This is a genomic window from Gangjinia marincola (genome assembly GCF_039523415.1).
GTDB lineage: Bacteria > Bacteroidota > Bacteroidia > Flavobacteriales > Flavobacteriaceae > Gangjinia > Gangjinia marincola.
This window is the reverse complement of the sequence record NZ_BAAAFG010000001.1, coordinates 34,777-92,447: the sequence shown is the minus strand read 5'-3', so window position 1 is coordinate 92,447 and position 57,671 is coordinate 34,777. Positions and strand designations below refer to the sequence as shown.

The window sequence follows — 57,671 nt, the reverse complement described above, 5'->3', positions numbered from 1 at the left end:
ATGAATTAGCTAATATGGCTGATCGCAAACTTACTATGGTCGATGGACGTATCGTTTAATATTGAAGATGAGCTGATCAAATTGTATCGTTTTGTCAAACGACCCACCTGGTCTCCAGAACCTTACCAATCCAAACTGCATAAATTATTGGTCTTTAGTTTTTTACTTGTGTTAAGCTTAATTGCAGGATTACTTCTTGGAGCATGCATTCAAGCAATTCAACAGTTCGATTTTTTTGAGCCTACCCAACACGAGATGGAAAAAATGATGTATGAGCATCCTAAGTACTATATTTTTCTACTGGGTGTAGTTGCAGCTCCATTATTGGAAGAATGCATTTTTAGAGGACCTTTACTATATGCGAGTAAGTTTGAGAAGTTATTCCCCTACTTCTTTTATGCCTCTGTTCTTCTATTTGGTTTTGTTCATCTCTCTAATTACCAATTAAATACTTCTGTACTATATTTTGCTCCTATTTTAGTGAGCGCGCAGCTTTTTACGGGAATAACATTTGGCTATATAAGAGTAAAATTTGGATTACTCTATAGTATTGCCCTACATGCTTCCTACAATGGTATTTTGTTTCTTCCCTTCTTATTTTTTGATTTCTCTTGAAAAAAGCCGATTTAAAAAATTTCTTGGATCAAAAGGTAGAACAATACAATCAGTTTAGTTTTATTGCGCATGATCCTATCGCTATTCCCCATCGATTTAGTAAAAAGGAAGATATTGAGATTTCGGCATTTTTAGTAGCGACTATTGCTTGGGGGAATCGTAAAAGCATTCTTACCAATGCCAATAAACTAATGAGTTTGATGGATGATGCTCCACATGATTTTGTCATAAATCATGAAGTCAACGATTTAGAAAAACTAAGCTCCTTTGTTCATCGCACGTTCAATGGAGATGATCTTCTTTATTTTATTTCGGCTTTAAAAAATATCTATCAAAACCATGCAGGCCTGGAAAGCGTTTTTTCATTAAAAAGTACCTCTAAAAGTACGCAAGCAGCAATAACTCATTTTAAAAAGATCTTTTTCGAACTGCCTCACTTACAACGTACCGAAAAACACGTCAGTGATCCCTCAAAGAATTCTGCCGCTAAACGTCTTAATATGTTTTTGAGATGGATGGTACGAAAAGATCAGGGTAGTGTTGATTTTGGACTGTGGGATACTATTGCTACCTCTGCGCTATCTTGCCCATTAGATGTGCACTCTGGTAACGTCGCCCGTAAATTAGGTCTTTTAAAACGTAAACAAAATGACGGGAAAGCACTAACAGAATTAGACAAAACTTTAAGAAAACTGGATCCTCTGGACCCCGTTAAGTACGACTTTGCACTTTTTGGACTGGGTGTTTTTGAACGCTTTTAGATAATATAAGGACGTAAATGAAACAATTGTTAAAATTTATGCCAATTTTATGTACATTTGAATTCACTTAATCTGTTTAAGTGTTTAAACCATGTACTATGCAACTTGCAGCCAGACCACTTAATGAATTTGATCGCTTGCAAGCTGTACGCAGTTATGACATTCTTCATACACCGGCAGAATCAGAGTTTGACGAAATAACACGACTGGCCAAACAAATCACAGGTGTTCCCATTTCATTAATTTCAATTGTAGACGATAGCGAAGTTTGGTTTAAATCAGCAGATGGTATGAATATATGCTCCTCTGATCGATTATTATCTTTTTGTAGTCATACGATTACGCAACCCGACCATCAACTGGTCATAGAAAACACAAAAGAACATCCTCTTTTCTATGATCATCCCTTTGTTAAAGACGCTAAAGAACCCATTATGTTTTACGCAGGGATCTCTTTAATAGACAAAAACAATTTTTCTTTAGGAACACTTTGTGTTATTGATAATGAGCCAAATTCAATTACTCAGGATCAATTGAATGCACTTAAAATTCTCGCAAATCAGGTTACGCGATTAATTGAATATAAAAAAACCAACAATCGCTTTAAAGAAGCTAAACGCAGATTAGAAGAGCAAAATAGTGAACTTAAGAATTTTGCCGGGGTAATTTCTCATGACATGAAAATGCCGTTAGCCAACATGGTTGTGACAACAGATGTATTGCGCAAAAAATATGAAGAAAGTCTAGACGATCAGGGAGTTAGATACCTGGATTACCTCAAACAATCTTCATTTACGCTGAGTAAATACATTACCGATATTTTAGCGCATTATGAGAGTGATAATATAGCAAAAGATAAGTCGCTTATATCGACCTTTCAATTTAACCATTTGCTGGAAAGCTTAACCGATATGTTGAGCATTAAAGATGATTGTAAATTCACCATCCCTGAAGAAGATATTACAATTATCGGGAATCAGGCCGCACTGGAGCAAATACTCTTAAATTTAATTGGCAATAGTTTAAAGTATAACGATAAAGAGCTTATTGAAATCTGCATTGACTGTAATGAAGATCAATATTATTATTATATCTCTATCAAAGACAACGGAATTGGCATACCGGAGGATAAAGTGGATAGCATTTTTGACCTGTTTACCACAGTTGCACACGAGGATCGATCTGGATCCCGTGGTAATGGCATTGGTCTATCTACGGTAAAGCGTCTGGTAGACAACCTCAATGGGAATATTCATGTGGCTTCTAAAGTAGGAGAAGGAACTACATTTAACTTTACCATCAAAAAAGCAGCCGATTCTTAATACCGTTTTTTATCTTTGGCCTGATATAGAAAACGAATGCTGTTTAAACATCCTCACGTACTTTACGCTCTCTTTTTACTCATCATTCCTATCCTTGTTCATCTTTTTCAACTAAGAAGATTTCAAAAAACGGCTTTTTCTAACGTAGAATTCTTAAAACAAGTTTCACAACAAACCAGAAAAAGCGCTCAACTCAAAAAATGGCTTACACTTTTAGCCAGAATAGTGCTTTTTGCAAGTATTATCATCGCATTTGCCCAACCCTACGTGCCGGCAGAAAATATTGCTCTCAAAGAAAAAGAACTTGTTATTTATCTGGATAATTCCTTTAGCATGCAGGCAAAAGGTAAACGTGGTGTATTACTCAATCGCGCAGTACAGGAATTATTAGAACAATTGCCGCAAGAAGAGCGTTTTACGCTATTTACTAATAATTCATCGTATCAAAATACAACCTTAGCATCGATCAAAGAAGAATTAAAGGAATTGTCTTTTTCTGCGGAAACAAATTCACTAAAGGACTATATATATAAAGGTGCCTCATATTTTTCGGAAGATCCTAAGACTAATAAGCAACTTATTCTAATTACCGATGCGCAAGGGAATTTGGACCTACCAGACTGGAATAATGATATTGCAATTTCATTAATCGTCAGTCAGCCGGAAGATTCTCAAAATATAAGTATTGATAGTTTATACTTAACGAATAACTTTCAACAAAACCCAACCCTCAATGTAAATTTATCCAGCAACACCCAGCGTGAAAATACGACAGTGACTTTGTATAATGAGGAACAAATTTTAGCTAAAACAAGTGTTTCATTTGATGAGAGCAGAGAAGCTTCTGCACAATTTACACTCTCCAATCCCATTATCCCAAAAGGACGAGTTGAGATTATTGATAACGGACTTACGTATGACAATTCTTTCTATGTAAGTCTAAATAAACCTGAACTTATTGAGGTAATTGCCCTTTCTGGAACAGACGATGATTTTTTAACACGTTTATATCCTACAACTGAATTTAAGTATCAAAATTTTGAAGAGAAGGACATTGATTTTAGTGCATTAAGTAAAGTGAATACACTAATTATTAACGAATTAAAACAAATCCCTGCGTCGCTTATTCCAATACTTTCAAAACATCTTTCAGATGGAAAGCATTTGATTATTATACCACCTAAATCAAAAGATTTAAGTAGCTATACACGCTTAACAACTCAATTGATTCAGCTTTCATTGGGAGAAAAGATTGTGCAGGAACGTTTGCTCACCACAATTAATTATGATCATCCACTATTTGAAAATGTATTTGATCGTAAGGTGGATAATTTTCAGTATCCAAAAGTACAGGAATACAGCCCGATCCGTTCTACTTCTAGTGCTCTTTTGAGCTTTGAAAACAATGATCCTTTTCTAATAGAAGAAAACGGTGTTTATGTATTTAGCTCCTCTTTAAGTAACGATATCACTAACTTTAAAAACTCTCCGCTAATCGTACCCACCTTTTATAACATTGCACGCCAGAGTGCTAATGTTCCTAAATTATATTACACCGTAAGTGAAGTTGAAGACATTCAAATTAATGCACAGCTAAAGAAAGACCGCGTAGTACAACTAAAAAACGCAAAAGAACAGTTTATACCGCAACAGCAAAACTTAGGAGATAATGTGCTCATCACTACAAATAAACTACCAGAACAAGCCGGTAATTTTGATGTCCTTCAAGACGAAACATCATTAACTACATTAAGTTATAATTATAGTAGGTCAGAGAGCAACCTTAATTATATGGATCTGCAAAGCCTGCCAGACTTTATTTCAGTCAAAGAGAGTGTTACAACCTTTTTTAATGAACGATTAAGTGAAAACACTATTACCGGACTTTACAAATGGTTTCTTATTTTAGCACTAATAGCATTATGTATAGAAATACTACTTCTAAAATTCCTCAAGTAACATGAACATTCTTTTAAAATCTGCCATAATCATAGATCAGAATTCAGAATTTCATGAAAAAAAAGTTGACCTTTTTATTGAAAATGGAATCATTAAAAATATTGAGAAAAATTCTACTAAAAAGGCTGATCAGGTTATTGAACATAAGGATTTATACATATCCCCCGGGTGGTTTGATAGCAGCGTCAACTTTGGTGAACCCGGTTTTGAAGAACGCGAAACTATTGAACATGGCTTAAAGGTTGCTGCTAAAAGCGGGTTTACTGCCGTAGGTGTAAATGCAAATCTAAAACCGGTGACTGATAACAATTCTGCAGTATCCTTCTTATTTCATAAAGCTAAAGACAATTTGGTTGACTTATTCCCGGTAGGCGCATTAACCAATGAAGGAAAAGGTGAAGATCTGGCAGAATTATACGACATGAAAAGTGCAGGTGCGATTTCATTTTATGACAACAAGAAACCCATCTCTAATCCCAACTTGCTTAAAATAGCATTACAGTATACTCAAAATTTTAAAGGTCTGGTGCAGTCTTTTCCTATGGATAATAAGATCGCAGGTAATGCGACTGTAAATGAACATGTAACTAGCACAAACTTAGGATTAAAGGGTATTCCCGCTATGGCCGAAGAGCTTCAGGTTGCCAGAGATTTGCACTTACTTAAGTATACAGATGGCAAATTGCATATACCAACAATCTCTACGGCAGGTTCTGTCGAACTAATAAAAGAAGCTAAGAAAAAAGGGCTTGACGTAACCTGTAGCGTTTCAATTTTCAATCTTTACTTTGACGATTGCGCATTAAACGAATTTGATACGAACTATAAGCTTATGCCCCCGCTTAGAACTAAAGAAGATATAAAATCTTTACGAAAAGCATTGAAAGAGGGTGTTATTGACATGGTCACCAGTGATCATACACCAATTGATATTGAGCATAAAAAAGTAGAATTTGAACACGCTCTTTATGGATCTGTAGGCCTTGAGCACACATTTAAAGCACTTTTATCCATATATTCTGTAGAAGATACCCTGGCTATTTTATCCAGAGGACGATCACGATTTGGCATACATAATTCAATCATCAAAGTAGATCAAACCGCTAATATTACACTGGTCGCTCAAACTGAAGCAACAAAAGTCCAAGTTGACGATATTTTGTCAACCTCAAAAAACTCGGCTTTCATTCATGAAACATTACCCGGTAGAATCATTGGAGTTATGAATAATAATCAACTCATGCTTAACTAGATGGATCAACAAACTGTACAAGAAGGAAAAACCACTGCAGTAATTGCCTATATTTTCTTTATAGGTGGTATCATTGCAGTATTTATGAATATTGATTCAAAGAATAAGTTTGCAGCTTTTCACATACGGCAAGCAGTGGGAATACATCTCACCTATTTCCTGTTCATTTTTATCATCAGCAATCTGGATAGTTGGTTAATTAGCACTTGCTTTATATTAATAATCATGACCTCTTATCTATATGGAATAGTGAACGCGGCTCAAGGAAAAGCCAATCTGTTGCCCGTTGTGGGAACTTATTTTCAGCAATGGTTCAAAACATTTGCACCTTAATGTATGACTACTATTCCACTTTCTTTAAAATATAAACTTAGACCATCTTCGCTATCCTCAAACGCTCCTGTTATCATCATGTTTCATGGATATGGGAGTAATGAAGAAGATTTGTTTTCATTTGCCCCAGAGCTTCCACCGGAGTATTTAATCATTTCTGTAAGAGCACCTTACCCTATGCAACCCTATGGTAATGCATGGTATGCGATACATTGGGATAATGTAGGCGGAAAATTTAGCGATGATGAACAAGCCATTTCCTCCCGAAATAAAATCAGCCAATTTATTGATGAAATAGTAGCGCATTATCCGGTTGACCCGAAGCAGGTTACCCTACTGGGCTTTAGTCAGGGAACCATTTTAAGTTATGCTGTTGCACTTTCATATCCTGAAAAAGTGAGTCGGGTAATTGGCCTAAGTGGATATATCAATGAAGGAATCTTGGCTGAAGGCTATGCGCAAAAATCATTTGATCATCTTACTATTTATACCTCTCACGGTAGCGTAGATCAAGTTATCCCGGTGAGTTGGGCACGAAAAGTCGCTCCGTTTTTAGATCAACTTTCTATCGAACACAAGTATGCCGAATTTCCTGTAGGTCACGGGGTTTCTCCTCAAAATTTTAAAGACCTTAATGAATTTTTAGCCAACACTTAGTATGATCACCATTTACCATAATCCCAGATGCCGCAAATCAAGAGAAGCACTTTCACTATTAGAAGGTGAAGGAAAAATGCCTTTAGTGAGACTTTATCTAAAAGATGAATTAAGCGAACAAGAACTGGTCAATTTATTAAATAGACTTGCCATCAAACCCATTGATATAATAAGAACTACTGAAAAAATCTGGAAAGAGCAATATAAAGGCAAAGACCTTACCGATAAAGAAGTCATTCAGGCTATATTAGACAATCCTATCCTAATGGAACGCCCTATAGTAGAAGCCGGTGAAAAAGCTGTTATCGGCCGTCCACCAGAGCGTGTTCTTTCTATACTGCCATAAGCAATAACAATCCGCCTTAACTTAGCCTTAACTTAGCCCACAGATTAATTGCTCTACTTTCGCTCAAAAGTTATGTTATGCGAAGGATACTCCCCATTTTATTCTTATCTCTATGGATTTTTTGTGTACAGGCGCAGCGTCCTTCTTCCCCATCTACATTTGAAATAACCGGTAAAGTGGTTGACAAATCTTCGGGTATTCCATTAGAATATGCTACGGTAGCGCTTGCTAATATAAAAACGCCAGATCAGTTAGAAGGCGGTATTACAGATGCCAATGGAAATTTCATGGTAGAGGTTCCGCAAGGTGTATATAACATTAGTGTAGAGTATATTTCGTTTGAGACCTTCCGCATAAGCGCAAAAGAAATTGATCAACCTACCGATTTGGGAACAATCAAACTGGGTATTGCTGCAGGCGAACTGGATGAAGTGGTTGTTATTGCCGAAAAGACCACGGTTGATATTAGATTAGATAAAAAGATTTATAATGTAGGGAAAGATCTAACTGTAAGTGGAGGGACAGTAAGTGATGTATTGGATAATGTTCCTTCAGTTTCTGTCGATGTAGAAGGTAATGTGGAACTACGAGGCAATGGAGATGTACGTATTTTAATTAATGGAAAACCTTCTGCTCTTACCGGGTTAAATTCTACTGATGCTCTACGACAACTACCCGCAGAATCTATCGAACGTGTTGAAGTAATTACATCACCGTCTGCTCGCTATGATGCCGAAGGAAGCGGTGGCATCATCAACATCATCCTTAGGAGAAGTAAATTACAAGGGCTTAATGGTTCTATTGCGGTAAATGGAGGCTATCCCTGGCAAGCAGGAATAAACGGCAATCTAAATTACAGGGTTGGCAACGTAAATCTTTTTACTAACTCTGGATATAATTACAGAGAATCTCCTGGTAATTCACTTACTGAGACTAGATTTAATGATGGAAGTTTTCTACGTGAAGACCGTGAATTTGATCGAAGTCGTCAAGGTTATAATTCTAATTTTGGGATAGAATGGTATGTTAATGAGACTGCTTCAATAACACAAACTTTATTCTTACGAGAATCTGATCGGGAAAATGACGGTTCAAATTTGATTACACAGATTGATGAAAATGATGTTGTAAACAATACCTTTAGATTTACTCCAGAACTTGAAGATGACAGAACAATTCAATATACCGCTAATTTTAATAAACAATTTGAAGAGACGGGGCATTCGTTAACGGCAGATTTTCAGTATGAAGAAAGTGAAGAAGTTGAAGCTGCTTTGATTACACAAAATGGTAGTGATGCAGAATTTAACCGAACGACTGAAGATCAACGTAGGATTTTATTACAAACAGATTATGTGCGACCCGTAGGGGAAGATGGTCAATTTGAATTTGGTTATCGGGGAGATTTTAATACGTTGATTAGTGACTATGACGTAGTATTTATTGATCCTACCGAAGAAGAAATTGGTTTTCCTAACCCTAGTAATGTATTGGATTTCACAGAAACAATTAATGCCATTTATAGTCAGTATGGGAATAAATTTGGTAAATTTTCTTTCTTAACCGGTTTAAGATATGAGAATACAAAACAAGTAATTAATCAGTTAGAAACGAATGAACGAAGTATTAATGATTTTGATGGCTTATTTCCTACGTTAAATTTAAATTACGAATTTACTGAAAAACAAAGCGTTCAGTTGGGGTATAATCGAAGACTACGAAGACCAAGATCGTGGTTTTTAAATCCATTCCCATCAAGGTCCAGTGCTACCAATCTCTTTCAGGGAAATCCTGCTTTGCTTCCCTCCTTTTCCAATCAAGTTGACCTGGGCTATCTAAATAGGATGTCAAAAATTACGCTAAATAGCTCAATTTATTTTCAACGCTCCACAGATGTAATTAATTTTATAACAATCCCAACGGGAGAATTTGTTCCTATTGTAGTAGACGACGGTAATCCTAATGCAGAACCTCAATTAGTAGAGGTAGTTCAACGCTCACCTGTAAATCTTGCACGAAATGATCGTTATGGATTTGAGTTTACTGTTACCTATCGTCCCACAAAAAAATGGAATATGAATGGAAATTTTAACCTTTTTAATAATATTACACGAGGTGACTTTAACAATCAAAATTTTGATGCCGAAAATCTAAGTTGGTTTATTCGACTTAATAATAAGTATACCCTGCCGGGTAAGGTTGATTGGCAAACAAGGGTATTTTATCGTGGCCCTACTGAAGATGCACAAAATCGAAATGAAGGGATCTTTACGCTATCGCTTGCATTTAGTAAGGATTTTTTCGACGAGAAAGCTTCTTTGGCATTGAATGTTAGTGATTTGTTCAATAGCAGGATACGTAGAACAGAAACAAATATACCTGGTCGATTACAACGAGAAAGCGAATTTCAATGGAGAGAGCGTAGTGCTAATCTAACATTTACCTATAGATTTAATCAAAAGAAAAAACGAGGTCGATCTGGTGGAGATGATGATGGGGACGACGGAGATTTTGAAGGATAACGAATTCTTTGTAACAAAAAAAGGGAAGCGTTTGCTTCCCTTTTTTTGTTTTATCTCTGAAGCTTAAACAGCCTGTTTCTTTTCTTCACGCTTCTTTTTCCATTCTTTTACATTTTCAATAATCGACCCTGTAAGCCAGTAAGGAATCATAAAGGTTAATAAAAAAATCATTAACCAAAACCCCATGGTTAAAATTCCTAAAAAAGCTAAAAAACCTAAATATTGATCAAATTCGAAATTCATTTCTTTGCGTTTTGAGGTACAAAAGTAAGCTATCACCTACAATCAACCAAAAGTCCACTATAAAAATCCGTAGAAAAGTTCACGGGTTATTAACAGGCTAACGCATCAAAATATGTAAATTTGTTACCTTTAAAACTACGCATATTATGGAGTACCGTATTGAGAAGGATACCATGGGAGAGGTTAAAGTTCCTGCAGATAAATTATGGGGCGCACAAACAGAGCGCTCAAAAAATAACTTTAAGATTGGTGCTGCTGCCTCTATGCCATTAGAGGTGATTTACGGCTTTGCGTATCTTAAAAAAGCTGCAGCTTATACCAATTGTGATTTGGGCGTACTTTCTCCAGAAAAAAGAGATGCAATTGCAAAAGTATGTGATGAAATTTTAAATGGAATACATGATGATCAGTTCCCATTGGTGATTTGGCAGACCGGGTCTGGTACGCAAAGTAACATGAATGTGAATGAGGTCATCGCGAACCGTGCGCATCAATTGGCAGGCAAAACCATAGGTGAAGGCGAAAAAACGCTTCAGCCTAATGATGATGTAAATAAATCTCAGTCGTCTAATGACACCTTCCCTACCGGCATGCATATCGCTGCCTACAAAAAGCTAGTTGAAGTTACGATCCCCGGGGTAGAGCAACTGCGCGACACCCTTCAGCAAAAATCACAGGACTACAAAAATGTAGTCAAGATTGGTCGAACTCATTTTATGGATGCCACTCCCCTCACCCTTGGGCAAGAATTTAGTGGCTATGTAGCTCAATTAAATTATGGACTTAAAGCACTCCAAAATACCCTTCAACATTTAGCAGAGCTTGCCTTAGGAGGAACCGCCGTGGGAACTGGTCTTAATACGCCTGCGGGATACAATGAAAAGGTCGCTGACTACATTTCAGAATTCACCGGATTACCTTTTGTAACAGCCGCTAACAAATTTGAAGCTTTAGCCGCTCACGATGCCATGGTAGAAACCCATGGTGCGCTTAAACAACTAGCAGTTTCGCTGAACAAGATCGGAAACGATATCAGAATGTTAGCATCCGGGCCACGTAGCGGAATTGGTGAAATCATCATCCCCGCAAATGAACCCGGTTCATCCATTATGCCGGGCAAGGTAAATCCTACGCAATGTGAAGCGTTAACCATGGTTTGCGCCCAAGTTATGGGGAATGATGTTGCTGTTACGGTTGGCGGAGCACAAGGACAGTTTGAGCTCAATGTCTTTAAACCAGTTATGATCGCCAACGTTTTACAAAGTGCGCAGTTAATCGGTGATGCTTGTGTATCATTTGAACAAAATTGTGCCGCGGGAATTGAACCTAATCACGAACGCATTCAGGATTTATTGGATAAATCGCTCATGTTGGTTACAGCATTAAATACCAAAATAGGCTATTACAAAGCAGCTGAAATTGCGAACACTGCCCATAAAAATGGTACTACGCTTAAAGAAGAAGCCATTAAACTGGGCTACGTCACCGAAGAAGAATTTAATCAATGGGTTAAGCCCGAAGACATGGTGGGTGAATTAAAGTAATTCAACATCCTACTTATACTTTTAAAAAGGCCCTTCTGGATGCAATATCTGGAAGGGTTATTTTGTTTCATACGTTCAGTATTATTAAAAAATATAAAGAAATTAGTGTTATATTTTCAGAATAATTCTACATTTTGTCTGTATGAAAATGATAAAATCAATTCTCGCTTGTGTTATAGTTTTTTCACTTTGTATTTCTTGTCATTCTCTTAGCTCTTCGGCAAATTTAGGAGAACGTAAAGTATCCAGAAACACCATAGATTCTAATGATAAGCATAGCTATTTATCAATGGAAGAAATTCAAGAAGATCTTCATGTTTTTGATTCTATCTTAAGAACCAAATCTTCATACCAAGGATTAAACGGATATTATTACAGAGAGGATTTAGACCTGTTTTTGAATGAAAATAACGGTAAAAGTATAAGCAAAACTGAATTCGGTATCCTACTATCAAAAATTATTGGAAAAATTGGAGATAGACATGCGTATATAAAAGGATATGATTTACCTGAATCGCTTTACTTTCCAATGTCTTTTGCGCCTTATCAAGAAAAAGTTCTAGTTATAGAACGTGATAATGTGACTAAAAAATACAACTTATGGGATACTAAATTCCCTTACATCTCCAAGATCAATCATATACCCATAGACACCATATTAAGTCAGATTCTTCCTAATGAAGCTCTTGCACCTAAGAAATCCTATCTTCTTAGATCAGTTCGCGATTTAAGGGATATAGAAACAGCCTTCAGATTGATGAATATGGAATTACCTAACCCCTTATCAATAACCTTGAAAAATGATCAGGAAATTGAAAAAGAAGTAAAAGTAACTTTAGTAGAAAGAACCAAAAGAGCAAAAATATGGGATGAACGATATAACAAACCTAATTTCTTTTTTGATAGGGATGATAAAAAAATTAATGATCCCAATGTCATAAAAACCTTTTTTAGGTATGAGAACGATTATGGATACATACAAATCCCATCAATGATTGACAAGCAAGATAGTCCTGTATATTTTGATTTGCTAAATAAGTTTATGACATCCGTTAAAAATAGTCAGTTCTTGATCATTGATGTTAGAGATAATGGAGGTGGAAATCGAGAATTTATTAATGAACTAGCTGGTTATTTTATCCATAAAGATTCAATCCATGTAGTGAATGTAGCTCAACAGCGAAGAATACTCTTACAAAACGACAATTTTAAAGAAAGATTGAATGCTAGGTATCTATATTCAAACAATCAGCTCAATGAACAAGAACAAAGTGCCGTCGCTAAATTTACAAGTTCATTTCAACCTATATACCAAATGAACGACAATAAATATAGTGAGAATCACTATTTTATATTGAATGGTAAAGATCTTTCAAAAGACAAGTATCACTATAATAAACCCGTTTATATTTTAGCAAACGAAAGAACATTTAGTGCGGCTTCGATATTGGTTTCGGTATTCAAAAATCTACCCAATATTACCATTGCCGGGATTACCACAGATGGATCAAGTGGCAATAGTGAACGTTTCAAATTGCCTAATTCTGGTTTGAGGGTGAAAATTAGTACAATGGTTTCTTTTCAAAAGGATGGTAATATATTAGATGGAATGGGAACAAAACCTGACATTATTATAGAAAGAAACTTAGACCAAATTTTCTTTAAGGAGGATCATCAATTAAAAAAACTGATTGAGATAGCTAAGTCAAACTGAAGCTAGTCCCGTTTTCACTTACTCCTTATTTCTTATAGATTTCAATCCCAAAAGAATTATTACGATTCATGCTATTCAGTACTATTCATAAAAATCTATACCCATTGTGCTGCTGAGAGCACTTGTGATAGAAGCCTTGGCGAAGATTGAGTTGAATTATGCAATCATTAAACCATTGTGAAGTTAATAAAGATCCCTGCCTTCGCAGGGATGACAGAAAAGATTCCGAATCAAGTTCGGGATGAGAGATTAATATGATGTGTCTAACTTCCTCTCCCTATTGTCTTCGACGAATGACGGAGGAAAAAGAGAAAGACACAGGACCGAGGTGCTGGCCAAGATTCCTTCATACTACTGTTTCACAGCAATCCTTATTCGGAATTAATGTTCAAAGATGGGCTCCCGCCGCGGACGCTTCTTTCTAAATGCTTATTATACTGTCGTTTTGATAAAACACCTAACACTGAGATGATCGCCAGTGAAATCCCAATAAACTTATAGCTGATAATTTGATCGCCGCTGGCATAACTGTGTAAGCCTGAAAGATAAAAGTTCACTCCAAAATAAGTCATCAAGACCGATCCAAAGGCCAAAATTGCCATCAAGTTAAACAACCATCTGCCTCGTAAACCGGGGATTAAGCGCATGTGCAACACAAAAGCATATACGATAATCGTAATCAGCGCCCAGGTCTCTTTTGGATCCCAGCCCCAGTAACGTCCCCAACTTTCATTGGCCCACTGTCCACCTAAAAAGTTTCCTATGGTCAACATGATTAGTCCTACGGTAATAGCCAGTTCTGTTATGATCGTAATCTCCTTGATGTTAAGATCCATCTTCGCTCTATTTTTCTTAGTCGTAAACATCATCAAAAGAAGAGCTACTACTCCTAAAATCATTCCTAAGGCAAACGGTCCGTAGCTTCCTACAATCACAGAAACATGAATCATTAACCAGTAACTATCCAGTACCGGGACAAGATTAGCAATTTCGGGATCAAGCCAATTCCAGTGAGCGATCATCAAAATCATAGATGACACAAAGGCAGTAGAGGCGATAGTTAATTCACTTTTTCGGCCAAAGGCCAATCCCATCCCCAAGGTTGCCCAGGCAATATATAGCATACTCTCGTATGCGTTACTCCATGGGGCATGTCCGCTGATATACCATCTTGCAATTAAGCCAGCGGTATGCACGATAAATAATACTACTATAAGCCATTTAAAGGCCGAAACAGTATATCGTACCGCCTTATTTTCTTTAAAAATTTTAATGATTACAAATACAAACATGAGCAATCCTGCGATCATTAAGTAACGATATAACTTTCTGAACACATCGTACTTATTGTAGGCAATTTCTGCCTGAATCTTTTGATCGCTAGGCATCACATCTGCCCCGTATTTCTTCTGAAAGCCTTTGATGCTGGTGAGTAAATCTTCGGCTTGAGTGTAGTCCCCGTTAGCCTTTGCGGTTCGTAAGGATGCAAAATACAGCGGAATAATTTGTTTTACATACACCGAATCTACTCCTTCAAATACGTCATTTTCTGCGGTGGCTTGAACCGTGACCCAAGTATTATTATCATCACCGGGAATTGGAAAAAGATTCAATAAATCCCCCCGTAGTGTTCTATTAAGCAAATTCACCTTTTGATCAGTCGCGATAAGATCTTTCTGGATACTGGTTTTTACCTCTGCCCTGTAGGCATTTTCTAAATATGATCCCAACTTATAATTCGCTTCCTGATCAAAGAATTGCACAAAAGATAACAGCTTTTGCTCTTCACGGCTGGTACCGATCATTTTATGAATACTATCGTTCTCGCGCTTTACATAAATCAAGGGTACATTAAACCACAGCGCAGGATTCTCTAGCATAGAAATCAAGACCTGATCATTAGTGAGTCCTTCATACCCCTCTTTATGGCTAATCTTACGCAATAATTCTGACGAATACGTGTTGATAGGCTTCATTCGGCCGCCCTCATCTTGTATGACCAATTCTCCAAACTTGGCTGCATGCTCCGGACTTACGGCAGTAGCTTTGATGATAGAATCAATACGTTGAATTGCTTGTGGAGTAAGCGCTACCGTGGTATGGTTTTCATGTCCTTCACCGGGAGCGTGATTATGTCCCGCATGCGGATCTTGATTTTCTGCCGGCACAAATGCCTCAACGGCATGATTATGTCCGTCATGATCGTTATGATCCTGCGCCTCTTCTTGCGCGAAAGCAGAAAGACATACAAGTGCTAATATTACAGCTAATGATGCCTTTTTCTTCCTGATTTTCTCCAATTGTTTGGCTAAAAAACCAAAACGGGATTCTTTAACGAATATAATTAAGATTAATCCCAAATACAGTAAGAAGTATCCGATGTAAGTGACCCATGTCCCCCACCAGTCGTGGTTTACTGAGAGAATTGTTCCGCCTTCATCAGGGTCAAAACCTGATTGGAAAAATCGATATCCTTTATGATCTAAAACATGATTCATATAAATTTCATAAGGTTCTGAAGTGCCTTCGTCTATCACTTCCACTTTACTTTTAAATGCCGAATAGCTAGGTTGAGGATTAGCTTCGGTCCCGGGATATTTCTCTGCAATAAAATCATTCAGCTGAATGCTAAAGGGTAATTCAATTTCTTTGCTTCCGTAGCGCAGCAAAACGTCTAAGCCGCCTACAGAGACTTTTTTGTGGTCGTTTACTCTTCCTTTTCCGCCAAGCAACTTCACTTGTTTACTTTCGCCGTTAGAGCGCACATTAACCACAATAGCATCTTGTAGATTAGGCGTTTCCTCCTTTGCCGGAATGATATCGTACTTGCCCTTTATCGCGGGATCTGGAAACACAAATTGCATATTCGCCACATTGTAGAGTGAGCGAAGATTTAGCGGACTTAAGCTATCTTTCACTACCTTGCCGCGCGCCTGATCTGCCATGCGCATAAAGTCTCCCTCAAAAGGCGAATCGATGAAATAACCCTCATCATTGATGATAATATTAATGGCTCCTTTAGTGTATTTGTTGTATGCAAAGAGCACGTTGTGAATGCTGGCTACCTCGCCCTCTTCAAGATAGTGATCATGACGATTTCCATCACCGGCTTCTACAATTTTAAGGTAGTTTTTACCTGCTTCATCTTCAACCAGACCTTCTTCTGCCCCGTCGATATATTCTACGATCTCAAATTCTACCGGTTGACCTTTAAAATCTGAACTTAAACTTTCCTGATTACTTGCACCCACAGCCATAAGAATAGGGAAATCTACTGCCCGGCGCAAAGGTTCACCTTCAAATTCACCTTCAATAAACGTACTTAAATAGGTTTGCTCACTAAAGATTACATTAGAGACGTCACCCTCACGAATTGGCATTGCTCCTTCATAGCCGATATAGCGCGTGATAAAAGCGCCAATTAAAATAAGAATAAACGAAAGGTGAAAGACCAGCGTTACTAACTTTTCTTTTCGCAATAGGCGGTATCTAAAGATATTCCCTATAAAATTGATGACAAAAAATACCATGATGGCTTCAAACCACCAGGCATTGTAGATCCAGACTTTTGCCGTAGCAGTACTATATGAATTCTCTACGAATGTCCCAACTGCCATGGCAACTGCAAAGACAATAAAAAGAACTCCCATTAAGCGTGTAGAAAATAAAATTTTAGAAAGAAATTTCTGCATAAGATGACCTCCTTAAAAGCTGTGCAAAGATACGTAACAAAAGACTTTTTAACAGTCGAAAACTATTCCAAAAACATTCTACAGATGTTAATTTTAAATACGTGCTTATTTTGGTATTTTAGCCTCATGATCAATGTTGTTCTTCTTGGCTGCGGAAACGTTGCTTCGCAACTTTACGATGCGTTTTCGGCACCTTCTAATGCTGCGGTTAAGGTGGTGCAGGTGTATGGGCGATCGGCAAAGAAATTGCTCCCGTTTCAACAAAAAACACCGGTCACAACAGACTTACAACAACTAACTGAAGCTGATCTCTATCTCATTGCCGTAAGTGATGAAGCGGTGATTTCGGTTTCTGATCGAATTCCCGGCGAGGGAAAATTAATTGCACACACCAGTGGCACTGTGACCATGCATGCCATGAATAAACTGCATCACAGAGGTGTGTTTTATCCCCTACAAACGTTCACAAAAGGAGTCTCGCTGGATTTTGAAACGATTCCCTTATGTTTAGAAGCTGAAAATGAAGAAAATTATATACTGATGGATAAAATTGCCCAGAGCATCTCATCTCACGTGATACCGCTTAAAGCCGATAAACGAAGGCATTTACACATGGCAGCGGTATTCGCCAATAATTTTACCAATCAACTGTATCGCATGGCGCATGAGATTTGTGAAGAGCATCGCTTAGAGTTTGATTTGCTTAGACCATTAATTCTAGAAACCGCACAAAAAGTACAACGCACTTCTCCATTTGTCGCACAAACGGGTCCTGCAAAACGCGGAGATGTAAAAACCATCGAAAAACATTTAGAACTACTTTCAACCAAAGAACAAAAAGAGATCTATACACTACTCACCCATCGCATTGCAAAAATCTATGGAAAAGAATTATAAGGAATTACTCAATAACATCACCACCTTTGTATTTGATGTGGATGGCGTATTTACCAATAGTACTGTACACGTTACGACCAATGGTGAGTTACTCCGCGCTATGAGCATTAAAGATGGCTATGCGGTAAAAGCTGCTGTTAAAACAGGATATACGATATGCATCATTAGCGGCGGAACAAATGAAGGAGTGCGTGAACGTTTTAGAGGTCTGGGCGTGACAGATATCTATTTAGGAGCGCACCATAAAACAGATCAACTGGAAGAGTTTTTTGATGTGTATAACATCAATCCGCAGCAGGTGTTATACATGGGTGATGATGTGCCAGATATTTATCCCATGCGCATGATAGGTTTACCTGCCTGCCCCCAAGATGCTGTCCCGGAAGTGAAAGCAGTCTCTAAATATATTTCTCATAAAAACGGCGGTGAAGGTTGTGTACGCGATGTGATTGAACAAGTCATGAAAGTACAGGGGAAGTGGATATCCCCCTAGCCCCCAGAGGGGGAATTATTGAAGTCGAAAATGAATCCCGAAGCTTCGGGAGAACTTGAACTTGAAATCCTCCTTCGCTATGCTATTTAGTCGAAAGAGGATTGATAAAATCGAGATGCCTTTAAAACTAATTAGAATTATAAACTACTGAGTTAGTATCTATCATCTAACCCCTAAAAGCGAAGCGATCTACATTCTATAAAACAATAAATCTTGGACTACCTCAACCTCATTCGCTGGCCTAATCTCCTTATCGTAGCCCTCACCTTGCTGGTCATCAAGTATTATTTTTTGATACCCTTTAATGCGGGAATGACGTTAGATGATCTTCATTACGGGGTATTGATCTTTGCAACGCTCTGTATCACGGCTTCCGGGTACGTCATTAATGACCTATACGATATAGGAGCTGATCGAATTAATAAACCTAAACGGGCATTTATCCCGGAGAAAATTTCTGAAAAAACAGCCTTTACCCTATTTATCGTATTCACCAGCGCGAGTTTATTAAGCGGATTTTACCTTGCCAATCATATCAACCAGTCGTCATTTGCAGCTCTGTTCCTAATCGTTTCTGGATTACTGTATGCCTATGCCTCTTACTTGAAAAAAGTATTACTCATCGGAAATATAATCGTGAGTGGTCTGGTAGCTTTGGTATTTTTGCTCCCAGCCATTTTTGATCTGCTTCCTTCGATTACTTCTGCAAACAGAGCAGCGCAAAAGACACTGTTTAATATTCTTACAGATTATGCGGTATTTGCATTTGTGCTTAATCTTATTAGGGAGTTGGTGAAAGATCAGCAAGATATTGATGGGGACCTAAATGATCGTGTAAAAAGCCTACCTATTGTATTAGGGCGTAATCGCACCAACAAAATTATCTTCGCCTTGATTCTTGGCTGTATCGCACTAATCTTTTATTATGTGTACACCTATCTTTTTCAATATGATACAGCTATATTTTATAGCGTGTTACTTTTAATGGGCCCCTTATTATTTTGTGCGATTAAAGTCTTTACAGCAGAGCGTAAACGCCATTATTCGTTGATAAGTCTGCTGTTAAAAATTGTTATGGTTTTCGGAATTTGTTCCTTGGGATTGTATAAATTCCTATTATTGTAACCATGCTCCAAGAACGTTTAAAAAACCACAAAATTATACTTGCATCGGGATCGCCCCGAAGGCAACAATTTCTCAAAGACCTCAAGATCGACTTTGAGGTGCGGCTAAAGGAAATTGATGAGAGCTATCCACCAGACCTAACAGGATCTCATATCCCAGACTATTTAAGCGAATTAAAGGCAGATGCCTATGAACTGGAAGATGATGAAATCTTAATTACAGGAGATACCATCGTTTGGCATGAAGGTAAACCCCTTGAAAAACCAGAATCTGAGCTGCAAGCCTATACCATGATAAAATCCTTGGCCGAGAAGACGCATCAGGTGATTTCATCGCTTTGTGTAAAAACTATCAAAAAAACCATTGTTGTTAATGATTCTGCTTTTGTAAAATTTAGAGCTTTGACAGATGATGAGATCATTCACTATGTAAAACACTATCAACCCATGGATAAAGCAGGAGCGTATGGTATACAGGAATGGATTGGTCTTATTGGAGTAACCGGTATTGAAGGTTCTTTTTTCACCGTTATGGGATTACCTACACATTTGTTGTATAAGGCCCTGTACGATATTACTGAATAACACATACTATGAAAAAAATTGGCTGCGTTTTAATATGTCTATTAGTGGTAAGCTTATGGAGTTGTAAAGAAGAACAAGAAACTGCTTCAGTCAATGCTACAGCGACACCAGAAAATACTAACGAGAATACATCAGCTTCAAATCAAACCTCTTCCAAGCAAAGTCAGGATAAAAAAGCCAAACCTCGTTCACAAGACTTTAAAGACTACTGGTATTCCGGCGAAGCCGAAATTACTTCATATACACTTAAACAATCCCGATACGGCGAAATGCGCGAAGGTGATGCCGTACTCATATTTGTCACCGAAGATTTCCTGCCGCAGGAACAAGTAAAGGCCGATCAAAAAAGCAACGATAACATTCCTGTTTTAAAACTAAACAGCACCAAAAACTTTGTGACTGGAATTTATCCATATTCCATCATGCAAAGTACCTTCTACCCAGTAAGCGATGATCAACACGCATTAAAAGTGACCAGTAGCATTCAAGAATGGTGCGGACAGGTATACGCACAACTCAATAATAAAGACCAATTCAACGTAAAAACACACTCCTATTTTGCCAGTGAGGGAGATCAACAATTACGCTTACCTAAGGCTGCCTTAGAAAACGAACTGTTTGTGCAGATGCGCGTCAATCCGTTTGATATTAAAGTTGGGGATTATCCTATGATTCCGTCATTTGAATACCTACAATTAAAACACAAAGAGTTCAAAGCATACGAAGCACAGGTGAAAATTGAAACGGTATTGGGAACCCGTCTTTTATGTGAGGTGGTCTATCCAGAACTTAAGCGCACGCTTAGAATCATAGCTGAAAAAGACTTTCCTCACAAAATCATCTCGTGGAATGAGACCTACCCTGATGGTGACAAAGAAATGACTACTTCGGCTACCTTAAAAAAACAGCTTAAAACATCTTACTGGTTGCAAAATAGAAATGTACATCGCGTATTAAGGGATAGTTTACAACTATAAATTATGATCGAACTAATACAGGCTTATCAGTCTGAGCTTATCTACACGCTTGTTCTTATCCTTGTACTCCTATTTGTTCGATTTCTTTTTGTTAAGGGAGTACGAAAAGTTACTGTCCTAGAGCGATTTAATGTCGTGCGTAAGCGACTCATGATACGCTACATTAACATTGGAATTACCATTTTTGGATTTTTAGGCTTTGAGCTTATTTGGCAGTTTCAGTTTGAAGATATTTCTTTAGTGTTTTCATCCGTATTTGCTGTATTAGGGGTCGGTTTATTTGCAGCATGGTCTATTTTGAGCAATGTTACTAGTGGGGTAATCATGTTTTTTTCCTTCCCGTTCAGAATTGGGGATAGAATCAAAGTGCACGACAAAGACGTTGAGCTGGAGGGAGTAATTGAAGATATTAGAGCATTCCATCTTCATATGCGCAAGGATAATGGTGAGTTAATTACTTATCCAAACAATTTAATGTTACAAAAAGCGATCTCTGTTCTTAATCATTCTTATCAAGAAGATGATGGAGATAGCGTTTAAACGATATTTATGAGACATGTTTTCTTACTAGTATTTTTATCTGCAACCGTACTACAGGCTCAAAAACCTGCCCCTGCAGATGCTGTTTCTATTCACAATAACATTAAAAAATTGAATTTTTTGGGTACTGCACTATATGTAGCTGCTCACCCAGACGATGAAAATACACGGCTTATCTCCTATCTATCCAACCATGTTCATGCGAGAACAGGTTATCTCTCCCTTACCCGCGGTGATGGCGGACAAAACCTTGTTGGTCCCGAAATCAGAGAGCAACTCGGCCTTATTAGAACCCAAGAACTGTTAGCAGCACGCCGCGTGGATGGTGGTGAACAACGCTTTACACGCGCCAATGATTTTGGCTACTCCAAGCATCCAGATGAAACCTTAAAAATCTGGAATAAAGATCAAGTATTGGGCGATGTGGTTTGGGCAATTCGCACCTTTAGACCAGATATTATCATTAACCGTTTTAATCACCGTACCCCGGGTACTACACACGGGCACCATACCTCAAGCGCCATGTTAAGTGTTGAAGCTTTTGACCTGGTAAACAATAAAAAAGCCTATCCAAAACAGCTTGAATATACTTCTATCTGGCAACCTAAACGCCTTTATTTTAACACCTCCTGGTGGTTTTATGGCAGCAGAGAAAATTTTGAAAAAGCCGATAAAGGTAAACTTCAACAAGTAGATGTAGGTGTTTTTTACCCGTCAAGCGGAAGGTCTAACAATGAGATCGCATCCATTGCAAGTAGTCAGCACTTATCTCAGGGATTCGGCCGAGTGTCTAGTCGCGGTTCGCAAGAAGAATACGTAGAATTTTTAAAAGGTGAACAACCTGAAGGTGACGACCTATTTTCAGGGATAAACACCACTTGGTCACGTCTAGAAGGCGGCAAAGCTATTGGAGATATTTTATATAATGTTGAAGAGGATTTTGATTTCACTAATCCCGCGGCCTCTATCCCACAGTTACTCAAGGCTCAAAAACTCATTAAAGCTTTGCCGTCAAGTCATTACAAGACCTTAAAACTAGAAGAAATCACAGAAATTATCATCGATTGTGCCGGGTTATATCTAGAAGTAACCGTGGCAAATGCAACTGCTGCGCCGGTTGAATCCATAGAACTCAACTATTATTTATTAAATAGATCAAATCGTGAAATTAAAGCGCAGCTCTTCGTTGCTTCAAACAATATAAAAATTCCTCCCTCAAACCGTAGATTTGACTTATTGCCCAATCAACCAATAGACGAGAATGTAACTGCTACCATCGCCAAGGATGCTGGATATACATCGCCATATTGGTTAGAAGAAAAAGGAACCACAGGAATGTACACCGTTAAAGACCAAGATCTCATCGGCCAGCCAGAAAATGACTCTTCGGTTAGTATCCATTTTCAGTTAGTATTTACTGTAGATGGAGAACAACAGGTACTTGATGTAAAACGCCCCGTGGTGTACAAATATTCCTTGCCCGAAAAAGGAGAGTTATACAAACCTTTTGCCATTGTACCCAAGATATCCCTAAGCATGGCAGACGATGTAATTGTATTTAGCAATACACAAGCCAAAGAAATCAAGGTCGCGCTCAACGCCAATAGCGCGAATCAGTCAGGTGAACTTAAGCTTCAGGCACCTAAAGGATTTTCGATTACACCTGCTACTATTCCGTTTGAACTCAATCAAAAAGGAAGTGAGTTTTCAGCAGTGTTTACGGTAAGTCCACCTGCAGCCGCAAGCCAAGGAACACTTTCCGCGCAAGCGAAAACCAAAGAATCTACCTACACCAACGAATTAATTACCATTGATTACGACCATATCCCAACCCAGTACATCGTTACCCCTGCCACAGCAAAAGTGGTCAAGCTAGATGTAAAGAAAAAAGGAAGTAAAGTGGTTTATATTGAAGGTGCGGGCGATGTGGTGCCAGAGAGTATCATGCAGTTGGGCTATGAGGTTGCTAAAATTAGTCCTCAAGAACTATCTGCAGATCATCTGATAGATGCAGATGCCGTGGTGGTTGGCATACGCGCGTATAATATCTCTCCAGAGTTACGCCTCAAAAATAGTTTTATTCTGGATTATGTAAAAAGTGGAGGCAATGTGATTGTACAGTACAACACCAGCCGAAGGCTAAACTTTGATGAACTCGCCCCTTATCCACTATCCTTGTCACGCGACCGGGTAACCGATGAGTTTGCCGCGGTAAAGTTTTTGACTAAAGAGCATCCCGTGCTTAACCAACCTAATAACATCACAAAAGCAGATTTTGAAGATTGGGTGCAAGAACGTGGACTCTACTTTCCGAACGAATGGGATGATGCTTACACACCCATTTTAGGATGGAATGACCAAGGTGAATCGTTAAAAAAAGGAAGTTTGCTCATCGCTCCCTACGGTAAAGGAAACTACATCTATACCGGCATAAGCTTTTTTAGGCAGTTCCCGGCCGGAGTATCTGGTGCCTACCGCTTGTTCGCCAATATGTTGTCCTTGGGGAAATAATTATAACTTACCAACATGAACCTAACCTCACATTCGTATACCTGGAAAAAGCGATACAGTATCGTACTCATCGCGAATGCCGTGTATATTGCACTGTTTTATCTCCTGATGAATTACTTCTCTTAGATGGCAACTATCGATTATATCATCCTTATCGCCACATTAATTTTTATCGTTGTTTATGGCGTATATAAAACCCGAAAAAATACATCGGTCAACGACTACATTAAAGACGAAGATGCGAAATGGTGGACCATAGGATTATCGGTCATGGCGACTCAGGCCAGCGCAATTACGTTTCTCTCAACTCCCGGGCAGGCCTTTCACAGCGGGATGGGTTTTGTACAGTTTTACTTTGGGTTACCCATTGCTATGGTCATTATTTGTTTGGTCTTTATTCCCATTTACCACAAATTAAATATTTACACCGCGTATGAGTACTTAGAAACGCGTTTTGATTTAAAAACCAGAACACTCACGGCAATTCTCTTTTTAATTCAACGGGGACTAGCTGCTGGTATCACCATTTTTGCACCCGCGATTATTCTTTCGGCAGTATTAGGATGGGATTTACTCACGCTTAATATCATCATTGGTGTACTGGTCATTATCTATACCGTAAGTGGCGGGACCAAAGCCGTAAGCGTCACTCAAAAGCAACAAATGGCGGTTATTTTTGGCGGAATGATCACCGCCTTCATCCTCATTTTTAGCTATTTACCAGAAAACATCAGCTTTACCAAAGCCTTAGAAATTGCCGGATTGCACGATCGCATGAACTTGGTAGATTTCTCCTTTAGCTTGGATAATCGCTATACCTTTTGGAGCGGAATCATTGGCGGGACGTTTTTGGCGCTTTCCTATTTTGGGACAGATCAAAGCCAGGTACAACGCTACCTTTCCAGTCGATCCATGCGTGAAAGTCAGCTGGGATTGATCTTTAATGGATTACTCAAAGTCCCCATGCAGTTTTTCATCTTACTGGTGGGCATCATGGTATTTGTGTTTTATCAATTTAATCAAACGCCCTTACACTTTAACCCCGCTTCTAAAGATGCGGTGAATAATAGCGCTTTCGCGGAAGAATACACCCAGCTTGAAGATGACTTATATCAACTACAAGCTACCCAACACCAACACACCTTGGCCTATGCTTCTGCAACGACCGAAGCTGAAAAGGACCAACTCAAAGCATCGATCTTAAAACTTTCTAATCAAACCAGTGAATTACGTGAACGCGGAAAAGAACTGATCTCACAAGCAGATGAAACCATTGAGACCAACGATAAGGATTATGTCTTTATTCATTTTATCATCAACAACTTACCCCGTGGGCTCATTGGTTTGCTCTTAGCGGTGATTTTAAGCGCAGCGATGTCTAGCACAGCTTCAGAGTTAAACGCACTGGGAACTACCACCGCCATCGACTTATACAAGCGTAACGCGGGTGAAAAATCTGAAACCCATTTACTCAAAGCCTCCAAAGGGTTTACTTTATTATGGGGAGTTTTAGCCATTTTGGTAGCTTGTGTAGCAGATTTATTTGATAACCTCATTCAGTTGGTAAATATCATAGGCTCCATCTTCTATGGTAATGTACTTGGTATTTTCCTACTGGCGTTTTTCTTTAAGTACGTCAAAAGTACTGCCGTGTTTATTGCGGCGATCATTACGCAAGCCATCATCATAGCGATCTACTTCTTGGATTGGTTGCCGTATTTATGGCTTAATTTTGTGGGTTGTGCCATTGTTATTGGGACAGCATTGTTACTACAAACTGCTCTACCTTCTTCAAAAGAACCTAAGCATGTCCACGAATAGAATCTTTCATTGGGGAATTTTAGGCTGCGGAAAAATCGCACACGAATTTGCAGAGGATTTAGCGCTCATTGGCAATGCCAATTTACATGCGGTAGCTAGCCGGAGTGAAGAACGCGCAAAAGATTTTGCCTCCACCTATTACGCTGAAAAATGGTACGGTGACTATCAACAATTAGTTGACGACGATCAGGTAGACATTATTTATATCGCTACGCCACACAGTTTTCACTATGAGCATACCCTACTAGGCTTAAATGCGAAAAAGGCTGTACTCTGTGAAAAACCTTTTGCGATGAATGCAGATCAGGTCAAAGAAATGATTGCCTGTGCAAAAGAAAATAAGACCTTTTTGATGGAAGCCTTATGGACACGATTTCTACCCCATTACCAAAAGGTTCTGGAATTTTTAAAGACAAAAGAACTTGGGGAGATTACCCATCTTCAAGCAGACTTTGGGTTTGATAGTCCCTTTGATCCTGATCGGCGAATTTACAATAAAGCTTTAGGCGGTGGGAGTTTGTTGGATGTAGGGATTTATCCTGTCTTTGCTGCGCTAACATTATTGGGACAGCCAAAAGAGATCACAGCAAGTGCTGTGTTTGGTAAAACCCAAGTAGATCATCAGTGTACTATTGAATTTAGGTATGCAAAAGGCGTTACCGCTGATTTATGTTCAGCCATAGATCAAAAAACACCCACAGAGTGCATCATCACCTGTCAAAAAGGAATCATCAAGATCAACAGTCGCTTTCATGAACCCAGCACAGTGAGCATCTTACAAGGTGGGCAAGAGGAAACGCTGGATGTTGGATACACCTCAAATGGGTATTATTATGAGGCCGTTCACGTTCAAGAAATGCTGGCTCAAGACAGGTTTGAAAGTGATGTATGGGGATTTGATCAAAGTCTGGCTTTGATTGAGTTGTTGGATACGATTAGGGAGAGAATTGGGTTGGAATATTAAATTTGAAAACCAATGAAAAAGAAATATCCCTCCAAAATTTCTTATCCACTGCTAATAATTATAGTATTGGGCTTTTTGGCGATAATTGTTCCAAATGCTATAAATACAAAAGTTGAATTTCAGCAAATAGTCCTTCTGGGTATTGTGATTATAGTTTTCGCTCTTATTCTGCATATGTTTTTATCTACCTACTATCTCATTGAAAATGAATATTTGCGTATTAAATGCGGGGTTTTCTCTTACAAACCGATCTCCATACATGAGATTAAAGAGATTTCTAAGACCAATAGTTTTATGTCTGCTCCTGCACCCTCATTTGATCGCATAGAAATTACATACAGAAAGTTTGACTCCATCCTAATCTCCCCTAAAGATAAGCTAGGCTTTGCTCAACAGCTAAAAGAGATTAATCAGGATATAAGGATAAATATTTAAAGCATCAGTTTGTAAAATTGCTTTAGAAAAATTAGAGAACTTCACTATGCCTCTACTTAAACCACACCAAATACACCAAATTCGCCAATCCTACAATTCCGGTTAAGCAACCAATGATCAAATCCATTTTAGTGGCAATAACGGTGAGCCGGTGCTCAATCTTATTAGCTATCGTAGCATAGGTGGCATAAACAGTAAATGATCCCGCCGTAGAACCGATGGAAAAGAACAAAGCATTTATAAAACTGTATTCAAAATAATCCAATCCAATTAAGAGCGATATGGCCGTAAAATAAAACGGTATCGCAAACATATTGAGCAATGACATTCCTATCCCATGCATATAGGCTTTAGATTTCTCTATCTCTACCCGTTTAATAGTTTTTTCTTTGGTTAAATAAAGTCGAAAGAAATAAATGGATAAAAGAAGGAGTATCCCTGTACCCACTTGTTGGATTAACGTGATGTATTCAGAGTTTTCCATCAAAATACTAGATAAATAAGCACCCAGATTGGCTTGAAAAAACAACACCGTAGCGAAGCCACCGATAAGAAATAAGGCCGCTTTTAAACCACTTTTAAGACTAAATTTTACTACGGTAAGATTCAAGAAACTGGGGGACAAACTCCCCGAAGCAGCTACAATAAAACCAAAAAACACACAGGTGAAAAAATTCATACGATCAAATAACGAGGATTAATCTTTCAGAAAAAAGACCAATACAATAAAAAAACCGTCTCAATTGCTTGAAACGGTTTAGGTAAAATTAATCTTTTCGATTATAAAACTAAATAGTAATTAGATTAGAGAAGTGAATTCTACTCTATCATATTCTTATATGATTAGAGCTTATAATAATCTATCAAGCTATCTACTAAATATCCAGTAATTATAAATCTTACTGATGTATCAGACGTTGAAGAGTTCCAAACTTGAATAGATCGCCCTTGAGTTGCGATCAATAAGGGAGCTTTATTTGCTTGTAAACAAGTATTTCCATTTGCAGAACCTCCAGTAATAAAAATTTGAGGATTAAATCCACTACCTGAAGAAGTAGAAACTCTAACACCTGCATAAAACTCATTAGAAGGACCAGAGACGGTTGATGTAGCACAAATTTGTTCTATGACTAAAATTTTTCCAGTAGGCACAGGCAAAAATGATCCCCCAAAAGAACCTGAGTTATCATAACTGATATTATAATCCACGAAAGCCCAAGTACTTGAAGCTGAAGCCCCAAAATCTGCTATTTGAACAAATATAGCATTTTGAGGAATACTATTTTTAGACGTTAAAGATTTCCACTCTCCAGAGGCAAATCCTTCAATATCTTGGCCGGCAGAACTATAGCGAATAGTTCCTTCTTCATTAGGAGATGATGCATCTTCTCCTACTTGTATTTGTCCGATAACATCAAGCATTTGACTAGGATTACTAGTATTAATACCAACTTGAGAGTGCGTAATACTATAGTTTAAAATCAAAAATAACCATATTAAAATTATCCTCATACCAATACATATTTCTATTTAATGTATTCAGAAAAAAAAAGTTAACATGCAATAAAAAAACCGTCTCAATCGCTTGAAACGGTTTGTCTTAAATTAATTAATCAAAAACTAAAGACTGCGACTGCCTGCTGCAAACTTATTTAGATACCGCCTTTCGACGGCATAAGTCTTTCGGTAAACTCAAGACAGGCTTTTCAGATTAGGGTTCTCTGCTTACATTGCTCCCCATTCTTTTAGAGAATCCTCATTCATCTTGACATAATCTGCATTACCCGCAGCTTTCGCTCCTTCTAAAGACATCTTGGCTACTTTAATCGCTTCTTTTTTCTCACCATTGGCAGCAAGAATTAATGACTGCTGACGCAGTTGCCAAAATCCGGGCTTTTCGATCATGCTCATTGCCTTATCCATATATTCTTTGGCTTTTTTCATGTCCTTCCCGCTATCTTTATAATATACCGCGGCTGCATAATAATCAGCGCCAGATGGTCCGCTCAATGCCTGATCAATAGAAGCCATCACCATTTGGTCGGTCATTACTTTGACCGGTACACTCACCATCGTATCTGCCCAGTGAATGTGCATATTGGCTCCATCTGGCATCACATCTGCGAACATAATGGTAAAGGATTCGGCAGTTTTAGGAGCTTTCATCGCCTTAGTCATTACTTTTGCAGCAACTTTACTTTCATCCCAGTTTTGTGGGGTTCCCCAATTAGAGGCATCACTGTAAAAAATGACTTCCCACTGGTCTTTACCGGGTTTGGTAAATAGCGCATAGGTTCCTTTCTTAAGCTCTTTACCGCCTACCATGACGTCTTGATCAAACATGATTTTTGTATTGGCATTAGCCCCGGTTCTCCAAAGCTTGTCAAAAGGTACTAAGTCACCAAAAACAGTTCTACCACGCATGGCAGGTCTAGAATACTCTAAGGTAACATTAGTAAGACCAACTACCTGCTCTACTTTAGCCATCGGGCTGGGTTGTGGCGTTTTTACTTGTGCGTATGCAGTACTTAGAAAAGCTGCACAGGCGATAAATAAGACTATTTTTTTCATGTGTATATTTTTAATAGGTTCGTTTTTGCGAAATTACCATTCCTTTGTCCTTTTATTGTTAACAAAGGCTTAAAGTAGTACGATGTATATTTGCATTCTAACATAAACTATGCTCAAGAAATATATAGCCGAATTTATTGGAACGTTCGCCATGGTGTTTTGTGGTACCGGTGCCATGGTGGTGAATGATGTCACCAGCGGAGTTGTAACTCATCCCGGGGTGGCCTTTACCTGGGGATTAATTGTGATGGGGATGATTTACGCGTTTGGAGATATCTCTGGTGCCCACTTCAATCCGGCGGTGACCATAGGCTTTGCTTACGCCAAAAAATTCCCCTGGAAAGAAGTACCTAAATATGCGCTTATCCAATGCCTGGCTGCGATCGCAGCTAGTCTTATGGTGTTACTGCTGTTTCCTGAACATGAAACACTGGGGGCGACTATTCCAACCATTGAGCTTTGGCGCGCCTTTATTGTTGAAGTCTTACTCACGTTTTTCTTAATGGTGGTGATCATCAACGTATCTACAGGAGCCAAAGAAATAGGCGTGATTGCCGGGATTGCCGTTGGCGGAATCATCTTGCTTGAAGCTATGTTTGCGGGTCCAATCACGAATGCATCCATGAACCCTGCCAGGTCCTTAGGACCGGCGCTGGTATCTGGCAACCTTAAAGAGTTGTGGTTATACCTCACCGCTCCAGTTATTGGGGCAATTCTAGCCGTGATTAGCTGTAAAACAGTCAAAGATGAGCAGTGTTGTGCTACAGAAGATCAAATGCGTTTATGTATTTTTAAACCATTAAAACCATACGATGAAAAATAGTAGCCTACGATTGATACTTCTTGTGATGATATGCTGTTCAAGTAACCTAAACCTTTCTGCTCAAGAGAATGATGTTGTGTCTGAATACATCGAACGATTAGATAATTCTAAGAAATACCTGTTGCTGGTAGCAGAAATGATGCCCGAAGAAGCTTATGGCTTTAAGCCCACGCCAGAATCAATGAGTTTTGAAGAGCACTTGATGCATATCGCCTGGGCCATGGACTGGCATAGTCAATCCTTAATGGGCGGGCGTGAAGCACGGGATTGGAACACAGACACAGCACTAAAAGTCGATCGTAAGTCCAAGAAAGAAATGATCTCCACCCTTGACAAGAACTTTGATATAACCAAAGCTTTTATTGAAGATTTCGATCAAAACAAACTTAATGAGCGACTGGATTATTTTGGAGCAGATCGTACGAAATATCAAATTTTGCTGCTATTAGCAGACCATATCACCCATCACAGAGCGCAGATGTTGGTCTACTTGCGACTAAATGGATTAAAGCCACCCAGATACGTCTTGTATCAATAATAAGGTGTGATCTTTTAAGCAGAGTATCTATAAAACAAAAAATCCCGAAAAGTTACTTTTCGGGATTTAAACTATACTATATAAATTTAGGCTGTTGGCACCATACCCGCCGATAATCGCTTGTAGGTTCCATTTTCTAAACGGTCTCTAATCGCATCAAATGCATTTAGGGTTTCTTCAACGTCTTCTAAGGTATGGGTAGAAGTTGGGATCATTCTCAATAAGATAAGTCCCTTCGGGATAACCGGATATACCACAATAGAGCAGAAGATTCCGTAGTTCTCCCGTAAATCCTTTACTAATACCATCGCTTCAGGAATGCTTCCGTTAAGGTATACCGGAGTAACACAACTTTGTGTGGTTCCAATATTAAATCCACGCTTACGTAAACCATTCTGGAGTGCATTTACGTTTTCCCATAACTTATTTTTAAGCTCTGGCATAGTTCTAATCATGTCCAAACGCTTTAATAAGCCTTCGACTAAAACAGATTGTAACGACTTTGCAAACATTTGCGAACGCATGTTATACTTCATATAATCCATGATCTCTTTATCACCGGCAATAAAAGCGCCGGTACTCGCCATGGATTTAGCGAATGTTGCAAAGTACACGTCGATATCATCCTGTACACCCTGCTCCTCACCTGCCCCGGCACCTGTTTTTCCTAAGGTTCCAAAACCGTGGGCATCATCCACCAAAAATCTAAAATTATATTTTTTCTTAAGGGCTACAATTTCTTTTAATCGTCCTTGTTCACCGCGCATTCCAAATACACCTTCAGAAATTACTAAGATTCCCCCACCGGTTTGCTCAGCGATCTTAGTGGCACGCTGTAAGTTCTTTTCTAAACTTTCAATATCGTTATGCTGATAGGTAAAACGTTGCCCTACGTGAAGTCTTACTCCGTCAATAATACAGGCATGTGCATCTACATCATAGACGATCACATCGTCTTTTGCAACTAAGGCATCGATGGTAGATAAAATCCCCTGATATCCAAAGTTAAGTACATATGCGGCCTCTTTATTCACAAACTCCGCCAGCTCTTGTTGTAGCTGTTCGTGTAAGTCTGTGTGCCCACTCATCATTCGTGCACCCATCGGATAGGCAGATCCGTGTTTAGCTGCTGCCGAGGCATCCACTTTACGGACTTCAGGATGATTAGCAAGACCCAGGTAATCATTAACACTCCAGGTTATTACTTCTTTCCCCTGAAATTTCATACGGTTAGAAATAGGTCCTTCAAGCTTTGGAAACACAAAATAACCTTCAGCTTGTTCTGCCCATTTTCCTAAGGGTCCTTTGTCCTTATAAATTTTATCAAAAAGATCTCTCATAACGTCTTGTTAAAGCGAAGCGCAAAAATACAACAAAATGAGCGAATTAGCGAATAGGAGTTATTTACACGAATTGTTGATAAAAGAAAGCATCCGCTGAAGGAAAAAGGTACGAGGTACAAAGTACAAAGAACAAAGTGAGAAGTACGAATTAGAAAGCTCAGAGTTCAAGTCTCCAAGGTTTTTGATATGAGATTACAGAAAAAAAAATCCCGACAGTTGTCGGGATGATGTGGTATTAATGATAAAGTTTATCTCACGTATTCAATAGGGGTAGCTTCTACATCATTTTTACTATCGGTAAATCCTTGTTCGCTCATCCACTTATCATTAAAGACTTTACTCATATAACGAGAACCGTGGTCTGGGAAGATGATAACCACCACGCTGTTTTCATCAAATTCTCCTTGATCGGCGTATTGCATAGTTCCCTGCATCGCTGCGCCACTGGTGTAGCCTACAAACATACCCTCAGTCTTAGCAAGATTACGTGCCGTGTGTGCACTTTCCTCATCAGTTACCTTCATAAAGTCATCAATCATATCAAAATCTGTGGCTGTAGGGATTAAATTCTTTCCTAAGCCTTCAATGCGATAGGGATAAATTTCTTCAGCATCAAATTCACGCGTTTGATGGTATTTTTTTAATACAGAACCGTAGGCGTCAATTCCTAATACTTTGATATTAGGATTTTGTTCTTTTAAATAACGGGCCGTTCCAGAAATGGTTCCGCCGGTACCACTACAGGCAACCAGATGGGTGATTTTGCCTTCGGTTTGTTTCCAAATCTCGGGTCCCGTTGACTTATAATGAGCATCCATATTGAGCTCATTAAAGTATTGATTGATATAGATAGAACCTTTTCGCTCTTCGTGTAACCGCTTTGCAACCTGATAATAGGATCTTGGATCATCTGCAGATACGTGTGCCGGACACACATACACTTTGGCGCCCATAGTTTTAAGCATATCAATTTTATCTGCCGATGATTTTGAGCTTACCGCAAGGATGCATTCATATCCTTTAATGATGCTCACCATTGCAATACTAAATCCTGTATTACCAGACGTAGTTTCTATGATGGTGTCGCCGGGTTTTAAAATTCCTTTTCGTTCGGCTTCTTCTATAATATATAATGCAATACGATCTTTGGTAGAATGTCCCGGATTACAGGCTTCAAGTTTCGTATAAAACTGTCCTGGTAGATCGCTTGTAATATGGTTTAATTTTATGAGAGGCGTATCACCTACAAGCTGTAACACGTTGTCATAAACTTTTAAATCTTCTTTCATCCAGTGAAAATCTTAATCTAGTCAGTTAGTGATTGGGCTTCTAAAAAATCTGAAACACAAAACGCGACAAAAATACATCAAATTATTGAATTACTTTGTAATTCCTTCTAAGTCCAGCAGGAATGCGTAATCCTTAGCGGTTTCTTTTAGCGATTCAAACCTCCCCGAAGCTCCGCTATGTCCTGCATCCATATTGGTATGAAATAAAATGATATTATCATCTGTTTTTAGCTCTCTCAATTTAGCCACCCATTTCGCCGGTTCCCAATATTGCACCTGGCTGTCGTGATAGCCTGTGGTCACTAACATATTTGGATAGGATATAGCCGAAACATTATCATAGGGAGAATAACTTTTCATGTAATCGTAATATTCTTTGTCATTGGGATTACCCCATTCGTCATATTCTCCCGTGGTTAGCGGAATACTATCATCTAACATCGTAGAAACTACGTCTACAAAGGGTACCGCTGCAATTACGCCGTTGTAAAGTTCTGGTGCCATATTGACCACCGCTCCCACTAACAATCCGCCGGCACTTCCGCCCACTGCATACATGTGTTCTGGTGAAGTATATTTTAAATCAATGAGATGTTTACTACAATCAATAAAATCTGTAAAGGTGTTTTTCTTTTTGAGTAATTTTCCGTCCTCATACCATTCTCTACCCAGGTACTCCCCTCCTCTAATGTGCGCTAACGCAAAAACAAATCCCCTGTCTAATAAGGTTAAGCGCGTACTAGAAAAACCGGGATTCACGGTGTATCCATAGCTTCCATAGGCATATTGCAATAATGGATTCGTACCATCCAACATGATCCCTTTTTTATAGACTAAAGAAATTGGAATCATTTTTCCATCCCGCGCGGGTGCCCATACCCTCTTAGAAATATAATTTTCTTTATCAAAATTAGGATCTAGCACTTCCTGCTCTTTTTTCACTTCTTTCTCCTGCGTTTTCATGTTGAAATCAATTACAGAAGCCGGCGTGGTCAATGAAGTATAACGATAGCGAACGATAGACGTATCAAACTCTACGTTGGTAGACGTATAGGCGGTATAGGTTTCATTATCAAATGGGATGTAAAAGTCTTCTTTGTCATCCCAACTGCGAACACGAATCTTCAAGAGCCCATTGATACGTTCTGAAAGAACATAATAGTCTTTAAAAATCTCCATGTCTTCTACCAATACTTTGTCACGATGGGGCACCAAATCTTTCCAGTTGTCAGCGGTAGTCGCGTTCACAGGTGTCGTCATAACCTTAAAGTTGACCGCATCGTCTTTATTGGTTAAGATGTAAAACGCATCCTTATAATGGTCAATGCTATATTCTAAACCACGCTCCCGCGGGTGAAACATGTTGAAATCGCCCTGGGGTTGATCTGCGTCCAGAATCTGATATTCTGTCGTTAGGGTAGATGAGGTGCCAATGACCAGGTATTTTCGAGATTTGGTTTTATACACGTAGGTATTGAAGGTTTCGTCCTTTTCTTCAAAAACCAGTTGATCTTTCTCAGGATCTTCTCCTAAGCGGTGTTTATATATCTTGTTAGACCGAAGGGTTTGCTCATCCTTGCGGGTGTAGAACAAGGTTTTATTATCATTTGCCCAGGTGGAACCTCCTGTGGTAAGCGCTATTTTTGTCGGAAGAATTTCATTGTTCTTTAAATTCTTTACCTGAAGCGTGTATTTTCTACGTCCTACTGTGTCAATCCCAAAAGAAGCCATCGAATTATCCGGGCTTATAGAAATACCGGTGATATTAAAGTAGGACTGGCCTTTAGCCATCTCATTCCCATCGAAAAGAATCTCTTCTTCGGCAGTAAGTGAATCCTTCTTTCTGGTATAAATAGGATAATCCTTCCCTTTTTCGTAGCGAGTGATGTACCAATAGCCATTGTACTTATAGGGAACCGAAGCATCGTCTTCTTTGATCCTGCTTTTCATTTCCTCAAATAAATCCTTCTTTAACTGATCTGTATGGGAGGTCATTTTATCGTAGTAGGCATTTTCTTTTTCTAAGTACCCGATCACTGCACTATCATCCCGTTTACGCATCCAAAAGTAGTCATCTTCGCGTTGATCACCGTGCATGGTGTGAGTATAGCTTTCTTTTTTAGCAATTGGAGGTATAGGACCTTCTTTCATAGTGGATTGTTCATTTTTGCAAGCGCTGGCAAAAGTAAGGATTGCGAGAAGAACACAATGGCGTAAACGTATCATATTATAGTTTTAGTGGTGGTCTGCCAAACAGAAATATGTATTTTTGCCTGGACAACAGCTAAAGTAAGAAATTTATGTTTGGAGATATGATGGGCATGATGAATAAGATCAAAGAAGCCCAACACAAGGTAGAAGAAACCAAAAAGCGTCTGGATACGGTTCTCATTGACGAAAAGTCAATTGATGGGTTGCTTGAAGTCACCGTAACTGCAAATAGCCACATTAAATCGCTACAGATCAGTGACGAGTTATTAGAAGATAAAGAACAGCTTGAAGACTACCTCATCTTAACGCTCAATAAAGCCATACAAAGAGCCAAAGAAATCAATGAAGCTGAATTGGCCGCAGCAGCTAAAGATGGCATGCCCAAGATCCCCGGGATGGATATGTTCAAATAGTCCTTAGCTATGAGCTGTTAGCTCTTAGTTTATGAGACTGAATGTATTTTTAAGCACCTCCTGCATACGTTCATGCATTCTTGCGGTATAATCCAAGTGCGTCACGATACGTAGCTTACCGCCACCCATGTTGCTAATCCTGATCTGTTGATCTTCCAGCGATTGCATAAAGGCCTCTTCTTCCACGTCTGGATGCAGTTTAAAAATAATGATATTGGTCTCCACAGGTTCAACGGATTTAACGTATTCCTGTTGTGCCAATACCTGCGCTAGTTCACGGGCTCTTTGATGATCTTCTGCCAAACGTTCCACATGATGATCCAGCGCATATAAGGCTGCTGCGGCCATAAAACCAACTTGGCGCATTCCGCCGCCCAGTACTTTTCTCACCCTAATGGCATTTTTCATCAAGTGCTCATTCCCTACTAACACAGTTCCTAACGGAGTGCCCAGTCCTTTAGAAAGGCAAATGGAAATTGTATTAAACAACTCTCCATATCGTTTAGGGTCTTCATTCTTTGCTACGATCGCGTTAAACAGCCGGGCACCGTCTAAATGCAATCCCAAGTCATGCTTGTGGCACACTGCTTTGATGCGTTCTACCTCATCGAGATCATAACAAGCTCCACCACCTTTATTCGTAGTGTTTTCTAGACATACTAAAGAGGTTAGCGGACTGTGATAAAAATCGGGTGGATTGATCGCGCCTTCTACCTGTTCTGCTGTGAGCATCCCACGAGTTCCTTCAATTAGTTTACAGGAGACTCCGCTGTTAAATGAGACTCCGCCACCTTCATAATTATACACATGAGCGTAGTGGTCGCATATAAGTTGTTCCCCAGGTTGGGTATGCAGTTTAATCGCAGTTTGATTGGCCATGCTCCCCGTTGGAAAAAAGAGCGCATGTGATTTACCAAACATAGCTGCCAATCGCTCCTCTAATGCATTCACCGTGGGATCTTCTTTATAGACATCATCCCCCACCTGGGCAGACATGATGGCTTGCATCATTCCGGGTGTAGGTTTAGTCACGGTATCACTGCGTAAATCTATAATCGTTTGATTCATTGTTTAAAAATTAGTGGGTATTAGTGCATGAAAAACTTCCTATGGGGCTGCCATCAGGAATTTTTGGCGATGGGATCACTTTGAACTTTTCGGGTGCTTTAAGGAACTGGTCAATTTCACGCTGAATCATTTTTGCATAAGCATCATCTGTTCCAACACTGGATTTGATGATTGATAAAGCTTCGAACGCAATAGCTTTTGTCTGCGGAAGACTTTGTTCTTGCCTGGCTAAATTCATGATATGCTTTAATACACTAAATTGAATCGTACGGGCAATTTCTTTTTCATACGGCGAATCTCCCGAAGCTTTGAATATCTGCTTGTTCAATTGTTTCATTACCTCTTCTAAGCCTAATTGATTTTTATCTACGGCACGTTGTAAAACCAAGCGATTGGAGCGTTGTGGGTGCAACAAATAGCTTAAGGTGAAATCACTTGCTGTGGCAGCCGCTCCTAACGGGTCAAAACTTACGCCCATCGTGCTTTTAAAACTTTCTCTACTGCGGTTATAACCGTACGCCCGGGGCGGGAAAAGCTTGAGCAAGCGTTCTGGAATCATCAACTGTACCGGACTTAAGGTCATAAGCACCGCCTGTAACGCCTTTTCCTGATCGTCTTTAGAAAGATTTTTTATAATGGTTTTCTCTTCTCCTTTTGCCGCGTAGCTATAGTCCAATCCACCAATGAGTTTTGTGGTGGCTTCGGTTTGATACCGATGAAAGAAATACAAGGGGACAAATACGTCTTCCAGCACCGTATAGGGTTCACCAGTGCGTATATTATCCTTTCCAAAGTTTTTAATGGCCTGCTGACGTATCTTCAGGACTTCTTTGAGCTCAGTAGTAATGTCTTTTCCGTTATCCCAAAGATGTGCGGTAGCGTGGGCTCCTCCGGCAGCACGCGCATCAGGATCACTGATGAAGTCAAGTCCTGCTTTACTGGCCTGATCTAGGATTTGACGCAGGTAGTCTTTTTCGGCTTGACGGCTTACAGGATCTCCATAACTATAGGCAACAGTCACCTTGTCCCAGGCTCCAATGCCTTCCGCGTAGGCGTTATCAGCCGTAATTTCATTCCCATTCGTGCTAAACGAAGGATGGGGATAATCCATGACTGAAGCTTTTTCATTGGCACTGGCGGCGAAATTATGCGCAAAACCAAGGGTATGCCCCACCTCATGCGCAGAAAGCTGGCGAATTCTAGCTAATGCCATTTCCAACATGGGCTGATAATTATCATCACGTTCTGCAAAAGGCTGATTGAGCAACGCCTGGGCGATCATAAAATCCTGCCGAATGCGAAGGCTGCCCAAACTCACATGGCCTTTGAGTATTTCTCCCGTACGCGGGTCTGAAACACTGGCACCATAACTCCACCCGCGGGTAGAGCGATGTACCCATTGAATCACATTGTAGCGTAAATCCATAGGGTCAGCATCTTCTGGCAGCATCTTGACTTGAAAGGCATTGATGTACCCAGCTGCTTCGAAGGCCTGATTCCACCAACGTGCACCTTCTAGTAAGGCGGACCTTACCGGCTCTGGCGTACCGGGGTCCAGGTAATAGATAATGGGTTCTTTGGCTTCGCTCATGGCGATACCCGGAGTTTTCTTTTCTAAGCGATGACGACAAATCAGGCGTTTTTTGATGGGTTCCCACACGGGTGTCGAATAGTCTGAAAATGTCATGGGGAACGAACCGCAGCCGGGAACAAATTCACGAGGGGTATAATTATCATCTGGCAATGCTACAAACGAATGATGCTGAATAACGGTGATTGCTGAAGCATCTGGAACAACGGTTCTTAGGTTTCTACCGGTAGGTTCTCCAGTAAAGGTAAGGAGTGCTTCAAATTCAGCATTTTTAGGAAAGGATTTTGTGCGGTCCATCGCTAAGGCGCTTCTGGATTTATCTAATTTATAGTTGCCTTCTTTTTGAGCTTTTAATCGTTTGGCCACTCCATGGGTATCTTGCATTAAGAACTGCGTAAGATCGATCAAAAAACTGCCTTCTTTTTCTTCTTCGATCTTAAATCCAAACAAAACAGACAAGCCAAAAGCCTGCTGAATGCTCTTGCTCTCTGCGGCATTGGTCGATGTGGTGCGGTAGTTTTGATTTGGCTGGACTAAGAGCAACTTATTCCCTGCCCGCTGAAACTTTACAATTACTCCGGCGCCCAGTTGTCCGCGATCCAGTCCAATATCATTAGACCCTATACCCGTAGTGAGGGAATGAACATAAAGAAATTCCTGCTCCAACTTATCCACCTGCATCCAGATCTTATCTTCTTTTTGGCTGTACCAAAAATCTGCGTACCCGTTGAATTTTTGAAGATCTTCTTTTTTAGAAAGGGTAGAAAATGTCTGTGCTACTGTTGCAATTGGCAGTAAGATGAACAAAAGAATATGCAGGCTATTTTTCATGGAAAGAATTTAAAGCTTAAAACTAAGCAAAAATTGGGTAGGTGCAAATTGTCAATTTAGATGAAGTAATAATCAAAAGTATCTGTAAAAACATCCATCCCCAACCCTTCCTTCAAAGGAAGGGGGCTAAATGGAGATGATATTAAAAGTCTCCCTTTGAAGGGAGATTTAGAGGGATGTAAATTTTGCTACCTTTAAACTATGTCCTTCAACAAAATACTACCATATACAAAAGAGGCAAGACAACTTTCTAGATCTTTACGTAAAAATCAAACTGAAACAGAAAAAATGCTTTGGCAAAAAATACGGTTCAATCAATTGGGCGTCATGTTTTTTAGGCAATTTCCTATCCTTGACTATGTGGTTGATTTTTATGCTAAAGAGATCGGATTAGCCATCGAAATAGATGGAAAGTACCATGACAATCAATTCTTAGAGGATGCCCACAGACAGGTAAGAATCGAAAAATTAGGAGTTTATTTTCTAAGATTTTCAAATAAGGCAATTCTTGAGGATATGGATACTGTGCTGTCTGAAATTGAGGCTATAATTATAGAGCGAATTGATTGAATTTATGGCATATCTTCTAAAAGTAAACATCCATCCCCAACCTTATGCCTTCCTCTCATCCGCTGATGCGAATTCGTCGGAGGCAAGCAAAGGAAGGGAGTTCGTTCATAAACAAATTTGAAGTCTTTCTTGGAGCGCGTGTCGCCTTAGCTTCTCGGCCTTCGTAGCTGTGCTACTATGGCGAAGGACGCTAGCGGTGGCGTAAGGGAGATTTAGAGGGATGTTTTAATAAAAATTTCTATAATGCATAATCCCTTCTCCTCTCTCTTTGAAGTTGACCGAATTAGACTTATTTTTACCTCAAATTATACTACCTTGATTACTACAGACCACATCACATCACTCCAAGAGCGACTAGACAGCTTGAGGAGATATCTTTGACATCGATCGTAAAAAGATCGAAATCACCAATTTAGAAGAAAAAACATTCTCCCCTGATTTTTGGAACGACTCTAAAGATGCAGAGCTTCATATGCGTGCGCTTAACGCGGAAAAGAAATGGGTAGAAGATTATGAAAAAGCGATAACTCTGGTAGAAGATCTAGAAGTACTGCACGAGTTTTTTAAAGAAGGGGAAGCCACGGCTGAAGATGTTGAAAAACGAAATGAAGCCGCAGTTACGCTGATTGAAGACCTTGAATTTAAAAACATGCTGTCTGAAGAAGGCGATAGCATGAGTGCTGTCTTGCAAATCACTGCTGGAGCCGGTGGAACTGAAAGCTGTGACTGGGCGCAAATGCTTATGCGCATGTACCTCATGTGGGCAGATAAAAATGGCTATAAAGTCAAAGAGCTCAACTTTCAGGAAGGTGATGTCGCCGGAATCAAAACAGTGACCCTAGAGATTGACGGCGAGTATGCCTTTGGCTGGCTTAAAGGAGAAAATGGTGTGCATCGACTGGTGCGAATCTCTCCGTTTGATAGCAATGCAAAGCGTCACACCAGTTTTGCATCGGTATATGTGTATCCACTGGCAGATGATTCGATTGAGATTGACATTAATCCATCAGAAATCAGTTGGGATTTTGCGCGCTCCAGTGGTGCAGGGGGACAAAACGTGAATAAGGTAGAAACCAAAGCGATCCTGACCCACCACCCCAGCGGAATCGTAATTCATAATTCTGAAACTCGTTCGCAATTAGAAAACAGAGAGAAAGCCATGCAAATGCTTAAGTCTCAGTTGTATGAAATCGAACTCCGCAAACAGCAGGCGCAACGCGATGAGATTGAAGCCGGAAAGATGAAAATAGAATGGGGCTCTCAAATTAGAAACTACGTGATGCATCCGTATAAACTTGTGAAAGATGTGCGTACTGCCGAAGAAACCGGAAACGTAGATGCGGTCATGGATGGCGCGATTGACCCGTTTTTAAAAGCCTATTTAATGATGATGGGGCAAGATACGGTAAGTGATGAGTTGTGAAAGTACACTTTATTAATAACAAATCAAGATTGTCAAATGTGAATAGCCTTAAAAGGAAATTTTTTTGAAAAGCTATTTTACCTAAAAATGACTATCTTAGATTGTAATTCTTGTTTATGGGAAAAATTTTTATTTTCATTGCTGCCTTAGGGCTATTTTTGGCATTCTCTTTTCTGGTCTGGAAATCCACTCAAGGATTTATGAAAAAAGAATATAGCAAAAAATTCCGAAAAAACTGGGGATTCAAGATGTACCATTATACCTTTATTCTAATGGTAGGCGGCGGGTTTACGGTATTATTTATAAAGCTATTAGAAAACACTGGTCTTATAAATCCTTAAAAACAATTCAAAGAAGAAAAACATTGCGTCTAAATTATTCTTATACTATCGATAGGTTATAAATATTTAAGTAGCTTCACACTATCCTTTTGATTTTCTTCTCATTGTTGCTCGTCTCATCGGCATTTGATCTATGGTGGCGAAAAGTTCTTTAGCGGTAAGTAATGTATCCTGAGACACTTTAATGCTTCCATCTAAACCAATCAGGATGACCTTGAAATCTTTATCGTTAAAAGCGTATCTTTTATACAGATCATTGGACATCATCCAGTCTTGATCCTGTAGAATCTTATGCCTGTCCGGCAGAATTTGATACACCATCAATTTGCGCTCATCTAATCCCTCTGCATTAATAGTTAGCTCTCCTAACTGCCTGCTGTACTCCTCACTATTCTTTTTATTGGAGATTATAAGCACCAATCTGTCTTTCCATTGGTGACGTTCGATTAATTGTGCAGATACGCGCATAGAAAAAGATAAACAAAAGAAGAAAAAAATGATTTTCATACTTCACTAAAGTACACAATTAATCGATTTGATATTCTACAAAGAGGGTCGCATATACCGATATCATTCCGGGATTTATGGCTACAGATCTGTTTTGAACCTTTGAAACCTCCTCCTCGATCATTTCATAGTTATATGAAGGTTGTGATTGTGGATGTGAAGCGGTAAGTTTTGTGTTACCTATCTTTAAAACCTCTTTTGAGCTCTCGGGAAGTTGTTGCACTAATTCTTCAGCCAGTAGATCTGCCTTTTTCAGCGCCTTGAGATAAGCTTGATTTTTTAAGCTGTCCAACTTGGAATGTTCGTAGGACAATCCACTTAAATTAAGATTCTTATCCTCAAGTAGCTTGGTATACATTTCGGCTAAATCATCGATGTTTTTCACTTTGACCCTTATTCTGGTAGAACTTTGGTATCCCCTAAATACCCTGGTATTATTCTGCCAACGATATTCCCGGCGCATATCGATTGCTGTAGTAAATAAATCATCCTGATCCACACCACTTTCGAGGAGATTTTTAGTTAAAGCATTAGATTTTTGAATCAGACATTCTTTCGAACTTTTAATGGATCGATCCAGGCAGGTTAATTCTACATAGAAACTAGCCCTATCTGGAACTGCTTCGATTTTAGCGTCTGATTTTAATAGAATGGTTTTAAATGATGATCGCGGAGAATCTTGGTTATTTGTACAGCCAATTACTAGCGTTAGTATAAAAGCTAAAGAAAAGAAGTGTTTCATGCGTAGAGATTTAAATGATTTTAAACCTCGTATCAAAAAGCAGACCTAAAACATGTATTAATTTCCAACCGGATACAAAAAGGCCTTTTCTGTAGCTAAGCTAAGCTCCTTTTTTTCATTGATTTCATAAGAAAGAAATACTTCTCCCCAGTATTTCCCATCGGTAAATTCGGCTACAATCCATTTGTGGTTAAGGATGCGCATTTTATTGATGCGCATTTTTCCTTCTATTCCCACAAAAGGTACTAAGGCATTATCGGCATCTGCTTTATTCATTCCCAGAACCGCATCTTCTACTTGTACGATCACATCGGTCACTTCTAATCCTTGATTTTCTATATAGGCAGTGGCGGCGTCATTTTCGGGCAAGTAAAAGCTGCTTAAGGCATAATTCGCCTGATCCAAGTCTTCGGCTTTAGTTTCTAGGGCAGTTATTTTATTGCGCAGCTGCTCTTCTTTTGCAATAAAGCTTTCGCTTATTTTTTTGGTGTTCATGTATTGATAGATCGCAATCAACGCTGCAAAAATGAACAGATACATAAAAATTCTGCTTCGCATAAATTATAATTCAAGGGTTAAATTATCGTAGGCTAAATGTACATTTTTTGGAAGGCTTTCTTCCACTTCGGCATGAAAACCCATGTAATGACTTATGTGCGTGAAATAGGTTTTTTTCGGCTTAACTTTTTTAATAATCTCCAGTGCTTCCTCGATGTTCAAATGCGAATGGTGGGGTTCTTCACGCAAGGCATTCAGCACTAATACGTCCAGACCTTCAAGTTTTTTAAGTTCTTCATCCGGGATGGTCTTGGCATCGGTGATGTACGCAAAATCATGGATGCGATATCCAAATACCGGTAATTTTCCATGATATACTTGGATTGGCGTGATTGTAGTCTGCTTCAGGTTAAAAGGTTTGTTTATTAATTGATGGATGTCAAATGTGGGTACACCGGGATATTTATTTTCGGTCACAAACATGTAGTGATAACGTTTCTTAAGTGCCTCAATCACTCTGTCTTCCGCGTAAAGCGAAACATCACCTTGCCTAAAGTAAAAAGGTCTAATATCATCCAGGCCTGCAATGTGGTCACTATGTTCGTGGGTAAAAACTACTCCGTCAATGTGATTCACAGGATTAGCTAATAATTGTGTTCTAAAATCGGGACCACAGTCAATAACAAACGTTTCAGTCTCACATTCCACTAAGATTGATACTCGCAAACGTTTATCTTTTGGGTCATCGCTCATACAAACAGGATGTGTACTACCAATTACCGGAATTCCCTGCGATGTCCCTGTTCCTAAAAATGTGATCTTCAAAAAGCTAATTTTTGTACAAAAATATACATAATTTTTTGTTTGCCTGATCAATTGACTACCTTTGATTCTAGATTATAATCCAAATAAATCCTGTCACTATGCCTATTACCATCAAAGGTGATAAAGCGTTTGAAAGCGCTCCTTCGATTTCAAGTAAAGCACTGCGTATTAACCTTAATGAAAACATCTACGGAACCTTTGCCGAAATAGGTGCAGGACAGGAAACTGTGAGAAATTTCTTTAGAGCCGGAGGTGGGTCTGGCACCATTGCTAAGGCAATGAGTGCCTATGATAAAGAATTTAGTGATGCGATTTACGGCAGAGAAAAAGACGGCCGCTACGTCACAGAGTCCCGATTGGTAAAAATGCTAAGCCATGAAATTAGTCTTATCGAAGATCGTATTTCACGTGAAGCCAACCCCGAAAAACTCTTTTTCAGCTACGCAAACACTGTCGCCACGATAGATTTTGCAAAGAAATATAAGGGCCACGGTTGGGTAGGGATCAAATATCAAGTTAAACCCGGGGCAGATTATAATGAAATCATCCTGCACATACGTTTTCATGAAAATGATGCGCGACTACAGCAACAAACCTTAGGAACGCTGGGCGTAAATCTCATTTACGGAGCCTATTACAAATACGATTCTCCTAAAAAATTACTGCGATACCTGTACGACCATATCGATAAAGATCAGATTGAAATCGATACCATCAATTTTAAAGGACCTCAATTTGAAAATGTAGATAACCGTTTGATGAGTCTGGAACTCATTAAAAATGACATGACTGAGGCGGTGATGTTTGGAGCAGACGGAAATAATATTCTCCCTGCCCGTATCTTATATAAGAAAAACGTATTAGCGCTTCGCGGAAGTTTTAGGCCGGTGACACTCGTCAATATGGACATGTACAAAAAATCACTGGAACTATTCTTAGATGAAAATAAAGTAGATGAAGATAAAACCGTTTCTATTTTTGAGATCACCTTATCCAATTTAAGGGCTGAAGGTGAGATTGATGAGCAAGATTTTTTACATAGAGCTAATTTGTTATGTGCCCTTGGTCAAACGGTAATGATCTCTAAGTTTCAGGAATATTATAAGGTGGTTGAATACTTCTCTCGTTATACCAAACAACGCATGGGGCTCACGATGGGCGTAAATAATTTGGTGGAAATTTTTGATCAAAAGTATTACAATCATTTGAGTGGCGGAATCTTAGAAGCCTTTGGGAAACTCTTCTTCAAAGATTTAAAGGTCTACCTCTACCCCGCTCATGATACCGAAAATGATCGCATTATTACCAGTGAAGATTTGAAAGTACACCCACGTATGAAAGAGCTGTATAAGTTCTTTAAATACAATGGTAAAGTGGTTGATATCGTTGATTACGATCCAGAAATTCTTGATATTTTCTCACGTGAAGTATTACAAATGATCGCTGAAGGAAAAACAGGATGGGAGAAAATGCTGCCTGAAGGTATCGCACAAATGATCAAAGAGGGTGGTTTCTTTGGGTATAATAAGGAGCAAAATTTAGTAGAAGAAAATGCAACGTCTTAAATGACGAAGACTTCTTTTGTCACCTATTTATTCAGAATCTGTACGAACTGTTTTGAGCTGCTTTTTATATTCTGAAGGATTGATACCGTACTTCTCTTTAAAAATCTTAGAAAAATAGCTTCGGCTACTTAACCCGCACGAATACACAATTTCTGATATGGTTAAATCTGTTTCTTCAATCAATTGTCTTGCTTTTTCTATGCGAACATTAGAGATATAACCATTGATGCTTCTATCGTATAAATATCTAAATCCTAATTGTAGTTTTTTTGGCGACAAGCCAGATTCTCTTTTTAAGTCTTCTATACTAATGGGTTTGTTGATTCTAGAGGCGACAAATTCTCCTAAATCAACGACACGTTCTAATTCTGACTCTTTGATGGGATAATTAAGGCGCTCTGCCTCTGTCTCTTGATCGTGATAATCTAATTGAGAAGCTAAAATATTGAGGATAGAACTTTCTGCTAATAGTCGACCTACAACACCCTTTTTTTGATGGTCCATGATGATACGCACATAATTAGCCGTGGATATTCTAATTTTTCCTAAGAATCTGTAGGGTTTATCGTTAGATATCTCTGTAAAAATTTCTTCTAAGTAGGTTCCTAAAATACTTCTATCTGTATTTTTTAAGTGCTGCATTCGATCTTCTAAAACACTTATCACACTAATTTTTAGTGGAGTATCTGCGGGTATAACCACTTCATTAACCTCATCATGACCTGATTTTAAAATGACATTTCTTTTACGATCCAGATCTGTGTACGCACCGTTTTTTCCAAACCTATGCTTAAACTGACCTTCTAAGCAAAAAATAAAATATAATGGATCTACTGGGCTTTTGGATAGGGTAAATTGAAAAGGTTCATTAAATGTAATATTATAAATGATTGCCCCTAGACCGGGAAACATCTCATAGGCTTTTATAAAGCCCTGGCCCTTTTCATTGTCTAACCTGACAGTTGCGGAGCCAAATTCTTTCGTAAACGTGCCCCCAAGATCAGTGGCTACATTCTTTACTATGTTAACAACGTTATTTTTTTTCAATACCAACGACATCTTAATAAGATTAATAAATACCAGCTTAGCCCTAAACAAATGCTGTAAGGGATAATAGAATGATTAAAAATTTTGGTTGGTTGTTTAATCTTTAAAGCTAAAGCCTCAATATTTGTTAAAAGTACGCCAAAAAAGTCAGCAAAAAACATTTACTGACTTTTATTTTAATCTTTACTATTTCTATCTAATCTAGACGCGTGATTTTGGCACCTATTCGTTGCAGACGCTCATCGATATTTTCATATCCACGATCAATCTGTTCAATATTGTGTATGGTAGAGGTCCCCTTAGCAGACAATGCCGCGATAAGTAAAGAAATTCCGGCTCTAATGTCTGGACTAGTCATGGTGGTCGCTTTTAGGGTTGATTTAAAATCGTGACCAATGACTGTTGCCCTGTGCGGATCACATAAGATGATCTTAGCTCCCATGTCAATGAGTTTATCCACGAAGAATAACCTACTTTCAAACATCTTTTGATGGATCATGACTTCTCCTCTAGCTTGGGTAGCGGTAACCAACATAATACTTAATAGGTCTGGAGTAAAGCCGGGCCAAGGAGCATCACTAATGGTCATGAATGAACCATCAATAAAACTTTGCACCTCGTATCCATTGGTATGCGCAGGAATATGAATATCATCACCTCTACGCTCAAGGGTGATCCCTAACTTTCTAAAGACTTGAGGAATCTGACCAAGATTCTCCCAGCTCACTTTTTTGATGGTAATTTCACTTTTGGTCATAGCAGCCAGGCCTATCCAAGATCCAATTTCTATCATATCTGGTAGTACCGTATGCTCACAACCCTTAAGTTCTTCTACTCCTTCTATTTCTAACAGGTTAGAGCCTATTCCCTTTATAGATGCACCCATGGCAACCATCATCTTACACAGCTGTTGCAAGTACGGCTCACAGGCAGCATTATAAATTGTGGTGGTCCCGTTTGCTAACACCGCTGCCATAACGATGTTGGCAGTACCGGTTACAGAGGCTTCATCTAAGAGCATGTACGTACCGGTTAAGCCATTGGGAGCTTCCACCCCATAGAACCGCTCTTCTTTACTATATCTAAAGGTAGCGCCAAGCTTTATAAAACCTTCAAAATGAGTGTCCAATCGTCTACGCCCTATTTTATCCCCACCAGGTCTGGGAATATAGCCTTTACCAAAACGACCTAATAGTGGTCCAACGATCATGATAGAGCCACGTAGACCGCTTCCCTCTTCTTTAAATAATTCACTTTCCAGATAATCTAAATCCAAGTCATCACTTTGAAAGCTATACGACCCCTTGCCGAGTTTTTCAATTTTTACTCTCAGATTACCCAGGATCGTGATAAGTTTATTCACATCTCTAATGTCTGGTATGTTGTGAATGGTAACCTTTTCTTTGGTCAATAAAACGGCACAAAGAATTTGGAGTGCCTCATTTTTAGCTCCTTGTGGTTGGATGTCACCTTTTAATTGATGACCTCCTTCAATCTTAAACGTTCCCATAGCGGTGAGTTGGTCTGGTTATAGTTAGTTTGGTTTAGTAACGTTTTCTTCCGCGGTTGTTGTTTCGCTGGTTTTTTTTGCTTGTAGTGGCTTTGCTGTAGCGCTTAGTTGATCGCATAAGACTTTCAGCCTGGGTTAACTCTCCTTCTTCTTCGGCCAAATTAATTTTACCATCACTCAGCTCATACAAATGCTTATAGATTACTTTGTCCTCTACGGTATCTTTATTCCAATTGAGGTAGGATTTCTTCATATGGTTGGCAATATTGAACTCTAAGGCAGTTTTTAAATCGCCTTCTTCAAACTTAAGCGCTGCATCAATCATGCGCTTGATGTTATTGCCGTAAAATCTGTACTTCGGAAAATTTTGCGGGTATTCTAATGCATCCGGACGTTCTTGTAATACCTCTTTAGAGGGTTTAGGATATGGGCTTTCAACATCCAGTTTAAAGTCGCTCATGATGAACAATTGATCCCATAACTTATGCTGAAAATCTGAAACGTCACGCAGATGGGGGTTGAGATTTCCCATTACTCCAATGATAGCTTTAGCAATTTTGTTGCGCTCCTCATCATCTTCAGTCGCAATGGCATGATCAATCATTTTTTGAATATGACGACCATATTCTGGAATAATTAATCTATCCCGTTCTGTATTATATTCTAACTCTTCAATCAAAATGAATGTGTTTTAAGTATTGTAGTAACTAAATTACCATTTGCGCAAAATAGTAAAAAGCTGGTTAGTAAGGTATGTTCTATAAAGAAATTACGTCTTTAATTTTATCGCCCACTTCTTTATATTTTTCAATAACATGTCCCGGATCGTTCATGCGCACATTGACAGAAACACTGGTATATGTTCCTTTAGCCGAATCCTTCGTAGTGATCACTGCACCCATGTTATCAAAAATCTCTTCTAGCTCTTTAATTTTTTCAGCGTCTTTAGTGACAATAAATTTATATAAGTATGCAGCTGGCCAGGTAGTATCCTGCTCTAGTTGCGTGTGTAGTTTTTTGTAGAATTCGGCAGATTTTTTTTTATCGGGCATAGTCTGTAATTAAAGTACAAAGATACATCACTGGTTTGATTTTTTAAATATAAATGGATTAACGAACTTTGTGCGGGTGGAGACAAAACGAATATTACTAATTGGCGGACCAGGAACAGGTAAAACCTCGCTCATCTCACATTTTAAATCATTAGGCCACACCATTTTTCACGAAATATCCAGAGAAGTAACATTAGCAGCTAAAAAGAAAGGTATAGATCAATTATTTTTAACCAATCCAATATTATTTAGTGAGCTTTTATTAAAAGGGAGAATCTCTCAATTCAATGACGCCCCTGCCGTTAAAAAACCCGTTGTTTTCTATGATCGTGGCATACCTGATGTATCAGCTTATATGGATTTTGTTGGAACAACTTATCCCAAAAAATTCACTAAAGCAAATACCCTTTATCGCTATGACAACGTCTTTTTCTTGCCGGTTTGGAAAGAGATTTACCAATCTGATAATGAACGCTACGAAACCCTGGAGCAAGCTATTCGTATCCAAGATCATCTCAAACAAACCTACACTAATTTAGGATACTCATTGATTGAAGTTCCGTTTGCTCCCATTGAGCAGCGTGGTAATTTCATTTTAAATTCCCTTTAATATGCACAATCCAAAAGCGGTGTTGCAAAAATACTGGGGGTTTGATGAATTTAAACCTGCACAGGAATCTATTATTAATCTCATACTGAATAAGGTGAATGTGATTGCTCTTTTACCAACCGGTGGAGGTAAATCCTTATGCTTTCAACTACCTGCCTTACTCAACGATGGAATTTGTATTGTAATCTCTCCTCTTATCGCGTTAATGCAAGATCAGGTAAATGCCTTAAAGAAAAAGGGAATTAAGGCAATGCACCTAAGCGCAGGGATTTCGTCTAAGGATTTGGATGCTGCTTTGGATAATTGTATTTATGGAAATTTTAAATTCCTTTATGTTTCGCCAGAGCGTCTTCAACAAGATATTGTGCAACAACGCATTAAGCAAATGAATGTTAATCTTTTTGCTATTGATGAGGCCCACTGTATTTCGCAATGGGGACATGATTTTAGACCAATGTATCAACAAATCCATGTGCTTCATGAACTACAACCTAATGTTCCATGGATCGCACTCTCGGCTACGGCAACCCCACAGGTCATTGAAGATATCAAGCTTTATTTAAAACTTCCTCAGGTTGCCATTGAACAATATTCGTTTGCCCGATCAAAAATTAGTTTTCAAGTTATAAAAACTGAAGATAAACAGTATAACCTTCTAAACGCTTTAAAGGCTTATCCAGGAGCGGCGATTATCTACGTAAACAATAGAAAAGCAACTCAGGAGCTGGTGAACTATTTATCCCAACACAATATTACGGCTGCTTCCTATCATGGCGGAATACCCCAAAAGGACAAAAAAGATCGTCTTAAAAACTGGCTTAACGATAAGGTTAGAATCATGGTTGCAACCAATGCATTTGGGATGGGAATCGATAAACCCACGGTAAGGTTAGTTGTTCATTATCACATCCCAAGCAGTATTGAAGGTTACTTTCAAGAATCCGGGCGCGCAGGTAGAGATGGAAACCAATCCACTGCCCTACTTCTATATAATAATGCAGATTTTCTATTGGTAAAGCGTCAATTTTTAAGTGCGATACCTACGGTTGAAGATGTAAAACATGTCTATAGAAAGATAATGAGCTACTTTAGCGTAGCCTATGGTGAAGGGGAGTTTCAAACAGAGGACTTTAATTTTTATAAGTTTTGTCGGCATTACCAGCTTAATACGATAAAAACATATCAAATTTTAGAGTTACTTGATCGAAACAGTATTTTGCGCTTATCACGTCAATATGCTAAAAAAGCATCAATATTTATTGAACAAAGTAGCGGTAGTTTAATTCAGTATCTTCAGGAAAATAAGCATTATGCACACCTTTTAAAAACCATATTACGAACCTATGGAGGTGTTTTTGAGCAACCCATTGCCATTAACCTGTCTATTGTAGCCCAAAAAGCCGGGATGAGTGAGCAAGAAGCGGTTAATCAACTTAATGATTTACATCAAAGAAAGCAGATTTTATTTGAACACTATGTCCATGATGCTTCTATCACACTTCTTTTACCACGTGAAGATGATCATACGATTAATCCAATCACACCCCATATTAAACGACAATTAACTAATAAACAGCGCCAGGTAAATAGCATGCTCAACTATGTACAACGAAATACTATTTGTCGAAGCGTTCAATTACTCACTTATTTTGGTGAAAAAAATATACAGGCTTGCGGAAAATGTTCTGTTTGCATAGGATTAGAATCACAAGCAGAACTTATAGGAAAAGAGAATATGCATATTGAACAAACTATTGTAAACTATCTTGGGGATCATGCATATACGAGTAGAGAAATAGCTGAAGCCTTACCATTTAGCTCACAGCAGATTCTTGGTGTACTTAAATCACTTCTTCAGGAAAAAAGAATAGAAATAACTAACTATAACACTTATACACTATCAACATGAGAGATTTACGCATCGTTTTTATGGGAACTCCGGCGTTTGCAGTGACAATTCTTTCCAGTATACTACAACAAAAGTACAATGTAGTGGGAGTCGTTACGGCACCAGATAAACCAGCAGGCAGAGGACGAAAAATTAACGAGTCTGCGGTTAAAAAATTTGCCATAGAGAAAAATCTTCCGGTGTTACAACCCACAAATTTAAAGTCTGAAGCTTTTATCAAAGAACTTATTGGGCTAAAACCCAATGTTCAGGTTGTTGTAGCCTTTAGAATGTTGCCTAAGCTAGTATGGCAATTACCATCTCTTGGCACGTTTAATCTACATGCCTCTCTACTCCCACAATATCGAGGAGCAGCTCCTATTCACTGGGCTATTATCAATGGTGAGGAGAAAACAGGAACGACTACATTTTTTATTGATGAAAAAATTGATACTGGTGCAATGATCCTACAAAACGAAGTAATGATCCAAGACGATGAAACCGTGGGTAGTCTTCATGATAAACTTATGAATAAGGGAGCAGATTTGGTACTGGATACGTTAAGGTTAATACAGCAAGCAAAGATAGAAACCACGCTTCAACCACAAAATGAAATTCTTAAAGAGGCACCAAAATTAAATCGGGAAAACACAAAAATTGACTGGTCAGACTCACTAAATAATATTTATAATAAGATTAGAGGCTTAGATCCTTTCCCGGCAGCATGGACAACATTAGTACAAGGAGATAAAGAAGAACCACTTAAAATTTTTGGTGTCCAAAAAGAGATTGCTAATCACAATCACACTACAGGAAAGATTATAGTATCTAAAAAAGAATTTAAAATAGCAGTTCAGGATGGATATATTAATTGTTTAGAACTCCAACTACCCGGAAAACGTAAAATGAAGGTAACTGATTTGCTCAACGGACTCCAATTCACTGCGGATGCCTATGTACGTTGAGTTGAGCGAAAACCACTTAAAATTCAAGAAAATCCATGGGCTTTATCAACAAATGACTTAAGTTATTAACAAAAACTCCCATTTAGCCCGTAAATACTTGCATGCGGCGTTATTCCGTATAAATTTGTAGAGCAAATATTAATGTTTAACCAAACCATTTTAATTACAACGTTATGAACAAAACAAATCTTATTGATGCAATGGCAGAAGATGCTGGTATCTCAAAAGCGGCTGCAAAGAAAGCATTAGAGTCTTTTTTAGAAAATGTAGAGAAGTCTCTTAAAAAAGGTGATCGTGTGTCGCTGGTAGGTTTCGGATCTTGGTCAGTATCAAAAAGAGCTGCACGTGAAGGAAGAAATCCTCAAACTGGTAAAACAATTAAGATTGCTGCTAAGAAAGTTGTAAAATTCAAAGCAGGATCTGAGCTTCAAAAAGCGGTAAATTAAATCATCCTTTAAAGCTAATAGCTTAAACCTCTCTGAAATCAGAGAGGTTTTTTTATGGTTTTCTCTCATCTTCAAAAAGTTGATTATGCGATTTACTAGGAAACGACTATTTGTGATTCGTAAATTTTCATTTTATTGATTCATGAGAGATTAAAACAGCGATTTTTAAGCACATACTCGCGAGGTTGTCTAAGAAAAATTTAGTAGATTTAATAAAATTTACTAGCCTCTTGACTACACTTAAACCAGAAAAAGGCCGACTTCTCATTGCAGAGCCTTCAATTATTGGAGATCCCTCTTTTAATAGATCAGTAGTACTGCTGGCAGATCATAGTGAAAATGGATCTATTGGCTTTATCCTTAACAAGGTCTTGGATTATACATTAGATGAACTCCTCCCAAATATCAATGCCAATTTTAATGTGTATAATGGCGGACCTGTTGAACAAGATAATTTATATTATATCCATAAGATCCCTCAATTGATATTCAATAGTGTAGAGATTGCAGATGGTATTTTTTGGGGCGGAAACTTTGCAGAAGTCGAAAAACTTATTGCTAAAAATGAAATTAGCGAACACCAGATCAAATTCTTTTTAGGTTACTCTGGTTGGCAACCGAAGCAGTTAGCAGAAGAACTACAAGGCAATTCCTGGATTGTTGCAAAAAATGATGATCAGGTTGGACTGATCGGTCGATCATATTCCTCTTTTTGGAAAGAAAAAATGATTGCGCTTGGTGGAGACTATCTTTTATGGTCTAATGCTCCTGAAAATCCTAATTATAACTAAGACTAGCCTAACCGCACTTTAGCATTAAGCTTACCAAGCAGATCTTTGGCCACCTCTTTTTCGAAATTCTTTTTTCGATATATGGTAATTGGCTGAATACCCATGATTACATTTGTAATGAATAACTCATCAGCTTTTTGAAGTTCAAACGGTGAGATGCTCTCTTCAACCAATTCGTAGTGATCAAGTGCAGAAATAATCTCAATCAACTTCTTACGTATGATTCCATTTAAGCAACCATCAGAGATCGGCGGAGTCTTTATTACTTTATCCTTGACCAAAAATATATTACCGTTTAATGCTTCAATGACAGATTTCTCATCATTTACTATAAGACAATTGGCATAGTCATTTTCTTTTGCAAAAATGCTTCCCAGCACGTGAATGGCTTTGTTATTATTTTTAATAGTAGAAAGTAATCCTTTATTGATATAATAATCTTTAAATAATTCTACTCTATACGTATTAGTTGATAGGGTATAAAATGACTGCGACAATTTTTCGGCCCTAATGAGATATTCAATAGATAAATCTTGTGGTGTGTAATATCCTCCTGATTTGCGATACGCTAATAATTTTACTCTGGCAGGAGTTTGTTGTAAGTTTTTAGCTCTAATGATTTGCTGGATTTCTTCCGCTAGAAATTCTGGCGAAAAGCTCATAGGAATTTCCATTCGCATAATTCGCATTGCTGCCATAAATCTAAAATAGTGATCTTCCCAAAAAATGATTTCTCCATTAATCACACGTAGGGTTTCAAATACAGCATCTCCGTAATTAAGTCCTCGATTATTGAAATACAACTGTGGACTTTCTTCAGACATTAATTCACCATTAATATTTACCATTGTCAAATCGTTATAAAAGATAAAAAGCCAAGACTTAGGCCTGGCTTTTACGTTGTACTAAATTTATAGGAATTAGGTTGATCCTAAAACTTGTTTTAAACTGGAAATCATATTTTCCCAGAGCATTTTACCTTCTTCAATATCATCCTCTTCTGCAAAATCTGTGATCATTAAAGAGACATCCTTAGTAATCTCATCTACTTGAATACGCATTTCAAAGTAGTAAGGCTCATCTTCATCTTCTTCCCATTTCATCTTGATACGTTCTCCACTTTTTTTCGTGATTAAGTGCGCAACCTCTTCACTCCCATCCCAAATAAACGTAAACTTTTCTCCACGAGAATTCACATTATCTGCGTACCATTCACTTAAACCAGAGGGGGTTGAAATATATTGATATAATAGGGATGGAGAGGCGTGAACCACAAACTCCATCTCGTATTTTACTTTATCTGCCATTATTAAAATGTTTGATGACAATATAGATATTTCTTTGTAACCTAAAAATAAAAACAAGTAAAATTTACTTTCAAAACAGGTTTGTCTTAGGTAAAAATGTTACTATATTTGCCCCCGTTTTAAACCGTGAGCTCAGTTGGACAGAGCATCGGATTCACATCCGCCGGCTGGCGGACAAGTGTTCAAAATAAATATAAATGGCGAGGTAGCTCAGTTGGTTAGAGCGTCGGATTCATAACCCGGAGGTCACGAGTTCAATTCTCGTTCTCGCTACAAAAAAAGCTGTCTCTAAAAGGACAGCTTTTTTTATGAATTCTCATTTAGTTTACGCTCTATATTCAGAGAAGTTTGATAAAATTTACATTGGATGCACCAGCAATATCAATGCAAGGCTGAAAAGACACTATTATTTTAGCAATAAAGGATTTACAGCAAAATTTAGACCCTGGAAACTCATCTTCTTGGAAAAGCAACCATCGAAAAATCAGCATTAATGAGAGAAAGACAACTAAAAACAGCTAAGGGTCGAGAATTTGTGCGTAGCTTAATTTAATAATGATGTCGGATTCATATCTGCCGACTGGCGGACACGAGTTCCCCCGATCCCTTCGGGTTCATTCTCGCAACACAAAAAGCTGTCTCTAAAAGGACAGCTTTTTTATGAATTATCATTTTTTACGCATTATACTTAATTGGAACACTAATATCAACGATAACAAGCATCTTTACAAATACGTATATAAATTCAGAGAATTTTCATTCTATGCTAGATAATTGTAAAATATTTTATTTCTTTATATATTAATAAAATTAAAGTATTTCTAATAGTACGACTTTTAGATACTCAACTCGTTAAATACTCGTTGACATAATTAAGTTCACAGGTAATAAATAACACAAAATGGATATAGTAGAAGAAGCGATCAGCTTTGAAAACAGAAAAATGACGAATATGTCAACCAGCGATCGTGTAGCGGCATCGCGAGAGGCAAAGCAACTCATTTTAAGTTTGAATGAAATTTATAAGGAGACCAAAGATGAAGAGCTGATGGATTTAATGAAACGTCTCACAGCTAAAAAAAAGAGAATCGAAATAAGGCTTAAAGGCAGGCCATCAAGTATGTAGCAAAATACCCTTTAGTAATTAGTAGTTTAATTCTTAAAGTTTTAGTCAACACATGTACTGGTAGAAATAATGAATACACCATATAATAATTAAATGATAGGTAGTTATCACCTATGGATAAAGAACTATCTATCCTAGTAGATTATAGCGTAAATTAAACAAGCGATCTTATCCGTAAACTGGTGATCCCATTTTTTATTAAAAATTCAGGAAGCTGAAACAAGTGTTTAGTAGCTCAAGTCTCATGGAATTACCTGCGGTGATCCCATTCAAGAAATCCTGGGCAAGCATAAAACCCTGCGCAAGCTTCGCTTAGCTTGGTTTTTTATTTTATTCGCTTACAAAAACACGTTATGCGGTTAACCCAAATCTCATGGGATTACCTGCGGTGATCCCCATCAAGGAATCCTGGGCAAGCATAAAACCCTGCGCAAGCTTCGCTTAGCTTGGTTTTTTATTTTATTCGCATATAG

At 38.6% G+C, this 57,671-nt stretch carries 55 protein-coding genes, 1 tRNA gene and 1 pseudogene (1 of these 57 running past the window's edge); 37 read left to right on the top strand and 20 right to left on the bottom strand.

Annotated elements, in window-relative coordinates; translation table 11 throughout:
* From ABD000_RS00445 to ABD000_RS00400, 10 genes are all read left to right on the top strand, one after another.
* Positions 1-59, top strand: partial view of an ABC transporter ATP-binding protein gene (locus ABD000_RS00445; protein WP_343762399.1) — the final stretch only. It extends 601 nt beyond the left edge of the window; the window shows 59 of its 660 coding nt (coding positions 602-660); its start codon lies beyond the left edge, outside the window; it ends in the stop codon at positions 57-59.
* Positions 43-615, top strand: a complete 573-nt coding sequence (locus ABD000_RS00440) for a CPBP family intramembrane glutamic endopeptidase (protein WP_343762396.1) — start codon at positions 43-45, stop codon at positions 613-615. Before ABD000_RS00445 ends, ABD000_RS00440 begins: the two co-directional genes overlap by 17 nt.
* A complete protein-coding gene (locus ABD000_RS00435; protein WP_343762395.1) occupies positions 612-1,376 on the top strand; it encodes a TIGR02757 family protein in 765 nt (254 codons plus the stop codon). Before ABD000_RS00440 ends, ABD000_RS00435 begins: the two co-directional genes overlap by 4 nt.
* 98 nt (positions 1,377-1,474) lie before the next feature.
* The gene (locus ABD000_RS00430) at positions 1,475-2,698 is read left to right on the top strand and encodes a sensor histidine kinase (RefSeq protein WP_343762393.1); all 1,224 of its coding nucleotides are present in this window, start codon (positions 1,475-1,477) and stop codon (positions 2,696-2,698) included.
* A gap of 36 nt (positions 2,699-2,734) precedes the next feature.
* Positions 2,735-4,657 (top strand): BatA domain-containing protein, encoded by a 1,923-nt coding sequence (locus tag ABD000_RS00425; RefSeq protein WP_343762390.1) that lies wholly within the window; start codon positions 2,735-2,737, stop codon positions 4,655-4,657.
* 1 nt (position 4,658) lies between these two features.
* Positions 4,659-5,909, top strand: coding sequence for a dihydroorotase (locus ABD000_RS00420; RefSeq protein WP_343762388.1), 1,251 nt, complete (start codon positions 4,659-4,661; stop codon positions 5,907-5,909).
* Positions 5,910-6,242: a hypothetical protein gene (locus tag ABD000_RS00415; RefSeq protein WP_343762385.1), complete on the top strand. Its 333-nt coding sequence runs from the start codon at positions 5,910-5,912 to the stop codon at positions 6,240-6,242.
* Positions 6,243-6,245: 3 nt separating this feature from the next.
* Positions 6,246-6,899 carry an alpha/beta hydrolase gene (locus ABD000_RS00410; RefSeq protein ID WP_343762383.1) on the top strand — a complete coding sequence of 218 codons (654 nt, stop codon included), beginning with the start codon at positions 6,246-6,248 and terminating at the stop codon, positions 6,897-6,899.
* A gap of 1 nt (position 6,900) precedes the next feature.
* Positions 6,901-7,245 carry an arsenate reductase (glutaredoxin) gene (gene arsC / locus ABD000_RS00405; RefSeq protein ID WP_343762380.1) on the top strand — a complete coding sequence of 115 codons (345 nt, stop codon included), beginning with the start codon at positions 6,901-6,903 and terminating at the stop codon, positions 7,243-7,245.
* A gap of 77 nt (positions 7,246-7,322) precedes the next feature.
* Positions 7,323-9,767, top strand: coding sequence for a TonB-dependent receptor (locus tag ABD000_RS00400; RefSeq protein ID WP_343762377.1), 2,445 nt, complete (start codon positions 7,323-7,325; stop codon positions 9,765-9,767).
* Positions 9,768-9,830: 63 nt separating this feature from the next.
* Here the strand turns inward: ABD000_RS00400 and ABD000_RS00395 are convergent, their stop codons facing one another.
* Positions 9,831-10,010, bottom strand: coding sequence for a hypothetical protein (locus ABD000_RS00395; RefSeq protein WP_343762375.1), 180 nt, complete (start codon positions 10,008-10,010; stop codon positions 9,831-9,833).
* Between the two features lie 146 nt (positions 10,011-10,156).
* On the opposite strand from ABD000_RS00395, the gene fumC reads away from it, so the two are divergent.
* Together fumC and ABD000_RS00385 are read left to right on the top strand one after the other, a co-directional pair.
* Entirely contained in the window at positions 10,157-11,554 is a 1,398-nt protein-coding gene (gene fumC, locus ABD000_RS00390; RefSeq protein WP_343762371.1) for a class II fumarate hydratase, read from the top strand.
* Between the two features lie 142 nt (positions 11,555-11,696).
* Positions 11,697-13,268, top strand: coding sequence for a S41 family peptidase (locus ABD000_RS00385; RefSeq protein ID WP_343762367.1), 1,572 nt, complete (start codon positions 11,697-11,699; stop codon positions 13,266-13,268).
* A gap of 371 nt (positions 13,269-13,639) precedes the next feature.
* Here the strand turns inward: ABD000_RS00385 and ABD000_RS00380 are convergent, their stop codons facing one another.
* Entirely contained in the window at positions 13,640-16,960 is a 3,321-nt protein-coding gene (locus ABD000_RS00380) for a cytochrome c biogenesis protein CcsA (RefSeq protein ID WP_343762365.1), read from the bottom strand.
* A gap of 126 nt (positions 16,961-17,086) precedes the next feature.
* Between ABD000_RS00380 and ABD000_RS00375 the strand changes: the two genes are divergently transcribed.
* The 10 genes from ABD000_RS00375 to ABD000_RS00330 all read left to right on the top strand — a co-directional run bounded on the left by ABD000_RS00375 (position 17,087) and on the right by ABD000_RS00330 (position 27,307).
* A complete protein-coding gene (locus ABD000_RS00375) occupies positions 17,087-17,857 on the top strand; it encodes a Rossmann-like and DUF2520 domain-containing protein (protein WP_343762363.1) in 771 nt (256 codons plus the stop codon).
* Complete coding sequence (locus ABD000_RS00370) at positions 17,841-18,350, top strand: KdsC family phosphatase (protein WP_343762361.1); 510 nt, start codon at positions 17,841-17,843, stop codon at positions 18,348-18,350. Before ABD000_RS00375 ends, ABD000_RS00370 begins: the two co-directional genes overlap by 17 nt.
* Positions 18,351-18,563: 213 nt before the next feature.
* A complete protein-coding gene (locus tag ABD000_RS00365; RefSeq protein ID WP_343762359.1) occupies positions 18,564-19,475 on the top strand; it encodes a geranylgeranylglycerol-phosphate geranylgeranyltransferase in 912 nt (303 codons plus the stop codon).
* A 2-nt stretch (positions 19,476-19,477) separates the two neighbouring features.
* Entirely contained in the window at positions 19,478-20,059 is a 582-nt protein-coding gene (locus tag ABD000_RS00360; RefSeq protein WP_343762356.1) for a Maf family protein, read from the top strand.
* An 8-nt stretch (positions 20,060-20,067) separates the two neighbouring features.
* Positions 20,068-21,036 (top strand): septum formation inhibitor Maf, encoded by a 969-nt coding sequence (locus ABD000_RS00355; RefSeq protein WP_343762353.1) that lies wholly within the window; start codon positions 20,068-20,070, stop codon positions 21,034-21,036.
* A gap of 3 nt (positions 21,037-21,039) precedes the next feature.
* Positions 21,040-21,576: a mechanosensitive ion channel domain-containing protein gene (locus tag ABD000_RS00350; RefSeq protein ID WP_343762351.1), complete on the top strand. Its 537-nt coding sequence runs from the start codon at positions 21,040-21,042 to the stop codon at positions 21,574-21,576.
* A 9-nt stretch (positions 21,577-21,585) separates the two neighbouring features.
* A complete protein-coding gene (locus ABD000_RS00345) occupies positions 21,586-24,087 on the top strand; it encodes a PIG-L family deacetylase (protein ID WP_343762349.1) in 2,502 nt (833 codons plus the stop codon).
* Between the two features lie 126 nt (positions 24,088-24,213).
* The gene (locus tag ABD000_RS00340) at positions 24,214-25,908 is read left to right on the top strand and encodes a sodium:solute symporter family protein (RefSeq protein WP_343762347.1); all 1,695 of its coding nucleotides are present in this window, start codon (positions 24,214-24,216) and stop codon (positions 25,906-25,908) included.
* Entirely contained in the window at positions 25,895-26,872 is a 978-nt protein-coding gene (locus ABD000_RS00335; RefSeq protein WP_343762345.1) for a Gfo/Idh/MocA family protein, read from the top strand. Before ABD000_RS00340 ends, ABD000_RS00335 begins: the two co-directional genes overlap by 14 nt.
* A 12-nt stretch (positions 26,873-26,884) precedes the next feature.
* Complete coding sequence (locus ABD000_RS00330) at positions 26,885-27,307, top strand: PH domain-containing protein (protein ID WP_343762343.1); 423 nt, start codon at positions 26,885-26,887, stop codon at positions 27,305-27,307.
* A gap of 52 nt (positions 27,308-27,359) precedes the next feature.
* Here ABD000_RS00330 and ABD000_RS00325 read toward each other — a convergent pair whose 3' ends face one another.
* From ABD000_RS00325 to ABD000_RS00315, 3 genes are all read right to left on the bottom strand, one after another.
* Entirely contained in the window at positions 27,360-27,986 is a 627-nt protein-coding gene (locus tag ABD000_RS00325) for a LysE family translocator (protein ID WP_343762340.1), read from the bottom strand.
* 164 nt (positions 27,987-28,150) lie between these two features.
* Positions 28,151-28,819, bottom strand: coding sequence for a hypothetical protein (locus ABD000_RS00320; protein ID WP_343762338.1), 669 nt, complete (start codon positions 28,817-28,819; stop codon positions 28,151-28,153).
* A 213-nt stretch (positions 28,820-29,032) separates the two neighbouring features.
* Positions 29,033-29,878: a DUF2911 domain-containing protein gene (locus ABD000_RS00315; RefSeq protein WP_343762336.1), complete on the bottom strand. Its 846-nt coding sequence runs from the start codon at positions 29,876-29,878 to the stop codon at positions 29,033-29,035.
* Positions 29,879-29,987: 109 nt separating this feature from the next.
* Between ABD000_RS00315 and ABD000_RS00310 the strand changes: the two genes are divergently transcribed.
* Together ABD000_RS00310 and ABD000_RS00305 are read left to right on the top strand one after the other, a co-directional pair.
* Positions 29,988-30,701, top strand: a complete 714-nt coding sequence (locus tag ABD000_RS00310; protein WP_343762333.1) for an MIP/aquaporin family protein — start codon at positions 29,988-29,990, stop codon at positions 30,699-30,701.
* Positions 30,691-31,239 (top strand): DinB family protein, encoded by a 549-nt coding sequence (locus tag ABD000_RS00305; RefSeq protein ID WP_343762331.1) that lies wholly within the window; start codon positions 30,691-30,693, stop codon positions 31,237-31,239. Before ABD000_RS00310 ends, ABD000_RS00305 begins: the two co-directional genes overlap by 11 nt.
* 86 nt (positions 31,240-31,325) lie before the next feature.
* Here ABD000_RS00305 and capB read toward each other — a convergent pair whose 3' ends face one another.
* From capB to ABD000_RS00290, 3 genes are all read right to left on the bottom strand, one after another.
* The gene (gene capB, locus ABD000_RS00300) at positions 31,326-32,579 is read right to left on the bottom strand and encodes a cysteate-C-fatty acyltransferase (protein ID WP_343762328.1); all 1,254 of its coding nucleotides are present in this window, start codon (positions 32,577-32,579) and stop codon (positions 31,326-31,328) included.
* A 251-nt stretch (positions 32,580-32,830) separates the two neighbouring features.
* Positions 32,831-33,871: a cysteate synthase gene (gene capA / locus ABD000_RS00295; RefSeq protein ID WP_343762326.1), complete on the bottom strand. Its 1,041-nt coding sequence runs from the start codon at positions 33,869-33,871 to the stop codon at positions 32,831-32,833.
* A 90-nt stretch (positions 33,872-33,961) separates the two neighbouring features.
* Positions 33,962-36,097: a S9 family peptidase gene (locus ABD000_RS00290; protein ID WP_343762324.1), complete on the bottom strand. Its 2,136-nt coding sequence runs from the start codon at positions 36,095-36,097 to the stop codon at positions 33,962-33,964.
* Between the two features lie 74 nt (positions 36,098-36,171).
* Here ABD000_RS00290 and ABD000_RS00285 point away from each other — a divergent pair, with 74 nt between their 5' ends.
* Positions 36,172-36,495 (top strand): YbaB/EbfC family nucleoid-associated protein, encoded by a 324-nt coding sequence (locus tag ABD000_RS00285; RefSeq protein ID WP_343762320.1) that lies wholly within the window; start codon positions 36,172-36,174, stop codon positions 36,493-36,495.
* Between the two features lie 24 nt (positions 36,496-36,519).
* Here ABD000_RS00285 and ABD000_RS00280 read toward each other — a convergent pair whose 3' ends face one another.
* Together ABD000_RS00280 and ABD000_RS00275 are read right to left on the bottom strand one after the other, a co-directional pair.
* Positions 36,520-37,563, bottom strand: a complete 1,044-nt coding sequence (locus ABD000_RS00280; RefSeq protein ID WP_343762318.1) for a threonine aldolase family protein — start codon at positions 37,561-37,563, stop codon at positions 36,520-36,522.
* Between the two features lie 10 nt (positions 37,564-37,573).
* Positions 37,574-39,985, bottom strand: a complete 2,412-nt coding sequence (locus ABD000_RS00275) for a zinc-dependent metalloprotease (RefSeq protein WP_343762316.1) — start codon at positions 39,983-39,985, stop codon at positions 37,574-37,576.
* Between the two features lie 201 nt (positions 39,986-40,186).
* Here ABD000_RS00275 and ABD000_RS00270 point away from each other — a divergent pair, with 201 nt between their 5' ends.
* From ABD000_RS00270 to ABD000_RS00260, 3 genes are all read left to right on the top strand, one after another.
* Positions 40,187-40,555 (top strand): endonuclease domain-containing protein, encoded by a 369-nt coding sequence (locus tag ABD000_RS00270; protein WP_343762314.1) that lies wholly within the window; start codon positions 40,187-40,189, stop codon positions 40,553-40,555.
* A 315-nt stretch (positions 40,556-40,870) separates the two neighbouring features.
* Positions 40,871-41,978 (top strand): peptide chain release factor 2 gene (gene prfB / locus ABD000_RS00265; RefSeq protein WP_343762907.1). Its coding sequence is split into 2 segments (ribosomal slippage): positions 40,871-40,933 and positions 40,935-41,978, totalling 1,107 coding nucleotides; the frame shifts between segments, so codons are not numbered across the junction.
* Positions 41,979-42,094: 116 nt separating this feature from the next.
* Positions 42,095-42,319 (top strand): hypothetical protein, encoded by a 225-nt coding sequence (locus tag ABD000_RS00260; RefSeq protein WP_343762311.1) that lies wholly within the window; start codon positions 42,095-42,097, stop codon positions 42,317-42,319.
* An 81-nt stretch (positions 42,320-42,400) separates the two neighbouring features.
* Here ABD000_RS00260 and ABD000_RS00255 read toward each other — a convergent pair whose 3' ends face one another.
* The 4 genes from ABD000_RS00255 to ABD000_RS00240 are packed head-to-tail and all read right to left on the bottom strand — an operon-like array spanning position 42,401 to position 44,891.
* Positions 42,401-42,826 (bottom strand): DUF4174 domain-containing protein, encoded by a 426-nt coding sequence (locus ABD000_RS00255; protein ID WP_343762307.1) that lies wholly within the window; start codon positions 42,824-42,826, stop codon positions 42,401-42,403.
* A 19-nt stretch (positions 42,827-42,845) separates the two neighbouring features.
* A complete protein-coding gene (locus ABD000_RS00250) occupies positions 42,846-43,568 on the bottom strand; it encodes an SIMPL domain-containing protein (protein ID WP_343762304.1) in 723 nt (240 codons plus the stop codon).
* A gap of 57 nt (positions 43,569-43,625) precedes the next feature.
* Complete coding sequence (locus ABD000_RS00245) at positions 43,626-44,126, bottom strand: hypothetical protein (RefSeq protein ID WP_343762299.1); 501 nt, start codon at positions 44,124-44,126, stop codon at positions 43,626-43,628.
* Between the two features lie 3 nt (positions 44,127-44,129).
* The gene (locus ABD000_RS00240) at positions 44,130-44,891 is read right to left on the bottom strand and encodes an MBL fold metallo-hydrolase (protein WP_343762296.1); all 762 of its coding nucleotides are present in this window, start codon (positions 44,889-44,891) and stop codon (positions 44,130-44,132) included.
* Positions 44,892-44,989: 98 nt separating this feature from the next.
* Between ABD000_RS00240 and ABD000_RS00235 the strand changes: the two genes are divergently transcribed.
* The gene (locus ABD000_RS00235) at positions 44,990-46,456 is read left to right on the top strand and encodes a TonB-dependent receptor (protein ID WP_343762294.1); all 1,467 of its coding nucleotides are present in this window, start codon (positions 44,990-44,992) and stop codon (positions 46,454-46,456) included.
* Between the two features lie 27 nt (positions 46,457-46,483).
* Here ABD000_RS00235 and ABD000_RS00230 read toward each other — a convergent pair whose 3' ends face one another.
* From ABD000_RS00230 to ABD000_RS00215, 4 genes are all read right to left on the bottom strand, one after another.
* Positions 46,484-47,515, bottom strand: coding sequence for a helix-turn-helix domain-containing protein (locus ABD000_RS00230; protein ID WP_343762292.1), 1,032 nt, complete (start codon positions 47,513-47,515; stop codon positions 46,484-46,486).
* Positions 47,516-47,699: 184 nt separating this feature from the next.
* Positions 47,700-49,013 (bottom strand): UDP-N-acetylglucosamine 1-carboxyvinyltransferase, encoded by a 1,314-nt coding sequence (gene murA / locus ABD000_RS00225; protein WP_343762290.1) that lies wholly within the window; start codon positions 49,011-49,013, stop codon positions 47,700-47,702.
* 34 nt (positions 49,014-49,047) lie between these two features.
* Positions 49,048-49,692 carry a DUF4290 domain-containing protein gene (locus ABD000_RS00220; RefSeq protein WP_343762288.1) on the bottom strand — a complete coding sequence of 215 codons (645 nt, stop codon included), beginning with the start codon at positions 49,690-49,692 and terminating at the stop codon, positions 49,048-49,050.
* Positions 49,693-49,771: 79 nt separating this feature from the next.
* The gene (locus ABD000_RS00215) at positions 49,772-50,065 is read right to left on the bottom strand and encodes a DUF493 family protein (RefSeq protein WP_343762283.1); all 294 of its coding nucleotides are present in this window, start codon (positions 50,063-50,065) and stop codon (positions 49,772-49,774) included.
* Between the two features lie 76 nt (positions 50,066-50,141).
* Here ABD000_RS00215 and ABD000_RS00210 point away from each other — a divergent pair, with 76 nt between their 5' ends.
* From ABD000_RS00210 to ABD000_RS00190, 5 genes and pseudogenes are all read left to right on the top strand, one after another.
* The gene (locus ABD000_RS00210) at positions 50,142-50,675 is read left to right on the top strand and encodes an AAA family ATPase (protein WP_343762278.1); all 534 of its coding nucleotides are present in this window, start codon (positions 50,142-50,144) and stop codon (positions 50,673-50,675) included.
* A gap of 1 nt (position 50,676) precedes the next feature.
* Positions 50,677-52,584, top strand: a complete 1,908-nt coding sequence (locus tag ABD000_RS00205) for a RecQ family ATP-dependent DNA helicase (RefSeq protein WP_343762276.1) — start codon at positions 50,677-50,679, stop codon at positions 52,582-52,584.
* On the top strand, positions 52,581-53,528 hold the full coding sequence (gene fmt, locus ABD000_RS00200; protein WP_343762274.1) for a methionyl-tRNA formyltransferase: 948 nt from the start codon (positions 52,581-52,583) through the stop codon (positions 53,526-53,528). The genes ABD000_RS00205 and fmt overlap by 4 nt, the downstream gene beginning before the upstream one ends.
* 170 nt (positions 53,529-53,698) lie before the next feature.
* Positions 53,699-53,974 (top strand): annotated as a pseudogene (locus tag ABD000_RS00195) (HU family DNA-binding protein); the annotation flags it as partial.
* Positions 53,975-54,204: 230 nt separating this feature from the next.
* Entirely contained in the window at positions 54,205-54,765 is a 561-nt protein-coding gene (locus ABD000_RS00190) for a YqgE/AlgH family protein (RefSeq protein WP_343762263.1), read from the top strand.
* A gap of 2 nt (positions 54,766-54,767) precedes the next feature.
* On the opposite strand, the gene ABD000_RS00185 is transcribed toward ABD000_RS00190, so the two are convergent.
* Both ABD000_RS00185 and ABD000_RS00180 read right to left on the bottom strand, forming a co-directional pair.
* Entirely contained in the window at positions 54,768-55,613 is an 846-nt protein-coding gene (locus ABD000_RS00185; RefSeq protein WP_343762258.1) for an aminotransferase class IV, read from the bottom strand.
* Positions 55,614-55,685: 72 nt separating this feature from the next.
* Entirely contained in the window at positions 55,686-56,072 is a 387-nt protein-coding gene (locus tag ABD000_RS00180; protein WP_343762253.1) for an START-like domain-containing protein, read from the bottom strand.
* Between the two features lie 199 nt (positions 56,073-56,271).
* Here ABD000_RS00180 and ABD000_RS00175 point away from each other — a divergent pair.
* The 3 genes from ABD000_RS00175 to ABD000_RS00170 all read left to right on the top strand — a co-directional run bounded on the left by ABD000_RS00175 (position 56,272) and on the right by ABD000_RS00170 (position 57,198).
* Positions 56,272-56,345, top strand: a tRNA-Met gene (locus ABD000_RS00175).
* Between the two features lie 35 nt (positions 56,346-56,380).
* Positions 56,381-56,566: a GIY-YIG nuclease family protein gene (locus ABD000_RS14015; protein WP_425545334.1), complete on the top strand. Its 186-nt coding sequence runs from the start codon at positions 56,381-56,383 to the stop codon at positions 56,564-56,566.
* Between the two features lie 407 nt (positions 56,567-56,973).
* Positions 56,974-57,198 (top strand): hypothetical protein, encoded by a 225-nt coding sequence (locus ABD000_RS00170; RefSeq protein ID WP_343762250.1) that lies wholly within the window; start codon positions 56,974-56,976, stop codon positions 57,196-57,198.
* The last annotated feature ends 473 nt before the right edge of the window (positions 57,199-57,671 follow it).

What these genes read in the sequence shown, in the direction of transcription:
- ABD000_RS00345 (WP_343762349.1), top strand. Translation starts at nt 21,586, where the DNA reads ATGAGACATGTTTTCTTACTAGTATTTTTATCTGCAACCGTACTACAG.
- fmt (WP_343762274.1), top strand. Translation starts at nt 52,581, where the DNA reads ATGAGAGATTTACGCATCGTTTTTATGGGAACTCCGGCGTTTGCAGTG.
- ABD000_RS00410 (WP_343762383.1), top strand. Translation starts at nt 6,246, where the DNA reads ATGACTACTATTCCACTTTCTTTAAAATATAAACTTAGACCATCTTCG.
- ABD000_RS00290 (WP_343762324.1), bottom strand. Translation starts at nt 36,097, where the DNA reads ATGATACGTTTACGCCATTGTGTTCTTCTCGCAATCCTTACTTTTGCC.
- ABD000_RS00250 (WP_343762304.1), bottom strand. Translation starts at nt 43,568, where the DNA reads ATGAAACACTTCTTTTCTTTAGCTTTTATACTAACGCTAGTAATTGGC.
- arsC (WP_343762380.1), top strand. Translation starts at nt 6,901, where the DNA reads ATGATCACCATTTACCATAATCCCAGATGCCGCAAATCAAGAGAAGCA.
- ABD000_RS00355 (WP_343762353.1), top strand. Translation starts at nt 20,068, where the DNA reads ATGAAAAAAATTGGCTGCGTTTTAATATGTCTATTAGTGGTAAGCTTA.
- ABD000_RS00420 (WP_343762388.1), top strand. Translation starts at nt 4,659, where the DNA reads ATGAACATTCTTTTAAAATCTGCCATAATCATAGATCAGAATTCAGAA.
- ABD000_RS00395 (WP_343762375.1), bottom strand. Translation starts at nt 10,010, where the DNA reads ATGAATTTCGAATTTGATCAATATTTAGGTTTTTTAGCTTTTTTAGGA.
- ABD000_RS00310 (WP_343762333.1), top strand. Translation starts at nt 29,988, where the DNA reads ATGCTCAAGAAATATATAGCCGAATTTATTGGAACGTTCGCCATGGTG.
- ABD000_RS00315 (WP_343762336.1), bottom strand. Translation starts at nt 29,878, where the DNA reads ATGAAAAAAATAGTCTTATTTATCGCCTGTGCAGCTTTTCTAAGTACT.
- ABD000_RS00235 (WP_343762294.1), top strand. Translation starts at nt 44,990, where the DNA reads ATGCCTATTACCATCAAAGGTGATAAAGCGTTTGAAAGCGCTCCTTCG.
- ABD000_RS00330 (WP_343762343.1), top strand. Translation starts at nt 26,885, where the DNA reads ATGAAAAAGAAATATCCCTCCAAAATTTCTTATCCACTGCTAATAATT.
- ABD000_RS14015 (WP_425545334.1), top strand. Translation starts at nt 56,381, where the DNA reads ATGAATTCTCATTTAGTTTACGCTCTATATTCAGAGAAGTTTGATAAA.
- ABD000_RS00340 (WP_343762347.1), top strand. Translation starts at nt 24,214, where the DNA reads ATGGCAACTATCGATTATATCATCCTTATCGCCACATTAATTTTTATC.
- ABD000_RS00170 (WP_343762250.1), top strand. Translation starts at nt 56,974, where the DNA reads ATGGATATAGTAGAAGAAGCGATCAGCTTTGAAAACAGAAAAATGACG.
- ABD000_RS00370 (WP_343762361.1), top strand. Translation starts at nt 17,841, where the DNA reads ATGGAAAAGAATTATAAGGAATTACTCAATAACATCACCACCTTTGTA.
- ABD000_RS00440 (WP_343762396.1), top strand. Translation starts at nt 43, where the DNA reads ATGGACGTATCGTTTAATATTGAAGATGAGCTGATCAAATTGTATCGT.
- ABD000_RS00185 (WP_343762258.1), bottom strand. Translation starts at nt 55,613, where the DNA reads ATGGTAAATATTAATGGTGAATTAATGTCTGAAGAAAGTCCACAGTTG.
- murA (WP_343762290.1), bottom strand. Translation starts at nt 49,013, where the DNA reads ATGGGAACGTTTAAGATTGAAGGAGGTCATCAATTAAAAGGTGACATC.
- ABD000_RS00180 (WP_343762253.1), bottom strand. Translation starts at nt 56,072, where the DNA reads ATGGCAGATAAAGTAAAATACGAGATGGAGTTTGTGGTTCACGCCTCT.
- ABD000_RS00285 (WP_343762320.1), top strand. Translation starts at nt 36,172, where the DNA reads ATGTTTGGAGATATGATGGGCATGATGAATAAGATCAAAGAAGCCCAA.
- fumC (WP_343762371.1), top strand. Translation starts at nt 10,157, where the DNA reads ATGGAGTACCGTATTGAGAAGGATACCATGGGAGAGGTTAAAGTTCCT.
- ABD000_RS00215 (WP_343762283.1), bottom strand. Translation starts at nt 50,065, where the DNA reads ATGCCCGATAAAAAAAAATCTGCCGAATTCTACAAAAAACTACACACG.
- ABD000_RS00385 (WP_343762367.1), top strand. Translation starts at nt 11,697, where the DNA reads ATGAAAATGATAAAATCAATTCTCGCTTGTGTTATAGTTTTTTCACTT.
- ABD000_RS00425 (WP_343762390.1), top strand. Translation starts at nt 2,735, where the DNA reads ATGCTGTTTAAACATCCTCACGTACTTTACGCTCTCTTTTTACTCATC.
- ABD000_RS00205 (WP_343762276.1), top strand. Translation starts at nt 50,677, where the DNA reads ATGCACAATCCAAAAGCGGTGTTGCAAAAATACTGGGGGTTTGATGAA.
- ABD000_RS00230 (WP_343762292.1), bottom strand. Translation starts at nt 47,515, where the DNA reads ATGTCGTTGGTATTGAAAAAAAATAACGTTGTTAACATAGTAAAGAAT.
- ABD000_RS00430 (WP_343762393.1), top strand. Translation starts at nt 1,475, where the DNA reads ATGCAACTTGCAGCCAGACCACTTAATGAATTTGATCGCTTGCAAGCT.
- ABD000_RS00260 (WP_343762311.1), top strand. Translation starts at nt 42,095, where the DNA reads ATGGGAAAAATTTTTATTTTCATTGCTGCCTTAGGGCTATTTTTGGCA.
- ABD000_RS00305 (WP_343762331.1), top strand. Translation starts at nt 30,691, where the DNA reads ATGAAAAATAGTAGCCTACGATTGATACTTCTTGTGATGATATGCTGT.
- ABD000_RS00400 (WP_343762377.1), top strand. Translation starts at nt 7,323, where the DNA reads ATGCGAAGGATACTCCCCATTTTATTCTTATCTCTATGGATTTTTTGT.
- ABD000_RS00375 (WP_343762363.1), top strand. Translation starts at nt 17,087, where the DNA reads ATGATCAATGTTGTTCTTCTTGGCTGCGGAAACGTTGCTTCGCAACTT.
- ABD000_RS00320 (WP_343762338.1), bottom strand. Translation starts at nt 28,819, where the DNA reads ATGAGGATAATTTTAATATGGTTATTTTTGATTTTAAACTATAGTATT.
- ABD000_RS00280 (WP_343762318.1), bottom strand. Translation starts at nt 37,563, where the DNA reads ATGAATCAAACGATTATAGATTTACGCAGTGATACCGTGACTAAACCT.
- capA (WP_343762326.1), bottom strand. Translation starts at nt 33,871, where the DNA reads ATGAAAGAAGATTTAAAAGTTTATGACAACGTGTTACAGCTTGTAGGT.
- ABD000_RS00415 (WP_343762385.1), top strand. Translation starts at nt 5,910, where the DNA reads ATGGATCAACAAACTGTACAAGAAGGAAAAACCACTGCAGTAATTGCC.
- ABD000_RS00275 (WP_343762316.1), bottom strand. Translation starts at nt 39,985, where the DNA reads ATGAAAAATAGCCTGCATATTCTTTTGTTCATCTTACTGCCAATTGCA.
- ABD000_RS00270 (WP_343762314.1), top strand. Translation starts at nt 40,187, where the DNA reads ATGTCCTTCAACAAAATACTACCATATACAAAAGAGGCAAGACAACTT.
- ABD000_RS00350 (WP_343762351.1), top strand. Translation starts at nt 21,040, where the DNA reads ATGATCGAACTAATACAGGCTTATCAGTCTGAGCTTATCTACACGCTT.
- capB (WP_343762328.1), bottom strand. Translation starts at nt 32,579, where the DNA reads ATGAGAGATCTTTTTGATAAAATTTATAAGGACAAAGGACCCTTAGGA.
- ABD000_RS00245 (WP_343762299.1), bottom strand. Translation starts at nt 44,126, where the DNA reads ATGCGAAGCAGAATTTTTATGTATCTGTTCATTTTTGCAGCGTTGATT.
- ABD000_RS00380 (WP_343762365.1), bottom strand. Translation starts at nt 16,960, where the DNA reads ATGCAGAAATTTCTTTCTAAAATTTTATTTTCTACACGCTTAATGGGA.
- ABD000_RS00335 (WP_343762345.1), top strand. Translation starts at nt 25,895, where the DNA reads ATGTCCACGAATAGAATCTTTCATTGGGGAATTTTAGGCTGCGGAAAA.
- ABD000_RS00325 (WP_343762340.1), bottom strand. Translation starts at nt 27,986, where the DNA reads ATGAATTTTTTCACCTGTGTGTTTTTTGGTTTTATTGTAGCTGCTTCG.
- ABD000_RS00255 (WP_343762307.1), bottom strand. Translation starts at nt 42,826, where the DNA reads ATGAAAATCATTTTTTTCTTCTTTTGTTTATCTTTTTCTATGCGCGTA.
- ABD000_RS00360 (WP_343762356.1), top strand. Translation starts at nt 19,478, where the DNA reads ATGCTCCAAGAACGTTTAAAAAACCACAAAATTATACTTGCATCGGGA.